This window comes from Microlunatus sp. GCM10028923 (genome assembly GCF_042666975.1).
Taxonomy (GTDB): domain Bacteria; phylum Actinomycetota; class Actinomycetes; order Propionibacteriales; family Propionibacteriaceae; genus Microlunatus.
This window is the reverse complement of the sequence record NZ_JBHTFF010000007.1, coordinates 169,377-223,714: the sequence shown is the minus strand read 5'-3', so window position 1 is coordinate 223,714 and position 54,338 is coordinate 169,377. Positions and strand designations below refer to the sequence as shown.

Genomic DNA, 54,338 nt, shown 5'->3' with positions numbered 1-54,338 from the left:
CCGGACTGACCCTGGCCACCTATGCGCACACCGTCGGCTGGCCGATCCCGGTGGGCGGCTCGTACCTGATCACCGAGGCGCTCGTCCGTGATCTTGAGGCGCACGGCGGGAAGGTGATCACCGGGCAACGGGTCCGTACCGTCAGCGAGTTGCCGCCGGTCGACGCGATGATCTTCGACACCTCGGTCTGGGATCTGATCACCATCGCCGGGCCGCTGCTGCCGGGGTCGTACCGGCGACGGGCGGCACGGTTCCGGGCCGGGCCGGCGGTCGGCAAGGTCGACTTCCTGCTCTCCGAACCGGTCCCGTGGCGGGATCCCGAACTGGGCCGCGCCTCGACCGTGCACCTCTCCGGTACGGCCGCGGAACTGGCCGCCGCCGAGCTCGCCGTACACCGGGGCAGGATTCCCGAGCACCCGATGGTGCTGGCCAGCGAGCCGACCCGATTCGATCATGGTCGGGCGCCGGCCGGCCGGCACGTGCTCTGGGCCTACGCGCACCTGCCGAACGGTTGCACCGTCGACCCGACCCCGATCGTGACCGCCGAGATCGAGCGGCAGGCGCCCGGCTTCGCCGAAACGATCATCGCCTCGACAGCCCGGACCGCCGCCGACGTGGAACGGGAGAACCCGAACTATCTCGGCGGCGACATCTACGCAGGCGCCCTGACCACGGCCCAGACGCTGGCCCGGCCGATGCTGACGGCCAACCCGTGGCGGATCGGCCGGACCGACTACTACCTGTGCTCGTCCGCCACCGCGCCGGGTCCCGGGGTGCACGGCATGGGCGGCTACCGCGCCGCGCTCGCGGCCCTGCGCGGCACCTTCGGCCACCGCAGTGAGATCAACCTCGCCCCCTGAGCCTGAAGATCAACAGGGCCTGAGCTCGAGGACCAACCTCAGGGTCCTGAACCTGTCGAAGGGCCACGATGATCTTGGTCCGGGGACCTCAGCTCGCCGCCAGCCGGCGGGCCTCCTCGGCCTTCATCCGCTCCTGTCGCCGGACCCGTTCCGGCACGACCTGCTCGCGCGGCGCGGTCGCCTCGAACGCGTACGAGTCGACGCCCAGTCCACGCAGCACGGCCCGCTCGAGCAGCGAGAAGTCGGCCGGATCCTCGCGATCGAACCGCATCGGCTGGGTCAGGTGCACCGGCGGGTTGGTGATGTAGCGCGGCAGCCGGAGTACGTTCTGCGCCTTCGCGTGCAGCACGTACGGATGCAGCAGGAAGACGTCGCCCACCTTGCCGGTGGCCTCGACGAACTCCGTGCACTGGCCGACCAGGTCCTTGATCGGGAACTCGGTCGGCAGCACCCCCTCCGGATGGTCGGCGAGATAACGCGCCACCGGCCCGACCGAGTCGGCGGCGACGAACGTGGCGCCACCCTGGTGCCGTACGTCGGACCAGAGCACCAGCGTCAGCAGCCCCTGCTCGGGCGAGTCGAGGAAGTGCCGGAAGAAGTCGCCGTCCTTGTGCCAGCCACCGACCTCGGCCGACGCGTCCTGCCACGGCCGGTCCGCGCCCTCGCCGAGGTTGACGATGAACGCGTCACTCCACTGGTACGGCTTCGCGATCCGGTCCTCGCCCACCAGATCGCAGACCGCGTCCCAGGCCTTCGGCGCGAAGTCCGCCACGTCGAACCGGTGATGGCTCGGCATGTGGATCGACGGCTGCGCCCAGGTCGTCTTGTCGTCGGGGTCGTAGCCCAGCCGGGTCCAGACCGACCCGGTCAGCTCCGCCGCCGCCTCCTCGCTGAAGCATTCGTTGATCACGACGTACCCATGATCAAGAAAGTGTTCCACCTGCTCGTCACTGAGAACCCGGTAATCACCCATGTCACGACGCTAAGCGACCCCGCCCGCCAATCCCCGCCCCTTCCCACCCACCGGAACCCTCCCCAAAATCCCGCCGACCGGGCACAAACGCAGACGATCTGGCGGTGTGTCGCTGCGGTAGTGCCCGGTCGGCGGCTGTCGGTCTCGGCCCATCCCGTTCGTAGCAAGGGTGAGAACCGCCAACCATCACCAACCGGAGAGGCATCATGACCGAGACGAACACCCCCGCCAGGCACGGTTCGCCGGAGGCCGACCCGAAGCTCATCGAACTGGCCGAGCGGCTCTGCGGCCGCTGGCGGGTCACCGGGCCCGGCATCGAGGGCGAGGCCGAGTACGGCTCTCGGCGGGACGGGTTGCTGCTGGTCGGCAAGGTCACCGTCGTCGTCAACGGCGCCGAGCTGACGAACCTGCAGCACATCTCCCATGATCAGCAGACCGACACCCTGCGCGCTCGCTACCTGGACACCCAGGGCAACGAAGCGACCTACACCTGGTCGCTCGACGGTCGGCGGCTCCGGGTCAGCCTGGGCGACACCTACTTCGAGGCTCGGTTCACCGACGACAACTCGGAATACGCCGGCAGCTGGCACGGCCCGGACGGACCGGCAGTCGACGAGCGCATCGTCTACACCCGGATCCGGTGAACCAATGATCGAGGACGCCGTCCACCGCTCTCAGTGACCGGGCACCTCGGCGGCGACACGCCGCCAGAACGGCTGCTTTTGTGCCCGGTCGGCGGGGCTGTTTCAGCGGCCGGTGCCGGCGTAGACGGTGGCCTCCTGGTCGGCGTCGAGGCCGAAAGCGGTGTGGGCGGCTCGGACGGCTCGGGGGACATCCTGGTCGTCGATCACCACCGAGATCCGGATGCCGGAGGTGGAGATCATCTCGAGGTTGACGTCGGCGGCGGCGAGGGCGGCGAAGAAGGTCGCCGAGACGCCCGGGTGGGACCGCATGGCGGAGCCGACGACGGAGACCTTGCCGATCTGGTCGTCGTACAGCAGATCGGCGAAGTCGACCTCCTGCTGGATCCCGGTCAGGGCCTCGATCGCGGCGCGGCTGTCGACCTTGGGCAGGGTGAAGGAGATGTCGGTGCGTTCGGTGGCGACGGCCGAGACGTTCTGCACGATCATGTCGATGCCGACGTCGATCGAGGAGATCTCCTGGAAGATCCGGGCCGCCTCGCCGATCCGGTCCGGTACGCCGACGATGGTGATCTTGGCCTCGCCGACGTCGTGCGCCACGCCCGTGATCACCGGCCGCCCGGGAGCGTCGTCGTCGGGGAGGTCGGTGACCCAGGTGCCGTCGCTGGTGGTGAACGCCGAGCGGACGTGCACCGGGATCCGCTCCCGGCGGGCGTACTCGACGCAGCGCAGGTGCAGGATCTTGGAGCCGCAGGCCGCCAGTTCCAGCATCTCCTCGTAGCTGATCTCGGTCAGGTGCCGCGCGTTCGGCACGATCCGCGGGTCGGCCGTGAAGACGCCGTCGACGTCGCTGTAGATCTCGCAATGATCAGCGCCGAGCGACGCGGCGAGCGCGACCGCCGTGGTGTCGGAGCCGCCGCGGCCGATGGTGGTGACGTCCCTGGTGTCCTGGCTGACTCCCTGGAAGCCCGCGACGATCACGACGTCGCCGGCCTCCAGCGCGGAGACGATCCGGCCGGGTGTGATGTCGATGATCCGCGCGTTGCCGTGCTGCGCGGTGGTGATCACGCCGGCCTGCGAACCGGTGAACGATCGCGCGGTCATCCCCAGGTCGGCGATCGCCATCGCCAGCAGCGCGGCGCTCATCCGTTCCCCGGCGGTCAGCAGCATGTCGAGCTCGCGCGGTGCCGGTCGTGGCGAGACCCGCAGGGCGAGATCCATCAGCTCGTCGGTGGTGTCGCCCATGGCCGAGATGACCACCACCACGTCGTGCCCGGCCTGCCGCGTCGCGACGATCCGCTTCGCGACCCGCTTGATGCTGTCCGCATCGGCGACCGATGATCCACCGAACTTCTGGACGATGCGAGACACGCAGGAACTCCTTCTGTCCGACTCCTCGGGACTGGGACGCTACAGGAAATTCTTTCGTGTCCCGGGTGAATTATCGGTCATGAGGCGTACGTCGAGCAGGGGGTCGGCGCCGTGCTGGACGGTATCCGCCGAACTTACTCCAGGGGAGCGAAGTCGAGGGGCCTGGCGCGTACCTCGGTGAGACCGCGTTCGACGGCGCCGATCAGCACTCCTTGATCGCCCAGCGGGGAGGCGAGCAGGTCCGGAGCCGGAGCGGGGGACAGGCCCCGCAGGGTGTCAGCGGCCCGGTCGATCACCGGCTGTACAGACCCGGCCAGCGCTCCCGTGATGATCACCCGTTCCAGGTCGAGCAGGCTGCCCAGCACCAGCACGACCCGGGCCAGCCGGTCACCGAGCCGGCGGACCAGCCCGAGGGCGGTCCGGTCCCCGGCGGCGGCCGCGGCGAACACGTCGTCGGCGCCGACCGTCTCCGGGGTACGGCGAGCCAGCGGCGATCCGGCCGGAATCCGGCCGCCGGCGAGCAACGCGGCCGCACCCTCCCGAGCGAGCGCGGCCAGCCCGGCCACCGAGCCGACGCCGCTGACCAGGTCGAGCAGCCGCAGTTCACCGGCACCGCCGTCGCGGCCCCGGATCAGCCGGTCGTCGACGATGAGCCCGGCCCCGAACGCTTCGTCGCAGACCAGGGCCGCGAACGAGGCGCAGTCCTGGCCGGCTCCCCGGGACCGCTCGGCCAGCGCCGCCAGATTGGCGTCGTTGTCCACGATCACTCGGCCGTAGCCGTCGAGCCGTCCGGTCAGGTCGGGATTCATCCTCGTCCAGAACTCATGACCGGCCGGAGAGCCGCCCGCTTCGTCGACCGGCGCCGGCACCCCGAGCACGGTGACGAAGACTGCGCCGACCGGGGCGCCGGTCCGGGCCAGGGCAGTGTCGACGGCCGCTTGGACGGCAGTGCCGCGCCGGCGCGGTGAGGTGTCCGGGCCGACGGCACGCTCGACCCGGGCCAGTTCGGTGCCGGTCAGGTCGGCGACGGTGGCGACGATGCGGTGCAGGCCCGCGTCGACGGCGACCAGGTGCCCGCGCCGCGGTTGGAGGCGATAGCGGCGGGCGGGCCGGCCCTTGCTGTATTCGCCCGCGGCGCGTGCGTCGTCCAGCTCGGCGAGCCAGCCTCCGGCGGCCAATCGGTCGCAGATCTGCAGCGCCGTGGACCGGGTCAGCCCGGTGGCCGTCATGACGTCCGCGGCGGTGAACGGGCCCGAAGTGAGCGCGTGGCGGACGACCAGGCTGGCATTCATGCGCCGCAGCAGTTGCGGCGAGGTGGCGGCCGACGGGGTCGTCACGCGAGCTCCCTCCTCCTGTTGCGGGATATAAATCTAGAATCTACATTTAATCCGTGACCGATTCCATGATCAACGCCCAGGTCGACCACAGCTGGTGGCGGCAGGCCGCCGTGTACCAGATCTATCCGCGCTCGTTCGCCGACGGGAACGGTGACGGCATCGGTGATCTTCGCGGCGTGATCAACCGGATCGATCACCTGCGGGCGCTCGGTGTCGACGCGGTCTGGCTCAGCCCGTTCTACCCGTCGGCCCTGGCCGACGGCGGCTACGACGTCGACGACTACCGCGATATCGACCCGCTGCTCGGCACCCTGGCCGACTTCGACGAACTGACCGCCCGGCTGCACGAGGCCGGCCTGAAGATGATCATCGACCTGGTGCCCAACCACAGCTCCGACCGGCACGTCTGGTTCCAGGAGGCACTGGCCGCGCCGAAGGGATCGCCGGCCCGGGCCCGGTACATCTTCCGCGACGGTCTGGGCCCGGACGGCAGCGAGCCGCCGGCCGACTGGCCGTCGATCTTCGGCGGCCCGGCCTGGGAGCCGGTCGGCGACGGCCAGTGGTATCTGCACCTGTTCGCCAAGGAGCAGCCGGATCTGAACTGGGACAACCCCGAGGTCCGCGCGGACTTCCTGCACACGTTGCGCTTCTGGTCCGACCGCGGCGTGGACGGCTTCCGGGTGGACGTGGCGCACGGCCTGGCCAAGCAGCTGCCCGCGGAGTTGCCGCCCTGGTCCGAGCTGCGGACCCGGACCGGGGACGGGCAGCACCCGCTGTGGGATCGGGACGAGGTGCACGACATCTACGCCGAGTGGCGGGCGGTGTTCAACGAGTACACGCCGCCGCGGACCGCCGTCGCCGAGGCCTGGGTGGACGCCGACCGGCGGCCGCCGTACGCGAGCGCGGAGGGGCTGGGCCAGGCGTTCAACTTCGACCTGCTGCAGTCCGACTACGACGCCTCGGAGTTCCGCACCGTGATCACCGAGAACCTCGAGTTGGCCGGCCGTTCCGGCTCGTCGACGACCTGGGTGCTGTCCAACCACGACGTGGTCCGGCACCCGACCCGGTACGGGCTCCCGGCGCTCGGCGCCAAGGACCCGGAGGAGGTGATCGCCAAGCACGGCGCGGACTGGCTGCGCAGCGGCGGCACGGAACCGGAGCTTGATCGCGAGCTCGGCCTGCGCCGGGCCCGGGCCGCGACACTGGTCGAACTGGCCCTGCCGGGCAGCGCGTATCTCTAACAGGGTGAGGAACTCGGCCTGCACGAGGTGGCCGAGATCCCGGCCGACCAACGGCAGGATCCGGCCTTCTTCCGCAGCGGCGGCGAGCAGATCGGCCGGGACGGCTGCCGGGTGCCGCTGCCCTGGACCGGCACCGGAAGGTCGTACGGGTTCGGCAGCGGGCCCGCCCATCTGCCGCAGCCCGCCTGGTTCGCCGGGCTCGCGGTGGAGGTCCAGGATCAGGATCCGGACTCGACGCTGGCGCTCTACCGGGACGCGCTCCGGTTGCGCCGCGAGCTGCAGTCCGAGGAGTCGCTGACCTGGCTCGACACCGGCCGCGACGACGTACTGGCCTTCCGGCGGCCGAACGGGTGGACCTGCATCAGCAACTTCGGCTCCGAGCCGTACCCGCTGACCGGGGAGCAGGTGCTGCTCGCCAGCGCGCCCCTGGCCGGCGACGCGCTGCCCGGAGCGACCACCGTCTGGACCCGGGCCGCCTGAATTGATCGATCCTGAGCTTGTCGAAGGGCAGACCCGATCAGGCTTGACCCTTCGACAGGCTCAGGGCACGTTCGCTCCGCCCTCTCGCCGACTGGGCACAACAGCAGCGACACGCCGCAAAATCGGCTGCTTTTGTGCCCAGTCGGCGGAATTGGGGGTGGGTGGGGGTCAGGCGGGCGGGCGGGTCATGGAGAGGACGTCGAGGGCGGTGTCGAGCTGCTCCTCGGTGAGCTTGCCGTCGGCGACGAAGCCGGAGTCGATCACGACCTCGCGGATGGTGCGGCCCTCCTTCAGGGCCTGCTTGGCGACGGCGGCGGCGTTCTCGTACCCGATGTAGCGGTTCAGCGGCGTGACGATCGACGGCGACGACTCGGCCAGGGTGCGGCAGTGGTCGGCGTTGGCGACGATGCCGGAGACGCAGCGGTCGGCCAGCAGGCGGCTCACGTTGGCCAGCAGCCGGATCGACTCCAGCACGTTGCGGGCGATCACCGGCAGCATGACGTTGAGCTCGAAGTTGCCGGCGGCGCCGGACACGGTCACCGCGGCGTCGTTGCCGATCACCTGCGCGCAGACCATCAGGGTCGCCTCGCAGAGCACCGGGTTGACCTTGCCCGGCATGATCGACGAACCCGGCTGCAGGTCCGGCAGCGCGATCTCGCCGAGCCCGGCCCGCGGCCCGGAACCCATCCAGCGCAGGTCGTTGGCGATCTTGGTCAGCCCGACCGCGATCGTCTTGAGCGCGCCGGACAGCTCGACCAGGCCGTCCCGGGCGCCCTGTGCCTCGAAATGATCACGGGCCTCGGTCAGCGGCAGCCCGGTCTGCTCGGCGATGATCGCGATCACCGACGGTGCGAAGCCGGCCGGGGTGTTGATCCCGGTGCCGACCGCGGTGCCGCCCAGCGGCAGCTCGGCCACCCGGGGCAGCGTCGCCGCCAGCCGCTCGACGCCGTAGCGCACCTGCGCGGCATAGCCGCCGAACTCCTGGCCCAGTGTGACCGGCGTCGCGTCCATCAGGTGGGTACGGCCGCTCTTGACCACCTCGGCGAACTCCTTCGCCTTGCCGGCCAGGGATTCCTCGAGGTGGCGCAGGGCCGGCGTCAGCGTGTTGATCACGCCGTCGGTGGCCGCGATGTGGATCGCGCTGGGGAACACGTCGTTGCTGGACTGGGAGGCGTTCACATGATCATTCGGGTGTACGTCGACCTCGCCGCGACTGGCCAGCGTGGCGATCACCTCGTTGGTGTTCATGTTGCTCGACGTACCGGAGCCGGTCTGGAACACGTCGATCGGGAACTCTTGATCATGCTTGCCGTCGGCGACCTCGGCGGCGGCCGCGACGATCGCGTCGGCCAGCGCGGCGTCGAGAACGCCCAGCTTGGCGTTGGTCTGCGCGGCGGCACCCTTGATCCGCGCCAGGGCAGCGATCAGGGCCGGTTCGATCGGCGTACCGGAGATCGGGAAGTTCTCCACCGCACGCTGGGTCTGGGCCCGCCACAGCGCCGCAGCCGGGACCTTCACCTCACCCATCGTGTCGTGCTCGATCCGGAAGTCCTGTTCGCTGGAAGTCGTCGTCATGCAGCCATTGTGGCGCAGCCCGTCCGGAACGGCTCGCGGGCCGGGCGCGGACGACTTCGTCGACTGGATCGACCGCTCGGGCATCGAACTGACTGCCCGCTCCTGGCATCTGGTCGGCGGCCGGTTCCTCGTCGTCGAGCAGGACGCCCGCTGGCCCGCGGATGCCGGGCCGACCCGGGGACCGGTGACGGCGAATCGGCCCGGCGCGGCCGCGACGTCCAGGTCACCGAGGCGGTCCGGGTGCTCGCGGACCGGCCGCCGGTCGGGGTCAACGAGGTCGCCGCCGAACTCGGCCTGGACCAGTCCGGCGCCTCCCGGATGATCAAGGACGCGACCGCCGCCGGCTACCTCGCGCCGGCCCGGTCGGCCGTCGACCGGCGGCGTCGCACGATCACCGTCACGGCCGCCGGCGAGGAGCTGCTGGCCGCCGCGCACCGCTGGCAGGAGCAGCTCTTCGCCGAGCTGACCGAGGACTGGACGCCGCGCCAGCGGCAGGATCTCCGGCGGTCGCTGCGGCGGTTGCTGGACCGGGCCCGCCGCGCCGGTTCATGATCATCTCGACTATCGTGCGGGCATGGCCGACGAGCTGACCGCGCGGATGGAACGGCTGATGGGGCCGCTGCCCGGTGCCGACCGGCGGGTCCCGCTGGACGTCGAGATTGTCGACGAGGTCGATCGCGGCGACTACCTGCGGCGATTGATCAGCTACTCCGCCGAACCGGGTGGCCGGACGCCGGCGTACCTGCTGCTGCCGAAGACGGCCCTGGGTGGTGGGCGGCCCGCTCCCGGCGTGCTGGCGCTGCACCCGACCGAGCACACGATCGGCCACCGGGTCGTGGTCGAGCCGCTCGGTGCCGCCAATCGCGACTACGCCCGCCGGCTGGCCGAGGCCGGTTTCGTCGTGCTCGCTCCCGCGTACCCGCTGATGGCCGGCCATGAGCCCGACCTGCCCGCCCTCGGGTACGTCAGCGGGACGATGAAGGCGATCTGGGACAACGTCCGCGGCCTGGACCTGCTGGACCAACTGCCCGAGGTGGCGGCCGGCGGCTACGGCGCGATGGGCCACTCACTGGGCGGCCACAACGCGATCTTCACGGCGGTGTTCGAGCCGCGGATCCGGGCCGTCGTCTCCAGCTGCGGCTTCGACTCCTTCGCCGACTACATGGGCGGCGACCTGGCCGGCTGGCGGCAGGACCGCTATCTGCCGTTGCTGGCCCCGGGCGCCCTGCCGCCGTTCGACTTCGACGAACTGCTCGCCGCGCTGGCCCCACGCGAGGTCCTGATCAGCGCGCCGCTCGGTGACACCAACTTCGGCTGGCGCAGTGCGGCCCGGATGGCCGATCGGGCCCGGCCGGCCTTCGCGGCCGCCGGAGCGGCGGACCGGCTGACCGTGCTGCATCCCGACTGTGGTCACGATCTCCCGGACCCGGTGCTGGAGCGTGCGATCGCCTTTCTCGCCGAAGCAATTGGGGCGGCAAGCCCGCGTCTGTGAGGATGGGTTCATGGCACGGCAGAAGCGACAGGCGACCGCGGGCGACATGGTCCGCTCGCTGCTGATCATCCTGGTGCCGCTGCTGATCATCACGTTCGTGTTCACCCGCAACACCGAAGATCATCCGGTCGAGGCGGTCGACCCGGCCCCCGTGCTGACCCAGGCCCGCCAGGAGGCGCCCTACCCGGTGCTGATGCCGACGAACCTGCCGGCGGAATGGATTCCGACCCGGGTCGCCTGGGAGCCCGAGGGGTACGAGGGTGCGCCGCCGCGCCAGCTGTGGCAGATCGGCTACCTGTCGCCGGACCGGATCTATCTGGCGGTGAATCAGAGCCCGGACACCGACACCCTGGTCGGGCCGCAGACCAGGGACGGCGTGCCGGATGGCGAGAGCACGATCGGCGACACCGCCTGGGAGCGGCGGATCAGCCCCGACGGACGTACCCGATCGTTGGTGTCGATCACCAAACAGGTCAGTACGGTGATCGTCGGCGACACGGACTACGCCGCGCTGGAGGCGTTCGCCGGAACGCTGCAGACGGGCTGAAACCGGGCCTCGGCGCTGGGCACCGGGTCGTCGTCGCGCGGCTCCCTCGTGTTCAGGTCGGCCGTGTGTCGTTGAGCGTCCCGGTCACCGCGCTCGTCGTACCCGGGACGGAAGCTGGGGTGCCGGCGATGGGTGAACTCGAGCACGCCGATGATCGCCGCCACCAGTACCGCAAAGGCCAAAAGACTGATCATGGCAGTAATTCTTCTGCCAAAGAGTTACTGCCACAATTGGCAGGTCAGACATCGTGCGAAGGATTTCTGCCACTATCCTGGCGGCATGGCCCTGCGTACGGTGAGCGTCCTCCTGGTCGAACCGGTGTCCGTGTTCGAGTTCGCCCTGGCGACCGAGGTGTTCGGCCTCGACCGGCGCGACAACGGGATCGAACCACTCGACTTCCGGGTCTGTACGGAGCGCCCCGGGGTGCCGCTGCGGACCAAGACCCTGTCGCCGTTCACGATCACCGCGGCGGACGGCCTGGACGCGGTCGCCGGCAGTGACCTGGTGATCATGTCGGCCACCCTGCCGCGAACCCCGACCGGCTACTCGCCGGCCCTGTTGCAGACCCTCCGGGACGCCCATGACGAGGGGGCCACGATCCTCAGTCTCTGCTCCGGATCCTTTGCGCTGGGGGCTGCCGGGCTGCTCGACGACCGTGCCTGCACCACGCACTGGATGTACTTCGACGCCATGGAGCGGGCCTTTCCCAAGATCAAACTCGACCGGACCTCGCTCTACGTCCAGGACGGCCGGGTGATCACCAGTGCCGGGACGGCGGCCGGCATCGACGCCTCGCTGCACCTGGTCCGGGCGGAGCTCGGCACCAAGGTGGCCAACAAGATCGCCCGGCGGATGGTGGTCCCGCCGATCCGTGACGGCGGCCAGCAGCAGTTCATCGACCTGCCGATCCCGGAGAGCTCGGCCGACAGCCTGGCCCCGACCCTGTCCTGGGTCGCCGCTCACCTGGACCAGAACCACACGGCGGCCACGCTGGCCCAGCGGGCGATGATGAGCGAGCGGACGTTCGCCCGCCGGTTCGCGGCCGAGGTCGGCACGACGCCGCACAAGTGGCTGATCCAGCAACGGGTGCTGGCCGCCCGCAGCCTGCTCGAGGAGTCCGATCTCGGGATCGAGCAGATCGCGGAGCGGGTCGGGTTCAACTCGGCCGTCGTACTGCGTGATCATTTCCGGCGCCAGGTCGGACTGGCGCCCGCCGACTACCGGCGCCGCTTCGTCGCCTGACCTCTCGCCGCCGGGCCTGAATTCCCCGGCGCCGGATGGTTGACACCGGGATTCGGCCGACGTTAGTTTGAAATCGATTTCGCCTGACGGCACAACAGCACGGGTCCTGGCGGGTGGAGCAGCGGGACTGCGGATCACACAGGGGTGAGCATTGACGCACGGAGGCGAGTCGGCGGCCGGCGGGGAGCCCGCCGCACCGCTGGTCGAGCTGTGGGGCATCAGCAAACGGTTCGGCGGCGTGCTGGCCTGCCGCGACATCGACCTCGAGGTGCGGCCCGGTGAGGTGCACGCGCTGCTCGGCGAGAACGGCGCCGGCAAGTCGACCTGCATGAACATCCTGTCCGGCGTGATCACCGACTTCGACGGCGCCCTGCTGGTGCGCGGGCGGCCGGTCCGGTTCGGCGGGCCGGCGGACGCGCAGGCGGCCGGGATCGCGATCATCCATCAGGAACTCGACCTGGTCGGCGACCTCACCGTGGCCGAGAACATGTTCCTCGGCCGGGAACTCCGGACCCCGTGGCGGACGATCGACCTGCGCTCGATGCGGGCCGCCGCCACCGAGCAGCTGCGCCGGCTCGGGATCGCCATCGATGTCCGGCGGATGGTGCGTTCGCTCCGGGTCGGTGAGCGGCAACTGGTCGAGATCGCCCGGGCGCTGCTGCTCGACGCCGCGGTGTTGATCATGGACGAGCCGACCGCCTCGCTCGCCGACGCCGAGGTACGGCAGCTGTTCACGGTGATCGACAACCTGCGCCGGGAGGGCGCCGGGATCGTCTACATCTCGCACCGGATGGAGGAGATCGAGGAGATCGCGGACCGGGCCACGGTGCTGCGCAACGGGGCGGTGGCCGGCTCGGTCACCGACCCGGCCGCCAGCCGCGAGACGATCATCACCCTGATGGTCGGCAGCAAGCCGGGCGCCCTGTTCGGCGACGAGGCGCAGCCGGCCTCGACCGCGGCCGCGGAACCGGTGCTGAGCGTGCACGGGCTGCGCTACCGGAGGCGCTGGCCGGTGCCGGGCCGGACCGACCCGGACGGCATCGACCTCGACGTCCGGCCCGGCGAGATCGTCGGCCTGGCCGGCCTGATGGGCGCGGGCCGGACCGAACTGCTGGAGACCCTGTACGGGGCGGCGACCGGCGGCCGGGTGGAGGGCATGATCACGGTGGCCGGCCGGCGCTACCGGCCGGACCGGCCGGCCCGGGCGCTGCGGAACCGGATCGCCTTCGTGCCCGAGGACCGGCGCGGTTCGGGCCTGGTCCTCGACCATTCCGTGCAGCACAACCTGATCTTGGCCGCGCTGGCCTCGGTGACCCGGCTCGGCGTCGTCCAGGGAGGCCGGGAACGCGCCGCGGTACGGCAGCAGGTGAACGACCTGGCGATCCGGGCCGCCAGTCCGCGGGTTCCGGTCGGCACGCTGTCCGGCGGCAACCAGCAGAAGGTGGTCTTCGGCCGCCAGCTGCTGACCGGGCCGCGGGTGCTGCTGCTGGACGAGCCGACCCGCGGCGTCGACATCGGCGCCAAGGCCGAGATCTACCGGCTGCTGCACCGGCTCGCCGCCGACGGCACCGCGGTCGTCCTGGCCTCCTCCGAGCTGCCCGAGCTGACCGGCGTCTGCGACCGGATCCTGGTGCTGCGCCGGGGCCGGATCGCGGCCGAGCTGTCCGGTGACGCGGACCATGATCAGATCCTGGCGCTCTCGATGGGCGACGACGACTCCCGGGAGGCGACTCGATGATCAGCCCAGTGAATGGTCAGGATCAGCTGCGCGGGCTGCCCGGCAACGACGTGGTCCGGACCAGGGGTGCCGCGGTGCTGGACCGGGTGTTCCAGTTCCAGAGCCTGTTCGGCCTGGTGGCGGTGTTCATCGTCGCGATCATCGCCTCACCGCGCCGGAACGGTGACCTGGTCTTCCTCAGCCCGGGCAACCTCGGCAACATCGTCCGGGCGATGTCGGAGATCGGCATCATCGCGATCGGGATGACCTTCGTGATCTTGATCGGCGGGATCGACCTGTCGGTCGGTGCGATCCTCGGGCTGTCCGCGGTGGGCACCGCGGCGCTGCTGGTCAACAACGGGCTCGGGATCGCCGAGACGGTGCTGATCGTGCTGCTGATCGGGACCGCGATCGGTGTCCTGCAAGGGCTGGCCGTGGCCAGGCTGGGGATCCAGGCATTCATCGTCACCCTGGCCGGGTTACAAGTCGCGCGCGGCCTGGCCCGGATCTGGTCCGGTGGCGTGGGCATCCCGATCGCGTACGGGGACGGGCCGCTGGAGGCGCCGCCGGCGTTCTCGGTGCTGTCCGGCTCGCTGAACGGCATCCTGCCGGTGCCGGCGGTGATCTTCGCCGGGCTCGGCGTGATCGCGATCCTGGTGCTGCGCTACACGGCGTTCGCCCGGCACGTGTACGCGATCGGCGGCAACGAGAAGGCGGCCCGGCTGGCCGGCGTACCGGTCCGGCGGGTCAAGATCATCGTCTTCGCGATCTGCGGCTTCACCGCTGCGGTGGCCGGCATCATCCACGCCGGCCAGCTCAACCAGGGCAGCCCGAACGACGGTTTCGGGTACGAACTCGACGCCATCGCCGCCGTCGTCATCGGCGGCACCAGCCTGGCCGGCGGCTCCGGCACCATGATCGGCACCCTCGCCGGCGCCCTGCTGCTCGGCATCCTCAACAACATCCTCGGCCTGAACAACATCGACGCCAACATCCAGCTGTTGATCAAGGGGCTCGTGATCATCGCCGCCGCGGCGTTGCAGCGGTTCCGCCCGTCGGTCAGCTGACCCAACACCGAATTCAGGAGGTATCCCGGCATGATCAACACATCTGACATCCGCAGGATCCGCACGTTGCTGGCCGTCGGGCTGGCGTCCGGCGCGCTGGCGCTGTTCTCGGCCTGCACGGTGACCGCGGACCCGGGCGCCGGGGCTCCGCAGGAGGGCAACTGCGGCCCGGACCAGGAGTATGCGATCGGCATGTCCCAGGCCAACAACGCGGAACCGTACCGGGAGGTGATGAACTCCGACATCACCACCGCCGCGGCCGCCGTGCCGGGCTTCAAGGTGACCGTCGCCGACGCCGCCCAGGACAACAGCAAGCAGGTGTCCCAGGTGGAGAACTTCATCACCCAGCAGATCGACCTGCTGATCATCTCGCCCAACGAGGCGAAGCCGCTCACCGCCGTGGTCAAGAAGGCCTACGACGCGGGGATTCCGGTGATCGTGCTGGACCGCAAGGTCGAGGGCGATGCGTACACCGCGTTCATCGGCGGGGACAACGTGGCGATCGGCAAGGCGGCCGGCGAGTACTACGCCGAGACCCTGCTGCCGGACGGCGGCAAGGTGGTCGAGATCAGCGGGCTGGCCGGCTCGACCCCGGCCGCGGAACGCGCGCAGGGGTTCCGGGAAGGGATCGCCGGCAACGACAAGATCGAGATCGTCGCCACCCAGTCCGGCGAATGGCTGCGGGAGAAGGGCCAGTCGGTGATGGACGCCCTGCTCAAGGCGAACCCGGACATCGACGCGGTCTACGCCCACAACGATCCGATGGCCGAGGGCGCCTACCTGGCCGCCGACCAGGCGAAGCTCGCCGACAAGATCAAGTTCACCGGGATCGACGCGCTGCCGATCCCGTCCGGCGGCATCAAGGCCGTCGAACAGGGCCGGCTGCAGGCCACCTTCGTCTACGCCACCGGTGGCCGGGAGGCGATCGACCTGGCCAAGCAGATCCTGGTCGACTGCAAGAAGGACGTCCCGAAGTCGACCACCCTCGGCACCGACCAGATCACCAAGGAGAACGCGACCGAGATGTACGGCAAGCTCGGCGGCAAGGGCTGACCCGACCTCTGTTCCCTGAGCTTGTCGAAGGGCTGGGCCCGAGGTCGCCGTTCCCTGAGCTTGTCGAAGGGCTGGGCCCGGTGTGGCTTGGCCCTTCGACAAGCTCAGGGAGCGTGGTGGTCTACTCCGACTGCTCGACGATGCTCCAGGCGTCGACGGCGGCGTCGCCGAGCCGGGTCAGCTCCTGGTCGAGTTGATCACGGAGGGTGGCCAGCAGCTCGGCCGCGGCCGGGTCGCCGGCGAGGGAGTGCTGCTCGTCCGGGTCCGCCTGGAGGTCGTACAGCTCCTCGTGGTCGCGCAGTTGGCGGTAGTCGGTGCTCATCCCGGCCCGGGTCGGGCTCTCGTCCAGGTCGGTCGACAGGATGAGCCGCGGGCCGGGGTGCAGGTTGCGGATGTACTTGTGCCGCTCGGTGCGGAGGGTCCGCATCGGGTCGTAGATCTCGTGCAGGTCCTTCATCGACAGCACCTGCGACCGGCGCTCGACCGGCTCGCCGCGGAGCAGGCCGGCCTGGCTGACGCCGTCGACCTCGCACGAGCCGCCGGCCAGGTCGACCAGGGTGGGGGTGAGGTCGACGTGGCTGATCAGCTGGTCCACGACGCTCGGTCCGACCTGCCAGGCCGGCGGCGGCACCATGATCAACGCGATCCTGATCCCGGAGTCGTACAGCGTGGACTTGGCCCGCGGGAACGGCATCCCGTGGTCGGTGGTGAAGATGATCAAGGTGTTGTCGGCGTCCGGCCGGGCCCGGACGGCGTCGATCACGCGCCCGGTGGCAGCATCGGCGCGGGCGATCGACCGGGACATCCAGGCCAGGTCGGTCCGGGTGTGGTCGTTGTCGGGCAGGAAGCCGGGCACGATCACCCGGTCCAGTTCGTCCCGGTCCGGCTCGACCTCGTCCCGCTGGTCCGGGCCGAGCACGTCGTAGTCACGGTGCACCTCGGTGAAGCCGACGGTGAGGAAGTACGGGCTGTCGGCCGGCTGCCGGGCCAGCCAGTCCTCGGCGAGGTCGGTCACCGGCCCGCAGAACTGGCCGCCGCCCGGGAGCTGCATCACCTCGTCGAAGCCGATCGAGTTCGGGTCGACCGCCTCGTGCTGCATCCCGGCCAGCGCGGTCCGGTAGCCGAGCTCACCGAGCAGCATCGGCAGCGTGCGAATCCCTTCCCGGTAACGGGATCCGCGATGGGCCAGGCCGTGATGGCCGTGCCGGGGCGGATACAGACCGGTGAACAGGGAGGCCCGGGCCGGCGTGCACAGCGGCGTGGTGCAGAAGGCGGCGTCGAACCGCAGCCCTTCCTCGGCCAGCGCGTCCAGCCGCGGGCTGGCCACGTCGGCCGCGCCGTAGCAGCCCAGCCGGGTGCCCAGGTCGTGCCAGTGGATCAGGACGATGTTCGGTGCGGTCAACGGCTTTCTCCTCCAAAGGTCCGGGTCGCCTCGCGTCCGTACCCGGTGATGGTCAGTCGGTCGGGATACACCCGGACGATCGCGTATGCGTTGTCCTCGGTGTCCACCATTCCGGCGAACGTCACGGCCGGGCTCGATCCGAGCCGGCTCAGCCCGCCGGAATGATCATGGCCGCAGAAGTACGCCAGCAGCGGAACGCCGGGCCGGGTCAGCACGGCGCCGAGCTCGGCCGCGTTGAGCACGGCGTGGTCGTAGACCGGGGTGACCGGCTGGTGGGCGAAGATCAACACCGGCTCGCCGGCGGCCGCTGCCTCGTCGAGTTGATCACCGAGCCAGGCCAGCTGGTCCGGGTCGACCCCGCCGTTCCACGGCAGCGCCTGGGGCTCACCGGCGGCCAGCCGGCGATCGAGTTCGGCGGCCCGGCGGTGCCAGGCGGGTGAACCGGGCGCCAGGTCGATCACACCGAGCCGGTTGGTGTCGAGCACCAGGAAGCGGTGCCCAAGCTCGGTCCAGCCGTAATAGGAACCCGGCATCCCGAACGCGGCGACGGCGGCGTCCAGGTCGCCGCCGAACCCGGCCAGGTCGTGGTTGCCGAGACAATGCCGGACCGGGGCCCGGCCACCGGCCAGGACCTCGAGCACCGGTGGAAGATCATCGGCGGAGCTGTCGATCAGGTCGCCGAGGCTGATCACGAAGGCAAGATCATCGGCGTCGAACGTCGCCACCGCCTCGGCCAGCTTGGCCCGGCTCAGCGGGTAGTGGCGGACCGGGTGCGGAGCGCTGCGTCCCTCTGCCGCGTACTGACAGTCCGCGACGACACCGAAGGACAGGATCGGGGCCCCGTCGTTCGCATCGTCGTCCACGCGCCCACCTTAGTGTCGACCGCTACGGTGTTCCCGGTGACCACCTCCTCCGTCGTCGGCGCCACCACCGGGGTCCGACTGCCCGCCGAGGCCGTGCTGGACTGGTTGCGCCGTTCGCCCGGCGAGCCGTCCGGCTTCACGGTGGTGGGGCAGCGGCCGTTGACCGGCGGGCTGTCCGAGGGCGGCATCGACCACGTCCGGCTCGACGTCACCGGCGCCCCGGCGGCGGAGACAGGGCTGGTGATCAAGCGCACCGGATCGAACGAGGCCACGGCGCTCCGGCTGTTGGCGCCGCTCGCCGAGCGCTCGGTACCGGAGTTGATCATGTCGGGCGAGGACGAGCAGGGCAGCTGGATCGTCACGCCGTACTATCCGGGGGAACCGGTCGGGCTGGTCGGCCTGGCACCGCTGCCGGTCTTCGGCACCATGGCCCGGGTGCACGCCCGGTACGCGGAGCGCCCGGACCTCCCGGAGTCGCTGGAACGGATCGACGCGGAGTTCTGCCGCCGGTTGCTGACCGAGTTCGTACCGGAGTCGGCGCAGCAGGCCGGCGAGGTCGGCGACCGGGCCGTGCACTGGGCCGCGCGGCTCGCCGATGATCGCGAGTTCCTGACCGCGCCGCACGGGTTCGGGACGACGTTGCTGCACGGAGACCTGTACGGGCTCAACGTGCTGCAGCCGGTCCCGGCCCGGCCCTGGCCGATGATCATCGACTGGAACACGGCCCGGGTCGGCCCGCCGATGTTCGACGTGGCCATGGCCGGAGCAACCGCGGACGATGATCGTTTCCGGACCTACCTGGCGGCCTGGACCGAGGCGGCCGGCCCGGTCCCGCCGCCCACCGCGCTGGAGCACGCCTGGGCGACGGCCTTGATCAACGCGGGCTTCGCGGCCGTGGTCGCCCGGCGCGGTGATCCGGCCGACGGCGCCGGGATGCTGCGCACGGCCGAGCTTGCCTACCAGGCCTTCCGGGCCGGGACCACCGAGGCCGCGCGACGCTGACGGCCCGCGCGGCCTCAGTTCCGGCGGAGATCGAGCCGGCTGAGGTCGAGCCGGCTGAGGCCGAGGCCGGCCAGGCAGAGGGCGCCGCCGACGAGGCCGAGCAGGGTGGGGAGTTCGCCGAGGAGCAGCCAGCTCAGCAGGACCGCGACGGCCGGCACCAGGTAGCTGCTGACGCTCAGCCGGCTGGCCGGGGTGCGGGTCAGCGCGTACGCCCAGAGGGTGAAGCCGAGGGCGGTCGGGAAGACGCCGAGGTAGCCGATGCCGAGGACGGCCGAGGCCGGTGCTGCGGCCAGCTCGGTGATCAACATCGGCGCGAACGGGAGGCAGACGACGGTCCCGATCAGGCAGCCCAGCCAGGTCACGGTCAGCGGGTCGGTCCGGCGCAGCGCCGCCTTCTGGGTCAGCGTGCCGATCGCGTACAGGACGGCGGCGAGCACGGCCAGCCCGACGCCGAGCAGGCTCCGCGGCTGGCCCTGCTGGCCGGCCGCGATCAGTGCGGTGCCGGTGAAGGCGACGACCAGGCCGAGCACCAGCGGCAGCGAGAGCCGTTCGCCCATCCGCAGCGTCGCGTAGCCGGTGATGATCACCGGGGCGAGATTCACCAGCAGGGCGGTGGTGCCGGCGTCCAGGTGCAGCTCGGCGGCGTTGACGCTGGTCGTGTAGGTCGCGAACCAGAGCACGCCGTACGCCGCGACCAGCCACCAGTCCCGGCCGCGGGGGAGCCGGCGGCCGATCCCGGGCCGGAGCACGAACGGAGTGATCACCAACGTCGCCGCGACCAGCCGGCCGAGGGTCATCGTGGCGGGGGAGAAGTGCTGTCCGGTGGTCCGGATCACCACGAAGGCCGACGCCCAGAGCACGACGGCGCCGAGCGCGGCGACCGGGGCCAGCCGGCCGTCGGTCGGGGTCGGGTCGGCTGCGGCCGTGGTGGCGGTCGGAAGGGTCACGGGCCAAGCCTCGCGGGAGCGACCGTTGAGGACAAGCGACTATTTCTGATGGAATGTTCGCGATCACTGAAGAATTGGGCGTACGGTGACGATCATGATCGACGTGCACCGGCTCCGGATCCTCCGCTCCGTCGTGGCGACCGGCTCGGTCCACCGGGCCGCGCGGCTGCTCGGCTACTCGCCGTCGGCGGTGAGTCAGCACCTGACCGCGCTGGCCCGGGAGACCGGCCTGGCCCTGGTCGAGCGGATCGGCCGCGGCATCCAGCCGACCGACGCGGGCCGCCGGCTGGCCGCCGAGGCCGGCGAGGTGCTCGGCGCGATCAACCGGATCGACGGGGTGGTGGACGACCTGCGGTCCGGCCGCTCCGGCCGGCTGACGATGCGCTACTTCGCCTCGGCGGGCGCGACCTGGGTGCCGGTGGTGACGGCGACCCTGCAGAGCGAGTTCGCCGATCTCGCGGTGGAGTTGCGGCACGCCGAACTGCGCGACGCCGGGCCAGCGGTCAGCCCCGACCTGGACATCGCGGTCGAGGTGGTCCACCCGGCGCCGCCGGCCGGCTACACGGCGCAGCGGCTGCTGGACGACCCGTACCTGGTGGTCGTCGATGCGGCGCACCGGCTCGCGACGGCCGCGGCGGTGCCGATCACCGAGCTCGCCGAGGAGCCGTGGGTGGACAACGATCTGCCGTTCGCGCCGTGCCGGCAGATCCCGCTCGAGGCCTGCGCCGCCGCCGGCTACAGCCCGCGGTTCGCGGTCGAGACGCACGACTTCGCGACCGCCCTGGCCTTCGTCCGGCAGGGCCTCGGGATCACCGTGCTGCCCCGGCTGGCCTGCTGTGATCTGCCGGCGGGCCTGGTCGCCGTACCGCTGATCGAGCCGACTCCGGTCCGGGTGATCCAGGTGTTGATCAAGAAGGCCACGGCCGGCACCCCGCCGATGCGCCGCGCGATCGAGTTGCTCCGGGACTGCGCCGCTCAGGAGCGGGACCGGCTGCCGCTCACGGCGTGATCAACCCAGCCGGTCCGATCGGTCAGCTGACCGGCAGTTGAACCTCGGTCCGCCAGCGGTCCTCGGGTTCCGGGAAGCTGACCAGGTAGACCTCGCGGGCGGTGCCGTCGGTGGTCAGTCCTTGATCAGCCACCCACCGTTCCAGGGCTCCGTACGCCGCGCCGAGGCCGGCCATCGCCCCGTCGTGCCGGGCGGTGACCACCCGCTCGAGGCCGGGCAGTTCGACGAACTCCAGGCCGTCGACCGCGGCCGTGTCGGGCCCGACCGGGCAGCAGGCCGAGACGGTGAGGCCGCCGTCGCCGGTCGGTTCGTAGGTGGCCAGGGTCGGCCCGGCGATGGCGATCTGCCGGCGCATGATCGGCTCCATCAGCCGGCCGAACAACTGCTGGGTCAGGGGCCCGATCTCCTCGTGAGCGGTGCTGCGGGCCTGGCCGGTGACCCGGGCGACCCGGATGGGGGCGACGGACTTCGTGGTGAGGTCGGAGGCGCTCATGGCTGTTCTCTTTCGTTCGGGGACTGTCGTCACCGTCACGATTCGGTCTGACACCGTGTCAGGGTCAAGTCACCGGAAGCTGGACCGCCGTCCGCCAGTGCTCCTCGGGCTCGGGGTAGCTGGTCAGGTAGACCTCCCGTGCCGTGCCGTCGGTGCTGTGGCCGGCGTCCTCGACCCAGGCCGCGAGCACCTGGTACGCCAGCCCGATGTCGGCCATCACGCCCCGGTGCAGGTAGGTCGCCGCCGTCGGATGGCCCGGCAGCTCGGCCACCTCGACCTCCACAGGTTCCGCGGAGCCGATCGGGAAGCAGGCCTGCACCTCCAGCGAGCCACCGTCCAGCGGCCGGTAGGTGGCGATGGCCGGGCCTGCCGGCGAGACCGTACCCATGGCCTTGAACAACTCGCCGAACAGGCCGCTGATGACCGGCCCGACGTCCTCATGATCGGAACTCGCCGCCACGCCGCGGGCCAGCGCGACGCGGGCCGGCTGCAGCGGTTCGATCGTCACCGCCTCGGCGGGTGCTGTGTCCTCGGCCTTGATCAACTGCAGCCGGGCCCGGACCCGGACCAGTCGATCTTGGTCCGCGGTGATCTGGTCCACCAGCTCCGCCTCGCGCCGCCGCAGCAGGCCGGCCAGATCGGCGTCGCTCTCGTCCAAGATCGACTTCACCTCGTCGAGGGTGAAGCCGAGGTCCTTGCAGGCGATCAGCCGGTTCAGCCGGCGCAGCTGGTCGGCCTCGTAGTAGCGGTAGCCGGAGAACTCGTCCACCCGGGCCGGCCGGAGCAGCCCGACCTTGTCGTAGTGCCGCAGCATCCGGACCGACACCCGGCCCATGGACGCGAACGCTCCGATGCTGAACATCGGTCAGGAGCGGTCGTCCGAGCCGTCGGCCCCCGCCCGGTCGGACTTCGCGGCCGCCACCCGGGCCTCGGCGCCGTCCAGCCACTGCTGGCAGATCTTGGCCAGCTGCTCGCCGCGCTCCCAGAGCTGCAGCGACTCCTCCAGCGGCGCGCCGCCGGACTCGAGCCGCTGCACCACCGCGATCAGCTCCTCGCGGGCCTTCTCGTAACTGAGTTCCGGTTCGGTCATCCGCCGATCCCTCCCTGCTCCACGTCTCGTACGGCCACGGTCAACTGCCCGTCCGCGACATAGGCCAGCAGGTCGTCGTCGACGTCGATCTCCGCCACCGACGTGACGGCGTGACCGGTGCCGTCGACCAAGATCGAATACCCGCGTTCCAACGTCGCCTTGGGGGACAGCGCCCGGACCCTGGCCAGCAGATGCTCGACCGCCGCCTTCTCATGCCGGACCGAGGTGACGATCGCCCGATTCCCGCGGTCGGTCAAGGATTGTAGCTGTTCCCGGCGGACCGCGAAGCTCGCCGTCGGGTCGGCCAGCACCGGCCGGGACCGGAGTTGATCAAGGAACTCGCGGTGCCGCCGGATCAGCGCGGCCACCGACTGCCGGAGCCGGGTCTGCGCCTGCCGCAGTCGCTCATGCTCCTCGGCCACGTCGGGCACCACCCGCTTCGCCGCGCCGGTCGGCGTCGAGGCCCGGTGATCGGCGACCAGGTCGAGGATCGGGTTGTCCGTCTCGTGCCCGATCGCGCTGACCACCGGCGTCCGGCAGGCATACACGGCCCTGATCAACGCCTCGTCGGAGAAGGGCAGCAGGTCCTCCAGCGAACCGCCGCCGCGGGCGATGATGATCACCTCGACCGCGGGGTCGGCGTCCAGCCGGCGCAGGGCGTCGATCACCTGCTCGACCGACTGCGGTCCCTGCATCAGGGCGTGCTCGGTCTTGATCACGACGGCCGGCCAGCGGACCCGGGCGTTCTCGATCACGTCCTTCTCGGCCGCGCTGCCGGCGCCGGTGACCAGCCCGACCTGCCGGGGCAGGAACGGCAGCGGCATTTTGAGCTCGCGCGCGAACAGCCCCTCGGCCTGCAGCATCCGCTTCCGCTGCTCCAGCTGGGCCAGCAGCTTGCCCTCGCCGATCGGCGTGATCGCGTCGCAGTAGTAGCTGAGCCGGCCGGCGGTCTCGTAGTAGGACGGCTTGATCCGGGCCACGATCGCCGCGCCCTCGGACAACGGCCCGGCCGAGTCGATCGTGGTCGGCGAGGCGGTGACGCTGACCGAGACGTTCGCCAGCCGGTCCCGCAGGGTGAGGAAGATCGTCCGGCTCCCCGAACGCCGGTTGATCTCGATCAGCTGGGCCTCGACCCATACCGCGCCGAGCCGGTCGATCCAGCCCCGGACGGCGCTGGTCACCCGGGACAGCGGCAGCGGCTGCTCGGGTGAGGATTCCATCGGCATGGACGCGAGCGTAACGGCCCGGACCGACGTTCTGGTGCGGCCCATAGACTCGGCGCCATGACGTCTACTCCGTCCACGTTGCAGAAGAAGGTGCTGCTGGCCGCCCCGCGCGGCTACTGCGCCGGCGTCGACCGGGCGGTGATCACCGTCGAGAAGGCGCTCGACCTGTACGGGGCGCCGATCTACGTACGGAAACAGATCGTGCACAACAAGCACGTGGTGGAGACCCTGGAGCAGCGCGGCGCGATCTTCGTCGAGGAACTGGACGAGGTGCCGACCGGCGCCACCGTCGTGTTCTCCGCGCACGGCGTCTCGCCCGCCGTCCAGACCGAGGCGAAGGACCGCGGGCTGAAGGCGATCGACGCCACCTGCCCGCTGGTCACCAAGGTGCACCACGAAGCCCGCCGGTTCGCCCGGGACGACCTGCAGGTGCTGCTGATCGGCCACGCCGGTCACGAAGAGGTCGAGGGCACCACCGGCGAGGCGCCGGACCACATCACCCTGGTCCAGTCGCCCGAAGACGTCGACGGCCTCGAGGTCGCCGACCCGACCAAGGTCGCCTGGCTGAGCCAGACCACGCTGAGCGTCGACGAGACGATGGAGATCGTCGGCAAGCTGCGGAAGAAGCTGCCGCTGCTGATGGACCCGCCCAGTGACGACATCTGCTACGCCACCCAGAACCGGCAGTTGGCCGTGAAGCAGATCGCCCGCCAGGCCGACCTGGTGATCGTCGTCGGCTCGGCCAACTCGTCGAACTCGGTCCGCCTGGTCGAGGTCGCCCTGGAGAACGGTGCCGCCGCCTCCTACCGGGTGGACAACGCGACCGAGATCGACCCGGCCTGGCTCGACGGCGTCTCGGTCGTCGGCGTGACCAGCGGTGCCTCGGTGCCGGAGGACCTGGTCACCGGCGTGCTGGACTTCCTTGAGGACAAGGGATTCCCGGCCGCCGAGGAGGAACGGCTGACCGAGGAGTCGCTCGTCTTCGCGCTGCCGCCGGAGCTCCGCAAGGACCTCCGCAAGGGTGCGATCAACGACTGACACGCACGCCGCGCTTGACCTCGAGCGGGGTTGAGATTGCAGGCTGAATCCATGGTTGCGCAGCCGTCATCCGCCCGAAGGTTCAGTACGGAGCTCGGCGAGAACGCCATCCGGTTCAACGACGACATCCTCATCGCGCCCGCGATCGGCAAGGAGGAGGGCGCCCCGCTGAGCGCGTACACGACGTTCCTCCGGGCCGGCGCGCAGGCCGACCTCCCGGCTCCGTACACGGAACTCTGGGTGGTGCTGACCGGAGCCCTCCGGGTGGGCGAGGCCGGAGCGGCCGTCACGGTGCGCGCCGGTGACTTCGTCCACGTCCCCGAACAGGCGCCAGGCCGGGTCGAGGCCCTCGAGGACACCACGATGGTCTGCGTCTCCGCACCCGCTCATTGAGGGTGTCGTCGGCTACGAGCCGGTGTCGCGGTTCCGGTCGGGCTGCTCGATCTCGGGCTGCAGCATCTCGAACAGGTCCGGCTCGGGGCGGACCAGCTCCTCGGCCTCCGGTACGTCCTCGCGCCGGGACCGCCGCTTCCGGCCGCGGCCGATCATCGGCTCGACCTGGGCGGCGTCCTCGACCAGCTCCGGGGCCTGGATCTGCCGGACCGGGTCGTCGACGGAGGTCAGTGCGGTCAGCTCCTGATCGGTCACCTTGAGGTCGGTGAACTGGCGGGCCTTGACCAGCACCCGGCCCTCAACGGTGGCGATCGTGTCGTTGTAGGCCGTGACCGAGGTGCGCAGGGCGCGGCCGAGCTTGTCCAGCCGGTTGCCCATGGTGCCGAGCCGTTCGTGCAGGTCCCGGCCGAGCTGCAGCACCTCGGCCGCGTTCTCGGCCAGCTTCGCCTGCTTCCAGCCGTACGCCACCGCCCGCAGCATCGCGATCAGCGTGGTCGGGGTGGCCAGCACGACGTCGCGGCGGGCCGCGTACTCATGCAGGTCCGGGGCCAGCCGGAACGCCTCCGCGGCGAGCGCCTCGCTGGCCAGGAACAGCACCACGAACTCCGGCGTCCCGGCGTCGGCCTGCCAGTAGCGCTTGCCGCTGAGCTGGTCGATGTGGGTCCGGACGTGCTGGGCGAACCGGTCCAGCGCGTGGCTGCGCCGGTCCGGATCCTCGGTCTCGTGGGCATCGAGGAACGCGCTCAGCGGCACCTTCGCGTCGACGAAGACGCACTTGCCCTCGGCCAGGTCGACCCGCATGTCCGGCCGGACCGCCCGGTCGTTGCTGGTCGTCGTGTGCTGGGTGGTGAAGTCGCAGTGCTCGATCATCCCGGCCAGCTCGGCGACCCGCTTCAACTGCAGCTCGCCCCAGGCGCCGCGGACGTGCGGCTTGCGCAGCGCGGTGGCCAGCGCGTGCGTCTCGCGGCGCAGCTGCTCGCCGGTCAGCTGGACCGACTGGACCTGGTTGCGCAGGTCCGCGGACAGCTTGACCCGTTCCTTCTCCACCTCGGTCAGCCGCGTGTTGAACCGCTCCAGGCTGTCCCGGACCGGCGCCATCAGCTGCTCGGTCGCCTTCAGCCGGGCGTCGGCGGACGCCTCGGCGAACTTGCTCTGCTTCTCGATCGTCTCGCCGGACAGCACCTTGAACTGGTTCAGCATCGACTCCCGGTCGGCGGCCAGCTCCTCGGCCCGGCGGATCGCGGCGTCCCGTTCGGCGGTCGCCTTCGCCACCTGCGCGCCCACCTCCGCGGCCTCGGCCTGGGCGGCGGCGGCCAGGGCGCGGGCCTCGGCGACGTCGGTGCGCGACTGGGCCAGCTCGGCCCGCGACTGCGACGACTCGCTGCGGGCCTCGGCCGCCAGTGTCTGGGCCTGGGCCAGCTCGGCCCGGCCCTGGCTCTCGGACCGCGCCTCGGTGGTCTCCTGCCGCGACCGCAGCACGACCACCGCAACGCCGACTCCGATGGCCAGTCCGATGACCAGGCCGGAGAGCATTGCGACGACCGCCGTTACGTCCATGCCCTCGATCCTGCCCGCCGGGACCGACAATCCGTCGGAGGCACCGCCGGGCCGCCGGTGATCAGCGGCCCAAGGTGGCCAGTGCGGCCTTCAAGGCGGCCGGACGGATCTTGTCGACGGGATGGTCCGGGAACAGGACGGTGCAGTCGGCCAGCCCGCCGACCGCGACGACGGCGCGGACCCGCGCGGCCAGGCTGGGCCTCGGGCCGGTGACCATGTCGATCACGCGCAGCCGCCAGTCGATCAGGCGGGTCCCGAGGTCGAGCTCGGCCAGGGTGGCCGGGTCGCGGACCAGCGTGTTGATCACGGAGCGATGCCGGTAGAGCAGGTCGAAGCACGCCTCGAGGACCCGGCGCGGATCGTCGGCGCCGGCCTGCTCGAGCTCGATGATCATGGCCTCGCACTCGTCCAGCAGGGGCTGCAGCAGGCTGCGGACCAGGTCGTCCCGGGAGGCGAAGTGGTAGTAGAGCGCGGGCTTGCTGATCCCGAGCTGCTCGGCGATCTGGCGCAGGCTGGTCCGCTGGAGCCCCTGCCGGGCGATCAGTTCGAGCGCGACGGCCTGGATCCGCGCCTTGGTGTCCTTGGCCACGCTCGTCATCCTACGGTTCGCCCGTTATCCTGGATCTGACTTACCGGTAAGTAAAATTTCTGAGGAGGTTCGATGCGATCGGTCTTGATCTCCGGCGCGGGGATCGCCGGCGCCACGTTGGCGTACTGGCTTGTTCGTCAGGGATTCGCGGTGACGGTGGTCGAGCGCACGTCGTCGGTACGGGCTCGGCTCGGCGGCCACGCGGTCGACCTGTTCGGCCCTGCGGTGGACGTGGTCGAGCGGATGGGGCTGCTGCCGGCGATCGAGGCCGAGCGGACCCACAACGAGTTGATCAGCCTGGTCCGGCCGGACGGGACGCTCACCGACATCGCGGTCGACGAGGTGGCGAGCACGATCTCCGGCCGCCATGTCGAGGTCCTGCGCGGCGTCCTGACCCAGATCCTGTTCCGGGCTGTGCAGGACGAGGTGGAGCTCGTGTTCGGCGACGAGATCACGAGCCTCGATGATCATGCCGAGGACGGCGTCCGGGTGACGTTCGCCCAGGGTCAACCGCGCCGGTTCGACCTGGTCCTCGGCGCCGACGGGCTGCATTCGGGCGTGCGCCGGCTGGTGTTCGGCGAGGAGTCGTCGCTGACCCGCTACACCGGCGCCTGGCTCGGCGTCTATTCGATGCCGGACGTGATCGGCATCGAGGGCCGTACCCTGCTCCACCTGGCACCGGGCCGGCTGATCGCGACCTATCCGGTACGCCAGACCGGCGAGGCCCGGGTGCTGCTGCTGGAGCGCGCCGAGCAGGAGCCGCCGGGGATCCGGTCCGACCTCGCGGGGCAACGGGAGCTGCTCCGGGAGCGGTTCGCGACGGCGGGCTGGCGGGTGCCGCAGCTCCTTGATCATCTCGACTCGGCCGACGACCTCTACGTCGATTCGATCACCCAGGTGACCCTGGAGGACTGGACACGGGGCCGGGTCGCCCTGGTCGGCGACGCCGGCTACTCCCCGGGCCCGGCCGTCGGCGGCGGCACCTCGCTGGCCATGGTCGGCGCCTACGTGCTCGCCGGCGAACTGGCCCGGACCGAGGACCATGATCAGGCCTTCGCGGCGTACCGGGCCGAGATCGGCGAGTTCGTCCGGCGCAGCGGCCGGATCGCTCCGGCGGTGGTCGCCCAGTCCGCTCCGCTCACCCCGCTCGGGGTGCGCCTGATGTCCGCCGCCCTCCGGCTCTACCCACGGCTCCCGTTGAGCCTGCGCTCCTGGGCCGCGGCCCGCCGGCCCGGACCGGCGAACGCGCTGGCTGCCATGGCCATGAAGGAGTACTGACCGGACTCAGCCGAACAGCGCGGCCACCGCTCCGTGCACCGCACTGGAGTAGTCGGCATCGAAGCGGTGGACCGCGCCGAAGACCCAGCCGCCGGACCGGCTGAAGGTCCAGCCGGACGGCGACTCGAAGGTGCTGTTGCTGATCTGGCAGCCGGTCAGGGCGATGTCGTCGAACGACACGTCGAGGCCGTAGTTGGAGACGCCCTTCTTGTCGTACAGCCGAAGGGTCAGCGTGGCCGAGCCGTTGACCAGGTAGGGCGTCAGGTCCCGGGGCGAGTTGGTGTACCACCCGGTGCCGTCGGTCGCCACGTCGCGCTCCCAGACCACGGTGCCGTTCGCCAGGGCCTGCTTGAAGTGGTAGCCGGCCGTACCGCCGTCCGGTGCGGTGTCGGTGTTGTACGCCACGATCGAGCAGGTGGACGAGCCGGAGTTCAGGGTGACCGTGGTGCTGGCCGCGGCGTAGCTGCCGGCCGTGGTCGCCGTGTTCGGCTCGACCTCGAACCGGAGCGCTCCGCTGCCGGTGTGGGCCCGGTTGGTGTCGCCGTTGCCCCTGCCCGGGGTGAGTGGGAGGGCGTACTCGACGATGCCGGGGATCTTGCCCTGGTTCATGAACGTGACGCCGACCTGGGTGACCGCCCTGACGTAGTTGACGTCCGGCGGCACAACGGCCGAACTCAGCTTCGAGGCGTACGGCATCAGGAAGATCTTGTCGCTGGTGCGCGCGGCGTTCGCGATCACCGTGTTGAGCTGGGCGGTCAGCGAGGCGGTCCACATCGTGTTGGTGTACGGCTCGTCGCGGAACGGGAAGATGAAGCCGTCCAGCTTCGGGCCGTACGTGTCGACGAAGCCCGCGGTCAGCGCCGAGTAGTAGACCGTGGCGTAGAGATCGAGGCCGGGGCTGACCGCGTTCGCCGCGTCCCGCAGCTGCTGCAGGTAGGCCGGCGTGAACTTGCCGGTGTTGGCGTTGAAGTCGTCGATCGCCCAGGCGGTCAGGTTGGGGTACGAGGCGCGCACGGTGGCGATCTCGCGGGCCCAGGCCACGTAGTCGCTGCCGTACGGCGGCGGCGAGCCCTCGGTCGGCGGCGTCACGTACACCCAGACCTTGATCCCGGCGGCCTGTGCGGCCGGCATGAACTCGTTGACGAAGTCGGTCCACTCACCGGCCTTCCAGACCAGGTAGACGTAGGTGTTGGCGTTCAGCGCCTTGGTCCGGTTGATCGTGGCCGCGCTGTCGATGCCGCCGTCGGCGCCGGTGACCTCGCCGGCGTAGGTGGCTCGGGTGCCGGCGACCGGAGCGGCCGCGGCGGTCGGTGCTGCACTCGTGGTGGCACCGATCAGGACAAGGAGAGCCGCGAGGATCGCGACGGGCGCAGTGCCCAAACTACGGGGAGTGGACATGGCTTCAGGTATAGGCCCGCGGGATATTCCCGGTCAATGGAATCGGAATTAGTGCCCTGAAAGTCGTCCGTAACCCCAACTTTCGGACGTTGAATCAGGACGAATTCCGGCACAGGGTACGGACGCCCTCGACCAGCTCCTCGGCCGTCGGGGCCCGGTCCGGATCGACCAGGAACTGCACCATCACGCCCGGGTAGAGCGCCATCATGAGCGACCCCAGGGTGCGCACCTGCCGCTCCTCGAGCTCCTCCTCGGGCACGCCGAGGATCTCGGCGGCGAGCCCGCGCCGGGCCTGCTCGTGGGCCTCGGCCAGCTGGGCCCGCAGCTCGGGGGAGTGGGCGGCGCCGTTGTACGCCTCGATGCTGCTGTTCAGGGCCTCGCGGGCGTTCGGAAACGAGGCCAGCAGGCCGGCGAAGAAGGTCTCGAACGCCTCGGTCGGCGTCGCGCGCTCTGGCCGCGGGTGACTGCTGAGCACCTGGTCGGTGAAGTCGGCGACGACGGCCACCATGGCCGCGTTCAGCAGGGCCTCCTTCGAGCCGTAGTGGTAGCCGATCGAGGCGAGGTTGGTGCCGGAGGCGGCGACGATGTCGCGGGCCGTGGTCCTGGCGTACCCCTTCTCGGCCAGGCAGCGCTTCGCGCCCTCCAGCAGCTGTTCCTTGTGGCCCATGGCGGCAGCTTAGCGCCCATCTAGACGAACGTTTTATACAAACGTATAAGACGTATGTATAGTCGAACCATGCCGAGCAACGACTCTCATTCCCAGGCCGTACGGGTGCTCGCCGCGGCCTTCCTCGACGATCCGGTGCTGAGCTGGGCCTTCCCGGAGCGGCCGACCCGGCCGGCGATCCTGAACCTCGTGCTGGCGGCCTTCCTGCGCAACGGTCAGCTCCGCACGATCGAGGAGGGGGACCGGCTGCGGGCCGCGGCGGTCTGGTGCAGTCCCGCCGAGCACGAGGTTCCGGCGCCGGACCAGCCGGACCCGGTCCTGATCCCGCACCTCGGGCGGTTGGCCGAGCTCGGCCGGCTGCTCGCCGAGCGCTATCCCGCCGATGTTGATCACCGCTATCTGCGGGTGATCGGCGTCGGCCCGGAGGACCACGGTCGCGGCTACGGGGGCGCCGTGCTGGCGGAGGGGCTGGCCGAGTGCGACGCGGCCGGGCTGCCCGCCTATCTGGAGGCCTCCTCGCCGCGCAACGCCGCCCTCTATGCCCGGCACGGCTTCCGGCCGTACGGATCGCCGATCCGGCTGCCCGACGGGCCGGAGCTCTTCCCACTGTGGCGCGAACCCGCGCCCATGATCATCCACTGAACGGAGCCACGTCCATGATCAACTCTGTCCAACGCACCGCGATCACCCACGTCACGGTGGTCGATGTGATCAACGGCCGGTCGCTGCCCGACCACACCGTATTGATCACCGGTGATCGGATCGACCGGGTCGGCCCGGCGGACCAGATCCCCGTACCGGAAGGGTTCCGGGTCGTCGACGGGACCGGCCGGCACCTGATTCCGGGCCTGGCCGACATGCACCTGCACGACAGTGGTGACGAGCGGATCGACCCGCCGTTGCTGATCGCCAACGGTGTCACCACGGTGCGCCAGATGTGGGGCACGCCCTACCTGCACGAGTGGCGCCGGCGGTGCGACTCCGGCGAGCTGATCGGGCCGCGCTGGGTGATCGCCAGCCCGCTCGTGGATGGCCGGCCGTCGCTCTGGGAGGACGCGCCGGTCGAGCAGGAGTACCTGATGGCCGACACCGAGGACGAGGCCCGCGCCGCCGTCCGCCGGGCCAAGGAGGAGGGTGCCGACTTCGTCAAGGTCTACTCCCGGTTGTCGCCGGAGACGCACCGGGCGATCGCCAAGGAGGCGGCCCGGCTGGAGATTCCGTTCGCGGGCCACCTGCCGGACGCGGTGTCGCTGGAGGACGCAATCGATCTTGGTCAGCGCAGTTTCGAGCACCTGCACCGGTTCGGGGCGGAGACGTCCCGCAGCTTCGAGGAGCTCCGGGCGGCGATGGCCCGGGTCGAGCCGGACTGGAGCCCGAAGTACAGCTCCTGGTTCCAGCAGGTCGCCCGGATCGAATGGGACGCCGCCAACACGCACAGCGCGCACCGGGCGGCCCGGCTGTTCGACCGGCTGGCCGCCGCCGGGGCAGCGGTCTGCCCGACCGTCGTGCTGCACCGGGTGCTGGAGCGTCCCGACACGGTCGACCCGCGGGACCGGCGGCTCGACTACCTGCCCGGCGAGATGAAGAGCTTCTACGAATACATCGTGGACGGCTTCTACTCCGGGCACCGGACCCCGGAGGAGGGCTTCCAGTCCCGGGTGCTGTTCCAGTGGCGGCTCGAAGTCGTGGCCTCGCTCGAGGCCGCCGGGGTACGGCTGCTGGCCGGCACCGACACGATGACCGGGTACGTCTTCCCCGGCTTCTCGCTGCACGACGAACTCGGCCTCTTCGTCGCGGCCGGCCTGACCCCGGCCCGGGCGCTGCAGACCGCGACCATCGAGCCGGCCCGCTACCTGGGCCGGGATCACGAGCAGGGCAGCGTCGACGAGGGCAAGGTGGCCGACCTGGTCCTGCTGGACGCCGACCCGCTGGCCGAGATCTCCCACACGCAAGCGATCCGGGCCGTGATCAGCCGCGGCCGGCTGCTCGACCGGGACACCCTGGACGGCCTGCTCGACGGGGTCCGTACGGCGGCCGCGAGCACACCGGTGCCGCAGGGGGCATGATCACGAACTAGATTGGCGGCATGCTCGATGCCGTTGATCATGCCCGGGACCTGGCCGACTTCCTTGCAGCGTCCCCGTCCTCGTTCCATGCGGCCGAGGAGGGGGCGCGGCGGCTGGAGGCGGCCGGGTTCACCCGGCAGCTGGAGTCCGAGCCGTGGCGCAACGATCCCGGCGGCCGGTTCCTGGTCCGCGACGGGGCGTTGCTGGCCTGGCGGGTGCCGGCGGCGGCCGGGCCGACGAGTCCGTACCGGATCATCGGGTCGCACACCGACTCGACCACCTTCAAGCTGAAGCCGAACCCGGACTTCGCCAGCGACGGCTGGGGGCAGGTCGGGGTGGAGGTGTACGGCGGCCCGCTGCTCAACTCCTGGCTCGATCGCGAGCTCGGCCTGGCCGGCCGGCTGGTGCTCGCCGACGGCACCGTGCGGCTGGTCCGGACCGGGCCGATCATGCGGATCCCTCAGCTGGCCATCCATCTCGACCGCTCGGTCAACGACGAGGGTGTCCGGCTCGGCCGGCAGCAGCACACCGCTCCGGTCTGGCTGGTCGGCGGCGAGCGCCGGTCGATCCTTGATCATCTGGCCGGCCTGGCCGGGGTCGCGGCGACGGACCTCGCCGGCTACGACGTCCTGGCCTACGACACCGCGGCGCCGGCGATCTTCGGCATCGATGATCAGTTCCTGGCCGCCAGCCGGCTGGACAACCTGAGCAGCGTGCACGCCTCGATCACGTCCTTGATCAACTCCGAACCCGGCGACACGATCACCATGCTGGCCGCATTCGATCATGAGGAGATCGGCAGCGGGTCCCGGTCCGGTGCGGCCGGGCCGCTGCTGTCCGACGCGCTGGAACGGATCTCGGCCGCGCTCGGTGCCGGCACCGACGAGCGGCACCGGGCCCTGGCGGAGTCGTACTGCCTGTCCGCCGACACCGGTCACGCCGTCCACCCGAACTATCCCGGTCGGCACGACCCGGTGAACCGTCCGCTGCTCGGTCGCGGCCCGCTGCTCAAGATCAACGCCAACCAGCGGTACGCCACCGACGCCCGCGGGACCGCCGTCTGGCAGACCGCCTGCCGGGCCGCGGGGGTGACGAGTCAGGAGTTCGTCTCCAACAACGACGTGCCGTGCGGGTCGACGATCGGTCCGCTGACCGCGACCCGGATCGGGATCACCACTGTCGACGTCGGCGCGCCGATCCTGTCGATGCACTCGGCCAGGGAACTGGCCGGCGTGGACGACCTGCGCGGCCTGACGCTGGCGATGCAGGCCTTCCTCGCCGGCTGACCTGTGCGGAGCCTGTGAATCCCGGCCCTGGGGAACAGGGCCAGCAGGTCATGAGTTGGGCCAGGTGATTGCAGCTTCAATTACCTGGAGGAAACGTATGAAGGCACAGCGGACCGCTCGCTCGGATCTCGGCCTGCTCATCGCCCGGATCGGCCTCGGCGTCGTGATGATCGCGCACGGCTGGCAGAAGTACGCCCAGAACGGGATCGAGGGCACCACCGAGGGCTTCCGGCAGATGGGCGTCCCGTTCGCCGAGCTGGCCGGACCCGGCGTCACGGCGCTGGAGATCTTCGGCGGCGCGGCGATCATCCTCGGCCTGCTGACCCCGCTCGTCGCGCTCGCGAACGCGGCGACCATGATCGGCGCCGCCGTGCTGGTCCACGCGCCGAACGGCTTCTACGCCGGCAATGGCGGGTACGAGTTCGTCGGCCTGCTCGCCGTGCTGAGCCTCGGTCTGGCCGTGGCCGGAGCCGGCCGGTACAGCCTCGATCACCTGCTGGTCGGGCGGCGCCGCGAACGGGTCGCCGCCGCTCAGACCGCCGCCGTACCCTCCTGAACGGCTAGCCGGAGAGGTCGTCGGACCGCCCGGCCTCGAGCCGGGACCAGTGCGCGATCGGGCGGCCGTTGCTGCGGAGGTTGCTGCCGCCGCCCTCCTGCCACCAGCCGCGGGGCCAGTCGGCGGGGGAGTCCTCCCACGGCTCCTGCCGGCCGAACACGGTGAGGTCGAGCAGCGCATAGCTGTTGTCCATCGCCTCGACTCCGCGCAGCGTGGTCCAGTACGTCTCGTACACCCGATCGCCCTGGCGGACGTAGCAGATCAGGTACATCATCCCGACCTGCCGGTCGGCCAGCAGCGCGTCGACCGCGGGTGACTGCACGCCGTACCAGGGCATCTGCCAGCCCAGGAAGTCGTGGTAGCGGGCACTCTCCTCGTACGGTCCCTGGCTGAATACCGCGAACGTCGCGTCGCGGGAGTGCAGGTAGCTCAGCTCGCCGACCTGGCTGGTGTAGAACGTGCAGCCCTCGCACTGGCCGGCCGCCGGGTGCCCCGGGTGCCACATGAAGTAGTACGCGATCAGCTGGCAGCGGCCCTCGAAGGCGTCCAGCAGGGTGACCGGGCCGGACGGTCCGGTCAGGGTGATGCCGGGCTCGACCTCGACCATCGGCAACCGCCGCCGGGCCGCCGCGATCGCGTCACCCTCGCGGGTGTGCGCCTTCTCCCAGAGCCGCAACCGATCGACCTCGGCCTGGTAGGCGGTCCGGTCGGCGATCGGCGGCAGGTTCGTGATCATGGAATCCTCCTGGTTCGGTGGTGACAGCCCACCGACGAACGGCGGAGACCCAAGATCGACATCGCCACCGGGGAGATTCTCAGAGTTCCGCGAGTCGCCCGGTCAGGTAGCGGCGGTCGGCCTCGGTCGGGGCCAGCTGCAGGGCCTCCCGGTACGCCGTCTCGGCCTCGGCTGTCCGGCCGGCCCGGCGGAGCAGGTCGGCCCGGGTCGCCGGCAGCAGGTGGTAGCCGCCGAGCTTGCCGGACGCCGCGAGCTCGTCCACCAGGGCCAGGCCGGCGGGGATCCCGTCCGACATCGCGACCGCGACCGCCCGGTTGAGTTCGACCACCGGCGAGGGCGCGATCCGTCCCAGCTCCCGGTAGAGGGCGGCGATCTGCGGCCAGTCCGTGCTCTGCGGGTCGGGCGCCGTGGCATGGCAGGCGGCGATCGCGGCCTGCAGTTGATACGGCCCGCGGCGGCGCAACGGCAGGGCCCGGTCGAGCACGGCGACGCCCTCGTCGATCATGGTCCGGTCCCACCGGCTCCGGTCCTGCTGCTCCAGCGTGATCAACACCCCGTCGTCGGTCCGGGTCGACCGCCGCGCCTCGTGCAGCAGCAGCAGCGCGAGCAGGCCGAGCGGCTCGGGCTCGCTGGGCATCAGCCCGGCCAGCACCCGGGCCAGGTGGATCGCCTCCGTGGTCAGGGCACGACTCCCGTCCGGCTCGTCGTACCCCTGGTTGAAGATCAGGTACAGGACCGCGAGCACGGCGGTGAGCCGTTCCGGGAGCAGGTCGGCGGGCGGCACCCGGTAGGGGATCCCGGCCTCGGTGATCTTGCGCTTGGCCCGGACCAGCCGCTGCGCCATGGCCGGCTCGGCGGTCAGGAACGCCTTCGCGATCTCGGCCGTGCTGAGCCCGGTCAGCGTCCGCAGCGTCAGCGCGACCCGTGCCTCGAAGGGCAGCGCCGGATGGCAGCAGGTGAAGATCAACTGCAGTCGCTCGTCGGGGATCTCGGCCGGCGCGGTCGGATCGCGGGACAGTACTGCCAGCTGCCGCAGCTTGGTCCGGCCCACCGTGTCCCGGCGCAGCCGGTCGGTGGCCCGGTTGCGGGCCGTCGTGGTCAGCCAGGCGCCCGGCCGCTGGGGGATGCCGTCCCGCGGCCAGGACGTCAACGCCGCCGCGAACGCCTCCTGCGCGCAGTCCTCGGCGAGATCCCAGTCCCGGGTGAGGCCGATCAACGTGGCGACGATCTGACCCCACTCGTCCCGGTACGCCGCCGCGACCGCGGCCTGGACCTCGGCTTCGGTCATTCCCAGACCGGTCGGATCTCGATGCTGCCCCACAGGGCGTACGGGTGGCCCTTGGCGATCTCGATGGCCTCGTCGAGGTCGGCGCAGTCGAGCACCACGAAGCCGCCGACGAAGTCCTTGGTCTCCGCGAACGGCCCGTCCGAGACCAGCGTCTCGCCGTCCCGGACCCGTACCGTCGTCGCGTCGACCACCGGGCGCAGCCGGGCCCCGAACACCTCCACCCCGCGGCGTTCCAGGTCCGCCGCCCAGGCCTGGTGCACCGGGTCGGCGTCCAGCTCCTCGTTGCTGGGCGAAGCTGTCTCGTCGTCGCAGATCAGCAGCACGTACTTCATGGGTGACAGTCTGGCACTACGGACTGACAGGACGGAGGGTGCCGGCACGGTCCCGCGGCGACACGTGGGGTCACGGAATGATCATGGACTACTGGCCGGCCGGAGTGTAGATCAGTTCGAGGACTCCGCTGGGGAATGCGGTGCTCTTGACCAAGTGCAGTTTGACTGCCGCGTCCAGTTCGGGAACCAGTGCGGCGCCCGTGCCGGTGATCGCGGGGAGGACCCACAAACGGTACTCGTCGACCACGCCGAGCTTGATCAACGACTGCAGGAACGCGGTACCGCCGGCGGCGACGAGATCCTTGCCGGGTTCGGCCTTCAGCTTGGCGATCTCCTCGGCCGTGTCGCCACCGGCGATCCTGGTCTCGGGCCACCGGTCGGCGGACTTGAGGGTGCGGGAGAACACGACCTTCGGGATCTCGTTCATCGCCTGGGCCGACGGGTGGTCGGAGGTGGGCCAGTAGTCGGCCATGCTCTCCCAGGTGTTACGGCCCATCAGAAAGGCGCCCGCGGTCCAGAGTTGTTCGACGAAGTACTTCTCCTGCTCCGGGTCGTCGATCCCCGTCATGACGTCGCGGATCCCGTTGTCGCCGTCGGCGCTCTTGCCGTCGAGCGAAACATAGAAGCCGAGAATCAATTTCCGCATGTCCAGTCCTCCAGGTTCGACGAGTTGATCTCAAGGTGGACAGACTCGCCCGATCGCGCAAACTCATCGCTGCCGGCGAAAAGCGTGCGCAACCGTACGGGGCTGCATGCTCTACTGGGTCGGTGCGGACTTCCATGCGGCATCGGATTGATCAGTTCTGGGGCGAGGTGTTCGGCGGGTCGACCGGCGCCGCCGTGATCGTCGAGCATCGGGACGCGTTGCTCGGCTATGCCGGGATCTACTGTGTGGTCAGGGATTCCTGGGTGTTCGTGTCGGCGCCGGGGCCCATGATCGAGAACGTACGCGCGCTCGACCTCGACCCGGTCACCGCGCAGCAGCCGGACTGGTGGGCCGAGCGGATTCCAGGGTGGTCCGTGCTCGGGCCGAGCGTGCACGCCTTCGCCGACGAGATCACAGACGTGAGTGCACCGGGCGTGTTGATCAAGGCAGCCGGTGAAGATGATCTTGCCGAGCTGCGGGGTTCGGTGCCGGTCGAGGAGTGGGCCGAGTCGGGGTTCGCAGGGGACGACGTGGCCGACGCGTGGGTGGCGGTCGGGCCGGACGGCCGGGCGGTGGCCGGGGCCAACCTGACGCCTTTCGAAGGGGTGCCGGCCGATGTGGGCGTACTGTCTGTGCCGGCCGTACGGGGCCGCGGGATCGCGTCGGCCGTGGCGGCGGTGGCGAGCCGAACCGCCGTCGAGCAGCACGGGATCGCCCGGTGGCGGGTGCTGGTCGGCAACCGGGCGTCCCGGCGGATCGCGGCGCGGCTCGGGTTCGAGGAGGACTGCCGTCAGCTCGCCGTCCGGCCGCCCGACTGAACGTGAGGCGAGGTGACAGACAGCCGAATCCACCACCGATATCTCGAGACCGGTCCGCCTGCGGCGTGGGCGCGATCGAGAGCCGCGGTCGAGATCCGGGTATCGTGCGCCCGTGGCACTCACCATCGGCATCGTCGGACTCCCCAACGCGGGCAAGTCGACCCTGTTCAACGCGCTCACCCGTAACAACGTCCTGGCGGCGAACTACCCGTTCGCCACCATCGAGCCGAACGTCGGCGTGGTCGGCGTGCCCGATCCGCGGCTCGCGGAGCTGGCCAAGCTGTTCGACTCCGAGAAGATCATTCCGGCGACGGTGAGCTTCGTCGACATCGCCGGCATCGTCCGCGGCGCCAGCCAGGGCGAGGGGATGGGCAACGCGTTCCTGGCCCATATCCGCGAGGCCGACGCGATCTGCCAGGTGACCCGGGCCTTCCGCGACGTCGATGTGACCCATGTCGACGGCGAGGTCAACCCCGCCTCCGACATCGAGACCATCACCACCGAGTTGATCTTGGCCGACCTCGCCACCGTCGAGCGCGCGCTGCCCCGGCTGGAGAAGGAAGCCCGGATCAACAAGGACAAGCAGGCCTCCGTCGCCGCGCTCAAGCAGGCCCAGGAGGTGCTCGACTCCGGCAAGACGGTCTACGCCTCCGGAATCGATCGCGAACCGCTGCGCGAGCTGTTCCTGCTCACCGCCAAGCCCTTCCTGTACGTGTTCAACTGCGACACCGACGAGCTGGCCGACGAGGACCTGAAGAAGCGGCTGCGCGACATCGTCGCCCCGGCCGAGGCGATCTTCCTGGACGCCAAGATCGAGTCCGAGCTGGTCGAGATGGAGCCCGACGAAGCCGCGGAATTCCTGGCCGAGATGGGCATCGACGAGCCCGGCCTGGACAACCTCGCCCGCGTCGGCTTCGACACCCTCGGCCTGCAGACCTATCTGACTGCCGGGCCGAAGGAGGCCCGCGCCTGGACGATCCCGAAGGGCGCCCTGGCCCCGCAGGCCGCCGGCGTGATCCACACCGACTTCGAGAAGGGCTTCATCAAGGCCGAGGTGATCTCCTTCGACGACCTCGTCGAGGCCGGCACCATGGTCGCCGCCCGCTCGAAGGGCAAGGTCCGGATCGAGGGCAAGGACTACGTGATGGCCGACGGCGACGTGGTCGAGTTCCGCTTCAACGTGTGACCGAGCGCCAGGGTCCTTGCGTGCATGGTGATATCCATCGGCCGCGCGCCCCGCGGGGGTAGCGTCGGGACATGGATCGGGTTCGTATCAACGGCCTGGATCTCTCTTACCGTCGCGCTGGTGAGGGGTCGCCGCTCGTGCTTGTCCATGGAGCCGCCGACGACAGCCGGGTGTGGACGCCTCAGCTGGACGACCTCTCGGATGAGTTCACGGTCATCGCGTGGGATGAACCAGGCGCGGGGCAATCGGCGGACGTGCCGGACGAGTTTCAACTGACTGACTACGCAGATAGCCTCGCCGGTCTCATCTGTGAGCTCGATCTTGGTCCAGTTCATCTCGCTGGCTTGTCCTGGGGCGGCACTGTCGTCCTCGAGCTCTATCGCCGACATCCTGAGCTCTTCCGGACGTTGATCCTTGCCGACACCTACGCGGGTTGGAAGGGATCGTTGCCTGCCGATGACGTCTTGTCACGCGTGGTGGGTGTGCGAGCGATGCTCGCAGACCCACCGCAGGTGTTTGATCCCACGCTTCCCGGGCTCTTCGCTGCCGGACCTCCGGCGCGGTTCATGCCGCTGCTCCGAGACGTTTCCGCCGATGTCAGACCTCACAGCATGCGAGTAGCGCTCGAAATCATGGCAGCGGCAGACCTTTCGCGTGTGCTGCCGACAGTCGCAGTTCGCACCTTGCTGATTTGGGGACAACTTGACGCCCGCTCCCCGTTGACTGTGGCGCGAGAGTTCGAGCGCCAGATTCCCGGTGCGCAGCTTTCGGTCATTCCGGGTTGCGGGCATGTCAGCAATCTGGACGCACCAGACCAGTTCACCTCGCTGGTTCGGAAGTTCTGTCGCGACAACGACGGCGCTGTGTCGCATGGGTGTGACGTTGTTTGACAAGGTGGCGTGGCGGATCGTTGAAGCCCTCGCGGCCTACGTGGGCGCTCAGTCGTCGACGGACTTGCTCGATGCGTGCGCGAGCCGGGTCACGAGATCATCCGGGATCGGCTTGCGCGGGGTGAAGGTGATGCCGGTCTTGCTCGCTTTGAGGCCCGCGGCCGCGATCTCTTCGGCATGAGCTGAGATCGCCGGGGCGAGAACGTACAGCCCGACCTGCTTGCTGAACGCCGCGTAGCTCGCCACAACCGTGCCACGGATCCTGAACCCCGGCATGTCGTACGCGGTCATCTCCTCTGCCTCCGGGAGAGCCTTGCGCAGGAGGTCCCGGAGGTGGTTGAGGACCGGGCGGAACACCTCCGGCGCAGCCGCGATGTAGGAGTCGTGATCAGCGATGGTCGCCACGTCAATGCCTTCCTCTCGGTTGAGGAAACTCTAGCTACGTCCTCAGCCGGTTCCAGAACGACCAAGATCATCTCTTCGTTCCTGAGCGAAGCGGGCTGAGGTCCGCCCGCGCCGCCATCACCAGCGTGAAGAGAACCAAACCCAGATAGATCAGCTCGGCCACGATGCCTCCTTCTCCTGACGCTGAGCCAGCAACTGATCGATCTTCTTGTTCAGGCCTGCGATCTCGGCGCGCAGATCGGCCGCCTGTTCCTTCTCGGTGATCGTGATCTTCTCCACGAGCCAGGACGCCAGCGTCGCCGTCACCAGGCCCAGCAGGGTGATCCCGCCGACCATCAACGCGGCCGCGGCTAGCCGGCCGGCGTCTGTGGTCGGGTAGCGGTCGCCGTATCCGACTGTGGACATCGTGGTGAGGGCCCACCACAAGGCGTCGGCGAAGTTGGTGATGTTCGCGTCCGTACTTTCTCGTTCGGCATCCAGTACGGCGAGTGCACCGCAGAACGCCAACAAGGACGAGCCGCCGGCCACGTACACCGCAATCCGACCACGAAGCCCTGTCGATGCCTTACGGTTCAGGACCTCCAGCAAAGACACCAGGCGCAGCAGCCGGAGCGGTCGGAGCAGTGGCAGGGCGATGATCAACAAGTCGTACCAGTGCTTCACCGCGTACCGCTTCCGGTCTTCTGCCAGGACCAGCCGGGCGACGTAGTCAACCGCGAACAGCGCCCACGTTGCCCAGGAGATCCACTGGAACACCTCGACCCAGAACGGGCCGATCTCCGGCCGGATGATCGGCACGGCGTAGGCGACCAGGAATGCGACAGCTGCGGCCATCAGTGGCCACTCGGTGATCCGCTCCCACCGTTCGGTCAGCGACGGCTGAGGCGATCGATTCAGCTCCATGATCGTCTTCCTCAGTCAGCCCTGCGCCAGCGCAGCCGATCGTCCTCGTCCGTGGTCTTGCACTCCATGGGGACGCCCCTCTTGCTCACGCCTTCGGCGCCTGCCGAGCCACAGAACGATCCCGGGTGAACCACCTGCGGCCCGGACTCCTCCTCCTCGTCTTCCTCGTCCTCGTCGTCGTAGCGCGGCTCCTCGGTCTCCTCAGGCTCCGGCTCCTCGGTGCGTTCAGGTTTCGGCTCTTCGGTCTTCTTCGGCTTCGGCGCGGGCTCGTCGGTGGATTTGTCCCGGGTAGGAGGAGTGATCACCTTCTGGGCGGGCGGCTTCTCGTCCACGCAACTGGTCAGGACCCGGGACATCGCATCCCGCTCGGCGGCGGTGACCCACAGCTCAAACTCGTGCTTGACCGCGATCTGCCAGGCGACATAGGTGCACTGGTCGATCGCCGGTAGCCACGTCGCCGCGTCGCTGTCGCTCTTGCTCGCGTTCGACGACTTCGTGACCGTCCGGAGGTTCAGGAACGAGTTCGCGAACTTCTCGCGCTTCGTCTCGGACCACTGCTGTGCGCCCTTCTGCCAGGCGTCCGACAGCGACACGACATGATCGATCTCGACCCTGTCGGCCTGGCCCTTCTTGAAGGCCATCACGACACCCGAGTACGGATCGTCGAGGGCTCCGGCGATCACCACGCAGCCATCGGTCTTGGTCTTGGTGACGAGATCCCTCAGATCTCGCCGCAGCACGTCGTCGCGCTGCCCACAGCCGTTCCGGTCGAGGTCCTTCCACCGCTGCCCGTACTCGTCCCGGTCGTACCCGGTCTTCGGGGCACGGCCCTTGATCTTCAGCTCGCCCAGCAGTGCCGAGGCTGTGCCTGGCTTGGCCGCAGGCTTGGTCGGCGTTGGCGCCGGAGTCGGAGTAGAGGTCGGAGTCGGGGTTGCCGACGGCGTGGGCGTTGGGGTCGGGGTCGACTCGGCTGGGGGCGTCTCAACAGGCGCGGCAGCTTCCGAGGTGACCGGGGCGGGTCCAGCCGTCACCGGGGTGGTCGCCGCAGAAATGCCGGTCATGATCATCGCGGTCACGAGTAGTGCCGCGATCGGAGTTCCCACAGCGAGCAGGACCCTGCTGGTCCTCTTCTTCGTCGCGGCTCTCGTGTCGGCGTTCTGCCGGAGGTGGTTGGTCCATCGGGTCCCGTCGAAGTACCGCTCCATCCCGGGGCGGTCAGGGTCGGGATTCCAGCCAGGTTGGGTAGGGTTAAGCACGATCAATCGACTCGCTTTTAGTCGGTTGGTGGAGCCCACCCGCAGCCAGATCTGGGGGTGGGTTACCTCGCCTGGATGGGTTGCAGCCCACCAGGCGAGGGTCTTCTACAGGGTTGTGTTCTGGGTGCGCCGAGATCCGGCGACTTGCTTCGCGTCCCCTTGAAGCTTCAACAGGGTAAGCCTGGCCTCGGGCTAAGAAGTCGAAACCGGGTAAGTCTGCTTCGAACTGAGGACTTAAGTCCCAGGCGGCCCAAGCAAGGCTGTTCCTATGGCGATCGCATGCCTGTGCCTCGAGGTTCCCGCGCCGAGGGCAGCGATGACGATGATCACCGCGAAGAAGCCGGCGATCATCAGGATCACCGCACGATGCCCCGTGGGGTTAGGAAGGCACGGCTCCCGTCGACGCTGCCGCGAGTACGGCGTTCAGTCGCGCCTGGATCGTCTCAGCCATGATCGTGATCTCCCGCTCGCGGATTCCGTGCTTCCGCGCGGCGTCGCGCCAACCGGCCAGTGCTCCAGCAACGCGGGTCATCCGTTCGCGGGCCTGCGCAGGGGAGAGGCTGCATTCCTCGGCGAGGGCCAGCAAGGCCTCGGCCTCGTCGGGCTGCGCGTCGGCTCCCATGATCGAGGTCGACCTCGCCCGCCACGGGTCCGGGCTCGGGTTCACGTCGAAGACGGGGCTGAGGGTCCACGAGCCGCGGTCCGCGAGGAAGCCGTGGTTGCGCAGGTGGTCGTCGGTGTTGCCGAGGGCGACGCTCGCGACGACGCGGTCGAAGAGCTCATGGTGATCCTGCCTCGGCGACCGGGAGAGATCCCGCATCGCCTCGGCGATCTCGGCGTAGTCGCGATGCTCGCCGTCGGACGCGCCCAGCGCTGTCATGGCGCTGATGTAGCCGATCCGATCGCCGGAGTCCGTGCGGTCGAACCGCCGCAGGATGAACACGCTGCGGGCTCCCACCTGGGTGAGTCTCCTGTGGGGCGTCCGGATACCTGCGCTCTCGAAAAGATCCAGCGTTGTCGCCTCCCACGCCATCACGTCCCACTGGTCGCTGCTGTGCGGGAACTTTGCAATCGCCAGGGAGCCATCTTCCAGGCGTACCGAGGCCTTGGGGCGTGCGCCGCCCAGGCCTGTCGTGCCTGTGTCCAGTAGCTGCTTGACGGCTCTGGCGGGCTCCTCGTCCGAGGCCAACTCGTCGGAGGCTCGCAGCAGTTCGGGCAGCGACATGAGCCGCGGCACCCGCGAGGGCTTCCCAAGGAATTCCTCGTGGCCGGGCAGTCGGAAGCGCAGTGCGCCTTGGCGGGTGTCGTCGCTGACGCCGAGCAGGAAGTCGAGATCGTCAAGCGACCTGGGCGCCTGGCCTTCCTCGCGGGCACGAATGCGTTCGGCCTTTTCGATGAGGTTGCGTCCCCATCGGTCAGGTGCACTATCGGCGAAGGCCCGCACGAGCCCGCCCTGATGCTGCGCGCCGGAGACGAGGGGCAGGGCGGGGTCGATGCTCGTGCCGTTGTTGGCGAGGTAGCCCGGGTCGTAGAGGAACGTCGTGGATATCTGGCCCCTCGTTCGGGTGAAGTGAGCCTGGCCGGCCAGCCGAGGGCGACCCTCCGAGTCGACGAGGACCTCGACGGTGGTCATCGCGCACGCTTCTTCGTCAGGTTCCCGGCCCGCAGTCGACCGACGTCGCTGTTGAGCGGATCGACGGCCGCGACGGTCTGATCGAGCACGCCGAGGGCGCGGAGCACCTGGGCGACGCTGCGAAAGTTCACGCTGGGGTCGCCGGACTCGATCTTGCGCAGCGTGTCGCGGGTGATGCCGGCGCGCTCGGCCACCTGCTGTGCCGTCAGGCCCAGCACCATGCGCCAGCCGTGCACATGCTCGCCGAACGCGATGAGCTGCCTGTCGATCCGGTATCCGGCCATGGCGCATCCTCCTTCACTATGACGAACATACCAGGCATATCTCGTGGTAATGGCGACGGATATCGCCATAGGATTCCTGGCTCAGGCGATCAGGAGGTGCCTCGACAGGAACTCGTAGGCGTGCTCTCGGGCGCTCCGGGGGAAGTCGTGCCGGCCCGGCCGGACCTCCACCGTGACCCAGTCGACTCCCATGGTTCCGAGATTCCGGGCGATGTCCTCGGCGCCGCGACTCCAGCGGTCGTCATCCGTGGCCATGATCAAGGTGCGACATTGGTCGCTCACCGCGAGGACGTCTTCGACGTCGTACCTGGCGGCAAATCCGGGTACGACGAGTTCGGCCTGCATCCCGGTGTCGCGGGTGAAGGAATCGCGGTACGGGATGCAGCCGCAGTTCGACACGCTCGCTGTGATGCGCGGGTCCCAGGCGGGAGCCCACATGGCCATCCGCCCGCCGTAGGAGTGCCCGATGAAGCCGATCCGGGAGGCGTTGGCTTCCGGCAGGGTCGAGGCGTAGTCGAGCGCCACGCTGATCTCCCGGAGGCAGTCGCCGAGCAGGCTGCGGCCCATCACGAGGCGGGTCGACAGTTCGAACCAGGTGATGTTCTCGCCGTCGGTCCAGTTCCGGTCCTCGAACCCGATGGCGTCCGGGGCGATGGTGACGAAGCCGCGTTGCGCCAACTCGGCGGCATAGGCCTGGTCCGGATCGCCGCGCAGGCCGCAGACCTCGCTCTTGCCGAGGTCGAACTGGCCCGCGTGCTGGTGGTGGCAGAAGATGATCGGCGCCGGCCCGCTCAGTTCCGTGGGTACGCAGACGAAGACCGAGGCGCGTTCGGAACCGATCGGGTACGTGACGTGCCGCCGTACGTAGCCGTCTTCCTGACTCTCGCCCTCGATCCTGGCGTCGAGAGGCCGGGGATCGTGAGTGCCACCGAGCAACTCGTGCAGCGCGGCGCGGTCGAGTGCTCTCCCTCGCTTCGTGATCATGGCCGGAACCCTATGCCTGCTCGACCGAGCGGATCGGGGTCAGGTGGGTGGGCGCAGGGCCGCGGTGAGCTTGATCATCGCGGAGGACGCGGAGTCGCTGGCCGTCGGACCCAGGGCGGCGAGGCTGGCCAGGAGAGCGGCGATTTCGGGGAAGTCGAGGTCGATGGGTACGGGAGCCGGGCCGTGGTCGAGTTGCGCGCCGCCGCCGCGGCCGGGCGTCAGGGTGATCGGGACGCCGGAGTGGCGGAGGCGTTCGAGGTCGCGGGCGATGGTGCGCTCGGAGACGCCGAGGTCGAGCGCGAGCCGGCCGATGGTGAGGGGCTCCGGTGTCGCATGCAGCCGTTCGATCAGGTACTGCTGTCGCTCCACGCGGCGCAAGGTCAGGTGACTCTCGCGCGAGGCCGCGGCAGCCTTCCCGACGGACCGGTTCACGATCTCATGAAACCATGACACCGGCGTGTCCTGGTATCTCCGTAGCGTTGGCCTCATGAACGACAACAGCATCGCCCGCGAGTTCTTCGACACCTACGCCCGTGCCCTGCTCGACCGCGACGCGCACGCGGTCGCGGAGCTCTACGCGGTGCCTGCGCTGATCGAGTTTCCCGATCAGGCCATCGCCGTGTCCGACGCCGGTCAGACCGCGGAGTTCTTCGCCGGTGCCTTCGGTCAGTACAGCGAGGTCACCGACGCCGACGCCGCAGTGACGGTCGTGGCCGCGACGAGTCACAGCATCTGGGCCGACGTCGCCTGGGACCATCATGGCGGCGCGCCGGACGAGCGGAACATGTACCAGCTCGTCCGTACCGGCGAGGGCTGGCGGATCGCCGTCCTGACTCCCTTGGAACAGTGACCGCGGCTGATCCGGTTCCCGAGCCCGGGGCGGCCGTCGTGAGGTCGTACAGTGTCGGAACCCGGTCGGCCACTGACGCGAGAGGTGAATCCGTGAGTCCTGTGGGGCTGTCCCGATGAGCGAAGTCGTGTTCGCTCGGGCCGGCTGGATTCCTCGGGTGGTTCGCGAGGGTGATCAACTCCGGGTCGAGCTCGGTGCCGGGGCCGACGCGCTGCACGATCCGCGTACGTTCAGCTTTCCGATCACCGCGGAGCACCTCGAGGTGATCAAGAACGACCTGACCCGGCACCTGCTGTTGTGGTCCGCGATCCTGCCGCTGTGCGACGCGGCCGGGATCGCGAGGCCGCTCGACGAAGCGGCGGCCGTCGCGCTGCTGGACCCGATCCTGCTCGGTACGCCGGCCGAGGTCGAGGCGTTGTTCCGCAACGTCCGCTGGGAACGGCGGCAGCTCATCGCCAACGGCGCGGACATTGCTCGGCTCGAAACGGGAGAGCTCTTCGTGGCCCTGCGCTCAGCCACCGAGCACTCGGACTGGAAGCGGGTTCACGCCTACACGGCGAATCGCCAGCGTGCCCGGCGTGCGGTACGGCTGACCCCGCTCGACGAAGCACTGCTCAAATACACGGGCCGCTACCTGCATGGCGGGAAGGCTCCGACCCGGGAACCCGAGGCCGTGGATCCCGAACTGCTCCCCGAAGTCATGCGGGTGATCGCGACCGCAGAGCAGGCGTGCGCGGGGATGCGACTCTCGGCCGGATGGCCGGACGGTGAACGTACGCCGGAGAAGAAGCGCGAGTGGCAACGGATCGAGCAGACGGTGCACCGTGCCGTTCGCCGTGCCCACCCGAAACTAGCCGAAGAGGCCGTGAGCACCGTGAGCTTCCTGATGTGCTCGGAGGCCGCCGACCGGGCCCGTCAGCGCAACGGATGATCACCGCGGCAGGGCGGCCCTGGTCAACTGCTCGGACACCTGCCAGAGGCGAGTCGCGTCCGCGGTGCTGCGCAGCCGGGAATACAGGGCCTGCTCGGCGGGCGGGCCACCCAGATGCCGGAACCCGCTCGGCCCGTAGAGGGCGCCGCCCCGCGCCTCGGGAGACGTCGCGGCCAGCAGGGCGGGCAGTTTCGCGGACTCGACGGTTCCGAAGATGAGGCCTCGCGCGGACAGCGTCTTGATCACTCGCCGGAGCGGGGTCTCCTGGGCTCGGCCCAGCTCGGGCCGCGCGGCGAGCAGGTTCGTCGGGGCGACCCCGGGATGCGAGAGGTTGCTCGTGAGGCCCCAGTCGTTCTGCCGGCTCCGTCGGTCGAGTTCGACCCCGAAGAGCCCGAGGGCGATCTTGGACTGGCTGTAGGCGTGCCGGCCGTTGTACGACCGTTCCCAGTTGAGGTCGTCCCAGTTGATCGAGTGCTGGTTCGCGTCGATGCTGATCTGCGAGGTGATCCGGGCACGGCCGGCGCGGAGCAGCGGAAGAAGCCAGGACACCAGGGCGAAGTGGCCGAGGTGATTGGTGCCGAACTGCAGTTCGAAGCCGTCGGCGGTGGTCTGTCGCTCGGGTGGCGTCATGACCCCGGCGTTGTTGATCAAGATGTGGATCGGCAGACCCTCGTCGACCAGGGTCCGGCCCAGGGCTGCGACCGAATCGAGGGAGGACAGGTCGAGCGCGTGCAGCGACAGGTCCGCGTCCGGGGTCTGCTCCCTGATCTTGGTCAGCGCCGCTTCGCCCTTGCGTTGATTGCGTACGGGCAGCAGGACGTGGGCCCCGGCGGCCGCGAGGCGGGTCGCGATCCCGAGCCCCATGCCGTCGCTGGCCCCGGTGACGACGGCTCGCTGTCCGTGCAGGTCGGGGAGGGTGATGTCGTGTTCTCTGCGTGCCATCGGATGTCCGTTCCTCAAGAGGGCAAGGGATTGCTGCGGATTCGTCTGGTCAGGCCGGAGCGCCGCCGCTGACCAGCAGATGCTGGCCGCTGATCCAGCGGGCGAGCGGGCCGGCGAAGTACTCGGCGGCATCGGCGACGTCCTCGACCGTTCCGAATCGGCCCTCGAGCGGGCGGCCCGACTTGAGTAGGGCCCGCATCGGATGGTCCTCGGGCACTTCGGTGAACACGCCCGCACCCTCGATCGCGGTCGGGATGATCGAGTTCACCGTGATGCCACGCGCGCCGACCTCGAGCGCGAGGACCTCGACGGCGTAGCGGGCGGCCATCTTGCTCGACCCGTACAGGCCGACGCCGGGCTGGACCATGGCCGTGGTGCTGGAGCCGATGTTGATGATCCGGCCGTGGTCGGCGACGTGGCGAGCGGCCTTCTGCAGGGTGAAGAAGGCGCCCTTGGCGTTGATCGCGAAGAGCCGGTCGAACTGTTCTTCGGTCGCCTCCAGGATCGGCTGGTCGACGAGCTCCACGCCGGCGTTGGCGACGACGATGTCCAGCTTCTCGAACGCGTCGAGGGACTGCTGGAACAGGCCTTCCAGGGCGTTGAGATCGGATACGTCGGCCTGGATCGCGACGGCCTCCGCGCCGAGGGCCTGGATCTCCTTGACCGTGGTCTGCGCCGCCTCCTCGCTGCTGGCGTAGTTGATGATCACGCGAGCCCCGAGCGCTGCGTACCGCAGGGCGATGGCCCGCCCGATACCGCGGGCCGAGCCGGTGACGAGCGCGGTCTTGCCGTGAAGATCGGTCATGGTTGACTCCTGGTTCGGTGTTCTCGACTCTTGGATCGAGGATAATCAGACATGTGCCGGATTGCACGTACGGACTCGCTGCACCTGAGGAGTGTCATGACGAAGGCGCCACGACGCGGCCCCGGCCGGCCCGCGGCCGACGAGGCGGTGTTGCAGTCGGAGGAGGTGCTGCAGCGTGCCCTGGAAGCCTTTGCCGACCAGGGCTACGAGGCGGTGTCAATCCGGCGGCTGAGCACCGAGCTGGGCATGGGGCACACCTTCATCTCGGATCGCTACGGCTCCAAGGAGTCGTTGTGGAAGGCCGTCGTGGGCTATGCGATGGAGCAGTCCCTCCCGTCGGTGGCCGCCGAACTCGCCGACGTCGGCCGGGACGATCTGGAACGGCTGGTCGCCTCGGTCCGCGCCCTGCACCGTGCGGCGGCGGAGTCCTCCCACTTCGCTCGCCTCCTTGATCAGGAGGCGCGGGTCGAGTCGGCGCGGCTGGACTACCTGCACGGCCTGCTCGTCCCGGTGAACGCGACGATCAAGGAACTCTTCGACCGGCTGGTGGCCGATGGCAGGCTCCGGCCCATGCCCTGGTACCTGTTCTACTTCCTCACCACCGCGCCCACCAGCCTGTACAGCCAACCGCCGCTGGCCCGTCTGATGGGCCGACCGGATGACGCCGACGACCACGACCTGATGACCGAACTGGTCCTGGGCGGGCTGCTCAGCCGAGAGCCCGCCTGACCAGTCCGGCCGACCTGGACCCTTGACCTGGAGTGCACTCCAGGTGGCAGGCTGCTGGGATGAATGACGAGACGTGCGGAGTGGCGGAGCTCGAGCCCGGCACGGACGGCCCGCTGTCGATCGGGCAGGTCGCGGCGCGGACCGGATTGTCCATCGACACCCTGCGCTGGTACGAACGCGAGGGCCTGCTCGACCAGGTGTCGCGGGACGGCGCGGGCCGGCGGCAGTTCGGGACCCGGGACCTGCGGCGGCTGGTGTTGTTGATCAGATTGCGGGCGACCGGGATGCCGGTGGCCGAGATGAAGCGATACGCGGACCTGATGCGGGTCGGGCCGTCGACCGACCTGGACCGGGCCCTGCTGCTGGAGGCGCACCGGGACCGGGTGGCGGCCCACATCGCCGACCTGCAACGGGATCTGGAGTTGATCAACCGCAAGATCACCTCGTACCGCGGTGCCCTTGCCGTGACGGAGGCGTAGCGATCCGCGGCGGTGGATCAGAGGCTGCGCTGATACCGGGGCAGCGCGTGGCCCGGTTTACGACGCGTACGGGAAGTCGGCCGTCGACCAGCCGCGCGGCTGGCTGTGGTCGGTGTAGCCCGCGACGCCGACCCGGCCGTTGACCGAGGTGCCGATGACCTTTCCCTGGCCGAGGCTGATCGCGACATGACCGGAGCCGCGGGAGTTGTGGTACCAGACCAGCGCGCCCCGCGGCGGAACGCCCTGATGCAGCAACCCTCGAGAGGCGAAGTAGTCGCCACCAATCTCGGCCGTGGCCCAACCGGACCCGTTCAGCCAGCCGTAGCGGTTTCGGACGAAGACGAGGCACTGGTCCTCCCAGGCAGTGCTGCCCAGGAGTTCGAAGGCCCGGCTGATCGCCCAGTCCGCCGTGTAGGGATTCTCTCGAGTCGAAGGGGGGACCCCGTCGCAGCGATCGACGACGTAGCCGGGGTCCTGACCGGTACGGACCTCCACGTCCGGCAGCCAGTAGCCACCCGACGTGAAGTCCCAGATGTCGTTGGTGCCGCGCGGTCCGGTGCGCAACTCACCCGCGGTCTGGCAGAGGATCGTGACGTGCGTGCCGGCCGTCAGAGTGCCGATCCGGTGGTACTTCGAGTGCGGCGCCGCACGCTTGATCACCAGCCCGTCGCCATCCTGCGCGACAACCCCGGTGATGCTGGTGGGCAGGGCGGCGGCGGGCGCGGCTGCCACGACATTGACGCCGGTCGCGATGGCCAGGGCAAGAGCCGCGACGACGGCGGTGGCGCACCTGGAACGTGGCCCGGCGCTACGCGAGGGAGATGTGGTCCGCATACGCGCGAATCTAGGCTTCGCTTGCGTTCGCCGGCCAACCTTTCGGTGAACTCGGTCAAATCCGGCCAGGGGGCGGTCTTGGTGCCCGGGAGATCCGGGGTCGATGATCAGCGGGCCCGGCTAGGGTGGCGAGCGAAGGCGATCATGAGCGAAGGAGTGCCGCTGTGGCTGATCAAGGTCCGGACCGGGCTGCGCTGGAGGGTACGGTCGCGGCCTGCCGGGAGCTGATCGAGCGGCGGTTCCCGGGTGATGATCATCAGGGTGCGGCCGCGGTGCTGCTCGGGGACGGGACGGTCCTGACCGGGACCAGCCCGGACGTCGTCAACCCGAGCACGGTGGTCTGCCACGAGCTGGAGCCGTACTGCGCGGCGTACCGGCTCGATCAGCGGATCGTCGCGTCGGTCTGCCTGCACCGCGATCCGGACCGCGGCTTCGTCGTGCTCAGCCCGTGCGGGATCTGCCGGGAACGGCTGGCCGGGTACGGGCCGGACGTGCTGGCCGCGGTCGCTGACGCGGTCGACCCGACCGTGCTGCGCTGGTTGCCGCTGCGCGACCTGCTGCCGCACTACTGGCTGACGGCGTTCCCCGGCGAGACGGAGGCGTGGCGCGCCTGAGCCAGCGTGACCAGCGTGTGCAAGATCAACGTCGCGGCCAGCACCGCCGCGGCGACGACCAGCAGTCCGCCCGGTTGGACGCCCGCGGTGAGGGCGACGCCGCCCAGGCCGCCGCCGAGGGCCGAGCCGAGCGAGATCGCGCTGCCGTTCAGGGCCATCACGATCGCCGCCGATTCCGGGGCCATCGAGGCCAGCCGGGCCTGTTGCGGCACCGCGGCGCCACCGTTGCCGACGCCGGCCAGGAAGAACCAGACCAGACCGAGCACCGCGATCACGGCGAGCGGGGCGAAGGCGAAGGTGACGGCGCCCAGCACGCTGTTCAGGAACAGTCCGGCCAGAATGATGCTGAGCACCCGGACCGCGCCGAACCGGTCCGCCAGCCGGCCGGTGAAGGTGTTGCCGACCAGGCTGGCCAGGCCGTAGCCGAACATGATCAGGATGATCATCCAGCCGGCCGGGTGGCTCGGTCCCAAGATCAGGACCGCGTACGTGAAGCAGGTGTAGCTGGCGCACAGGATCCCGGTGCTGACCAGCAACCCGGAGACCAGCCGGACCTGGCGCAGCGGACGCAGCCGCTGGGCCAGGGTGCTGGCCGGCAGTTCCAGGTGCGGGAGCTTGATCAGGATCCCGACCAGGGCGATCGCGCCGACGACCGAGACCATGATCAACGGGAACCGCCAGCTGGACTGGCCGAGCACCAGCCCGACCGGTACGCCGAGCGCGGTCGCGGTCATCCAGCCGCCGAGCACGAACGAGAGCGCCTTGCCGCGGTGCCGTTCCGGGACCAGGTGGATCACGTACCCGGAGATCGCGGCGTTCATCAGGCTCGCCCCGAGCGCGGCGACGACCCGCCCGCTGAGGGCGATCGGATAGTTCGGCGCCACCGCGGTGAGCAGGTTGCCGATCACGAAGACGGCCAGCGACAGGCCGATCGTGCGGCGCCGTTCCCAGCCGCTGGTCGCGGCGCCGAGCACCGGCGCGGCCAGGGCCGAGGTCAGCGCGAAGATCGAGACCAGCTGGCCGGCGAGGGCCTCGGTGACGGTCAGTTCGCCGGCGATGGTCGGCAACAGCCCGGCCAGCACGTAGCCGTCGATGCCGGTGGAGAACGTCGCGACGGCGAGCCAGATCAGCGCATGGTAGGGCAGCGCACCCTTGGTCGTCATGATCGTCAGCGAGCCAGAAGTTCGGACAGGAAGGCGATCGCCGCCGGGTACGCGTCGGCCCGGTTGGCCCGCTTGGCCAGCCCGTGCCCTTCGTCGGCGTACACCTTGAGCTCGTTCCGGATGCCCCGCTCGTCCAGGGCCGCGGCGATCTGCTCGGCCTCGGACAGCGGCACCCGCGGATCGTTCGCGCCGTGGATGATGAACAGCGGGCTGGTGAGTTGATCAAGGTACGTGATCGGCGAGGCCTTGATCAGGAACTCCCGATCGGTGTCCAGCCGGCCGTACTCGCGCTCCCGGTACGCCCGCCGGTAGTCCGAGGTGTTCTCCAGGAAGGTGATCAAGGACGAGATGCCGACGATGTCGACGCCGGCCGCCCACAGCGTGGGCTGCATGGTGACCCCGGCGAGCACCATGTAGCCGCCGTAGGAGCCGCCCCAGAGCGCACTGCGATCCTGATCGAGCTCCAGGTCCGGCAACCAGGCGTGCAACGCGCCCAGGTCGGCCACCGAATCCAGCCGCAGCTCGACGTCGTCCAGGCTCACCCAGCGCTTGCCGTACCCGTCGGAGCCGCGCACGTTCGGCACCAGCACGGTCAGGCCGACCGCGGTCAGTGCCTGGATGACCGGGCTGAAGATCCGCATCGCCAGGCTCTCCGGGCCGCCGTGGATGTGCACCACCGAGGCCCCGGCCAGCTTCGGATCGGCGCCGGCGGGCGGCCGGTGGACGAAGCAGGGCACCTGCTCGCCGTCGGCGGTCGGCACCCGGTGGATGCTCGGCGGGGACAGCTCGAGGTCTGCCGGCAGCTGGGCCCGGCCGTCGATGATCAAGGTCGTCGCGCCGGTCCTGGCATCCACCCGGAAGATCGAGCCGGGGTCGGTCGGCGAGCTGACCTGCATCGCGAACGCCGACGAGTCGGGCGCCCAGACGATGGTGGGGATGCCGTCCTCCGGCGTCGTCACGTCGGCCCGGTGGGTGCCGTCGGCGTCGTGGACGCTGATCGTGACCGCCCCATCGACCAGGTGCCCGACCGCGAGCGCCGTACCGTCCGGCGAGACGTCCACCAGCAGATCATGATCGTCGGCGGCGACCAGGTGCTGCCAGGCCGTGCCGTCCAGGGACACCCGGACCACGGCGTTGAACTCGCGATCATGGTTGGAGCTCATGATCAGGGCGT

The 54,338-nt window shown here is 69.9% G+C and carries 60 protein-coding genes and 1 pseudogene (2 of these 61 cut by a window edge); 28 read left to right on the top strand and 33 right to left on the bottom strand.

All coding sequences use genetic code 11. The features are described from left to right. Positions 1–860 carry the 3' portion of a phytoene desaturase family protein gene (locus tag ACFQU4_RS18845; RefSeq protein WP_377494670.1) on the top strand. 592 nt of this gene lie to the left of the window's left edge, so only the last 860 of its 1,452 coding nucleotides appear in the window; its start codon lies off the left edge, out of view; it ends in the stop codon at positions 858–860. 88 nt (positions 861–948) lie between these two features. On the opposite strand, the gene ACFQU4_RS18840 is transcribed toward ACFQU4_RS18845, so the two are convergent. Then, positions 949–1,833 carry a hypothetical protein gene (locus ACFQU4_RS18840; protein ID WP_377494668.1) on the bottom strand — a complete coding sequence of 295 codons (885 nt, stop codon included), beginning with the start codon at positions 1,831–1,833 and terminating at the stop codon, positions 949–951. A gap of 206 nt (positions 1,834–2,039) precedes the next feature. On the opposite strand from ACFQU4_RS18840, the gene ACFQU4_RS18835 reads away from it, so the two are divergent. After that, entirely contained in the window at positions 2,040–2,477 is a 438-nt protein-coding gene (locus ACFQU4_RS18835; RefSeq protein ID WP_377494667.1) for a hypothetical protein, read from the top strand. 102 nt (positions 2,478–2,579) lie between these two features. Here ACFQU4_RS18835 and ACFQU4_RS18830 read toward each other — a convergent pair whose 3' ends face one another. Then, positions 2,580–3,845, bottom strand: coding sequence for an aspartate kinase (locus tag ACFQU4_RS18830; protein WP_377494665.1), 1,266 nt, complete (start codon positions 3,843–3,845; stop codon positions 2,580–2,582). A 134-nt stretch (positions 3,846–3,979) separates the two neighbouring features. Then, positions 3,980–5,182: an ROK family protein gene (locus ACFQU4_RS18825; protein ID WP_377494663.1), complete on the bottom strand. Its 1,203-nt coding sequence runs from the start codon at positions 5,180–5,182 to the stop codon at positions 3,980–3,982. Between the two features lie 53 nt (positions 5,183–5,235). Here ACFQU4_RS18825 and ACFQU4_RS18820 point away from each other — a divergent pair, with 53 nt between their 5' ends. After that, complete coding sequence (locus tag ACFQU4_RS18820) at positions 5,236–6,423, top strand: alpha-amylase family glycosyl hydrolase (protein WP_377494661.1); 1,188 nt, start codon at positions 5,236–5,238, stop codon at positions 6,421–6,423. Between the two features lie 27 nt (positions 6,424–6,450). After that, positions 6,451–6,903 carry a hypothetical protein gene (locus ACFQU4_RS18815; RefSeq protein ID WP_377494659.1) on the top strand — a complete coding sequence of 151 codons (453 nt, stop codon included), beginning with the start codon at positions 6,451–6,453 and terminating at the stop codon, positions 6,901–6,903. A gap of 168 nt (positions 6,904–7,071) precedes the next feature. Here ACFQU4_RS18815 and ACFQU4_RS18810 read toward each other — a convergent pair whose 3' ends face one another. Next, positions 7,072–8,478, bottom strand: coding sequence for a class II fumarate hydratase (locus tag ACFQU4_RS18810; RefSeq protein ID WP_377494657.1), 1,407 nt, complete (start codon positions 8,476–8,478; stop codon positions 7,072–7,074). Between the two features lie 240 nt (positions 8,479–8,718). On the opposite strand from ACFQU4_RS18810, the gene ACFQU4_RS18805 reads away from it, so the two are divergent. Genes ACFQU4_RS18805 through ACFQU4_RS18795 form a run of 3 tightly spaced genes read left to right on the top strand, consistent with a single transcriptional unit; the run spans position 8,719 to position 10,517 of the window. After that, entirely contained in the window at positions 8,719–9,030 is a 312-nt protein-coding gene (locus ACFQU4_RS18805; protein WP_377494655.1) for a MarR family transcriptional regulator, read from the top strand. 22 nt (positions 9,031–9,052) lie between these two features. Then, positions 9,053–9,970, top strand: coding sequence for an alpha/beta hydrolase family protein (locus ACFQU4_RS18800; RefSeq protein WP_377494652.1), 918 nt, complete (start codon positions 9,053–9,055; stop codon positions 9,968–9,970). Between the two features lie 10 nt (positions 9,971–9,980). Beyond that, positions 9,981–10,517: a DUF4245 domain-containing protein gene (locus ACFQU4_RS18795; protein ID WP_377494650.1), complete on the top strand. Its 537-nt coding sequence runs from the start codon at positions 9,981–9,983 to the stop codon at positions 10,515–10,517. Here the strand turns inward: ACFQU4_RS18795 and ACFQU4_RS18790 are convergent. Beyond that, entirely contained in the window at positions 10,472–10,711 is a 240-nt protein-coding gene (locus tag ACFQU4_RS18790; protein WP_377494647.1) for a hypothetical protein, read from the bottom strand. The genes ACFQU4_RS18795 and ACFQU4_RS18790 overlap by 46 nt on opposite strands. An 85-nt stretch (positions 10,712–10,796) precedes the next feature. Between ACFQU4_RS18790 and ACFQU4_RS18785 the strand changes: the two genes are divergently transcribed. From ACFQU4_RS18785 to ACFQU4_RS18770, 4 genes are all read left to right on the top strand, one after another. Beyond that, positions 10,797–11,759 carry a GlxA family transcriptional regulator gene (locus ACFQU4_RS18785; protein WP_377494645.1) on the top strand — a complete coding sequence of 321 codons (963 nt, stop codon included), beginning with the start codon at positions 10,797–10,799 and terminating at the stop codon, positions 11,757–11,759. Between the two features lie 151 nt (positions 11,760–11,910). Next, positions 11,911–13,497, top strand: a complete 1,587-nt coding sequence (locus tag ACFQU4_RS18780; RefSeq protein ID WP_377494643.1) for a sugar ABC transporter ATP-binding protein — start codon at positions 11,911–11,913, stop codon at positions 13,495–13,497. Beyond that, the gene (locus tag ACFQU4_RS18775; RefSeq protein ID WP_377494640.1) at positions 13,494–14,543 is read left to right on the top strand and encodes an ABC transporter permease; all 1,050 of its coding nucleotides are present in this window, start codon (positions 13,494–13,496) and stop codon (positions 14,541–14,543) included. Before ACFQU4_RS18780 ends, ACFQU4_RS18775 begins: the two co-directional genes overlap by 4 nt. Positions 14,544–14,573: 30 nt before the next feature. Then, the gene (locus ACFQU4_RS18770) at positions 14,574–15,596 is read left to right on the top strand and encodes a substrate-binding domain-containing protein (protein WP_377494637.1); all 1,023 of its coding nucleotides are present in this window, start codon (positions 14,574–14,576) and stop codon (positions 15,594–15,596) included. Between the two features lie 121 nt (positions 15,597–15,717). Here ACFQU4_RS18770 and ACFQU4_RS18765 read toward each other — a convergent pair whose 3' ends face one another. Both ACFQU4_RS18765 and ACFQU4_RS18760 read right to left on the bottom strand, forming a co-directional pair. Further along, the gene (locus ACFQU4_RS18765) at positions 15,718–16,998 is read right to left on the bottom strand and encodes a sulfatase (protein ID WP_377494635.1); all 1,281 of its coding nucleotides are present in this window, start codon (positions 16,996–16,998) and stop codon (positions 15,718–15,720) included. Beyond that, positions 16,995–17,861 (bottom strand): metallophosphoesterase, encoded by an 867-nt coding sequence (locus ACFQU4_RS18760; RefSeq protein ID WP_377494634.1) that lies wholly within the window; start codon positions 17,859–17,861, stop codon positions 16,995–16,997. The genes ACFQU4_RS18765 and ACFQU4_RS18760 overlap by 4 nt, the downstream gene beginning before the upstream one ends. A gap of 36 nt (positions 17,862–17,897) precedes the next feature. On the opposite strand from ACFQU4_RS18760, the gene ACFQU4_RS18755 reads away from it, so the two are divergent. Next, positions 17,898–18,863 (top strand): phosphotransferase family protein, encoded by a 966-nt coding sequence (locus ACFQU4_RS18755; protein WP_377494632.1) that lies wholly within the window; start codon positions 17,898–17,900, stop codon positions 18,861–18,863. 14 nt (positions 18,864–18,877) lie between these two features. On the opposite strand, the gene ACFQU4_RS18750 is transcribed toward ACFQU4_RS18755, so the two are convergent. Further along, complete coding sequence (locus tag ACFQU4_RS18750; protein WP_377494630.1) at positions 18,878–19,810, bottom strand: DMT family transporter; 933 nt, start codon at positions 19,808–19,810, stop codon at positions 18,878–18,880. A gap of 94 nt (positions 19,811–19,904) precedes the next feature. Here ACFQU4_RS18750 and ACFQU4_RS18745 point away from each other — a divergent pair, with 94 nt between their 5' ends. Next, complete coding sequence (locus ACFQU4_RS18745; RefSeq protein ID WP_377494628.1) at positions 19,905–20,819, top strand: LysR family transcriptional regulator; 915 nt, start codon at positions 19,905–19,907, stop codon at positions 20,817–20,819. Positions 20,820–20,841: 22 nt separating this feature from the next. Here ACFQU4_RS18745 and ACFQU4_RS18740 read toward each other — a convergent pair whose 3' ends face one another. The 4 genes from ACFQU4_RS18740 to xseA form a co-directional block, all read right to left on the bottom strand. Further along, the gene (locus ACFQU4_RS18740) at positions 20,842–21,312 is read right to left on the bottom strand and encodes a GyrI-like domain-containing protein (protein ID WP_377494626.1); all 471 of its coding nucleotides are present in this window, start codon (positions 21,310–21,312) and stop codon (positions 20,842–20,844) included. A gap of 64 nt (positions 21,313–21,376) precedes the next feature. Beyond that, positions 21,377–22,174, bottom strand: a complete 798-nt coding sequence (locus ACFQU4_RS18735) for a MerR family transcriptional regulator (RefSeq protein WP_377494624.1) — start codon at positions 22,172–22,174, stop codon at positions 21,377–21,379. A 3-nt stretch (positions 22,175–22,177) separates the two neighbouring features. Further along, on the bottom strand, positions 22,178–22,402 hold the full coding sequence (locus ACFQU4_RS18730) for an exodeoxyribonuclease VII small subunit (protein ID WP_377494622.1): 225 nt from the start codon (positions 22,400–22,402) through the stop codon (positions 22,178–22,180). Further along, positions 22,399–23,628 carry an exodeoxyribonuclease VII large subunit gene (gene xseA, locus ACFQU4_RS18725; RefSeq protein WP_377494620.1) on the bottom strand — a complete coding sequence of 410 codons (1,230 nt, stop codon included), beginning with the start codon at positions 23,626–23,628 and terminating at the stop codon, positions 22,399–22,401. The genes ACFQU4_RS18730 and xseA overlap by 4 nt, the downstream gene beginning before the upstream one ends. 57 nt (positions 23,629–23,685) lie before the next feature. Between xseA and ACFQU4_RS18720 the strand changes: the two genes are divergently transcribed. Then, positions 23,686–24,666: a 4-hydroxy-3-methylbut-2-enyl diphosphate reductase gene (locus ACFQU4_RS18720; RefSeq protein ID WP_377494618.1), complete on the top strand. Its 981-nt coding sequence runs from the start codon at positions 23,686–23,688 to the stop codon at positions 24,664–24,666. A 51-nt stretch (positions 24,667–24,717) separates the two neighbouring features. Continuing rightward, on the top strand, positions 24,718–25,059 hold the full coding sequence (locus tag ACFQU4_RS18715; protein WP_377494616.1) for a cupin domain-containing protein: 342 nt from the start codon (positions 24,718–24,720) through the stop codon (positions 25,057–25,059). Between the two features lie 12 nt (positions 25,060–25,071). Here the strand turns inward: ACFQU4_RS18715 and rmuC are convergent, their stop codons facing one another. Further along, the gene (gene rmuC / locus ACFQU4_RS18710) at positions 25,072–26,616 is read right to left on the bottom strand and encodes a DNA recombination protein RmuC (protein ID WP_377494614.1); all 1,545 of its coding nucleotides are present in this window, start codon (positions 26,614–26,616) and stop codon (positions 25,072–25,074) included. A 61-nt stretch (positions 26,617–26,677) separates the two neighbouring features. After that, complete coding sequence (locus ACFQU4_RS18705) at positions 26,678–27,205, bottom strand: TetR/AcrR family transcriptional regulator (RefSeq protein WP_377494612.1); 528 nt, start codon at positions 27,203–27,205, stop codon at positions 26,678–26,680. A gap of 72 nt (positions 27,206–27,277) precedes the next feature. Between ACFQU4_RS18705 and ACFQU4_RS18700 the strand changes: the two genes are divergently transcribed. Further along, positions 27,278–28,483, top strand: a complete 1,206-nt coding sequence (locus ACFQU4_RS18700) for an FAD-dependent monooxygenase (protein ID WP_377494610.1) — start codon at positions 27,278–27,280, stop codon at positions 28,481–28,483. Between the two features lie 6 nt (positions 28,484–28,489). On the opposite strand, the gene ACFQU4_RS18695 is transcribed toward ACFQU4_RS18700, so the two are convergent. Further along, the gene (locus ACFQU4_RS18695) at positions 28,490–29,881 is read right to left on the bottom strand and encodes a hypothetical protein (RefSeq protein WP_377494608.1); all 1,392 of its coding nucleotides are present in this window, start codon (positions 29,879–29,881) and stop codon (positions 28,490–28,492) included. A gap of 94 nt (positions 29,882–29,975) precedes the next feature. Further along, entirely contained in the window at positions 29,976–30,548 is a 573-nt protein-coding gene (locus tag ACFQU4_RS18690; protein ID WP_377494606.1) for a TetR/AcrR family transcriptional regulator, read from the bottom strand. 69 nt (positions 30,549–30,617) lie between these two features. Here ACFQU4_RS18690 and ACFQU4_RS18685 point away from each other — a divergent pair, with 69 nt between their 5' ends. The 4 genes from ACFQU4_RS18685 (at position 30,618) to ACFQU4_RS18670 (ending at position 34,456) form a co-directional block, all read left to right on the top strand. Continuing rightward, entirely contained in the window at positions 30,618–31,190 is a 573-nt protein-coding gene (locus tag ACFQU4_RS18685) for a GNAT family N-acetyltransferase (protein ID WP_377494604.1), read from the top strand. A gap of 14 nt (positions 31,191–31,204) precedes the next feature. Further along, the gene (locus tag ACFQU4_RS18680; protein WP_377494602.1) at positions 31,205–32,614 is read left to right on the top strand and encodes an amidohydrolase family protein; all 1,410 of its coding nucleotides are present in this window, start codon (positions 31,205–31,207) and stop codon (positions 32,612–32,614) included. A gap of 20 nt (positions 32,615–32,634) precedes the next feature. Beyond that, entirely contained in the window at positions 32,635–33,900 is a 1,266-nt protein-coding gene (locus tag ACFQU4_RS18675; RefSeq protein WP_377494600.1) for a M18 family aminopeptidase, read from the top strand. Positions 33,901–33,997: 97 nt separating this feature from the next. Next, the gene (locus tag ACFQU4_RS18670; protein ID WP_377494598.1) at positions 33,998–34,456 is read left to right on the top strand and encodes a DoxX family protein; all 459 of its coding nucleotides are present in this window, start codon (positions 33,998–34,000) and stop codon (positions 34,454–34,456) included. Between the two features lie 4 nt (positions 34,457–34,460). Here the strand turns inward: ACFQU4_RS18670 and ACFQU4_RS18665 are convergent, their stop codons facing one another. The 4 genes from ACFQU4_RS18665 to ACFQU4_RS18650 form a co-directional block, all read right to left on the bottom strand. Continuing rightward, positions 34,461–35,192, bottom strand: coding sequence for a DUF899 family protein (locus tag ACFQU4_RS18665; RefSeq protein ID WP_377494596.1), 732 nt, complete (start codon positions 35,190–35,192; stop codon positions 34,461–34,463). Positions 35,193–35,271: 79 nt separating this feature from the next. Continuing rightward, positions 35,272–36,480, bottom strand: coding sequence for an RNA polymerase sigma factor (locus tag ACFQU4_RS18660; RefSeq protein ID WP_377494594.1), 1,209 nt, complete (start codon positions 36,478–36,480; stop codon positions 35,272–35,274). After that, complete coding sequence (locus ACFQU4_RS18655) at positions 36,477–36,812, bottom strand: YciI family protein (RefSeq protein WP_377494592.1); 336 nt, start codon at positions 36,810–36,812, stop codon at positions 36,477–36,479. The genes ACFQU4_RS18660 and ACFQU4_RS18655 overlap by 4 nt, the downstream gene beginning before the upstream one ends. A gap of 88 nt (positions 36,813–36,900) precedes the next feature. After that, positions 36,901–37,458 (bottom strand): dihydrofolate reductase family protein, encoded by a 558-nt coding sequence (locus ACFQU4_RS18650; RefSeq protein WP_377494590.1) that lies wholly within the window; start codon positions 37,456–37,458, stop codon positions 36,901–36,903. Positions 37,459–37,592: 134 nt separating this feature from the next. Here ACFQU4_RS18650 and ACFQU4_RS18645 point away from each other — a divergent pair, with 134 nt between their 5' ends. The 3 genes from ACFQU4_RS18645 (at position 37,593) to ACFQU4_RS18635 (ending at position 40,352) form a co-directional block, all read left to right on the top strand. Next, the gene (locus ACFQU4_RS18645) at positions 37,593–38,276 is read left to right on the top strand and encodes a GNAT family N-acetyltransferase (protein ID WP_377494588.1); all 684 of its coding nucleotides are present in this window, start codon (positions 37,593–37,595) and stop codon (positions 38,274–38,276) included. A gap of 112 nt (positions 38,277–38,388) precedes the next feature. Then, entirely contained in the window at positions 38,389–39,462 is a 1,074-nt protein-coding gene (ychF, locus tag ACFQU4_RS18640; RefSeq protein ID WP_377494586.1) for a redox-regulated ATPase YchF, read from the top strand. Between the two features lie 71 nt (positions 39,463–39,533). Beyond that, entirely contained in the window at positions 39,534–40,352 is an 819-nt protein-coding gene (locus tag ACFQU4_RS18635) for an alpha/beta fold hydrolase (RefSeq protein ID WP_377494584.1), read from the top strand. A gap of 48 nt (positions 40,353–40,400) precedes the next feature. On the opposite strand, the gene ACFQU4_RS18630 is transcribed toward ACFQU4_RS18635, so the two are convergent. From ACFQU4_RS18630 to ACFQU4_RS18595, 8 genes and pseudogenes are all read right to left on the bottom strand, one after another. Further along, a complete protein-coding gene (locus ACFQU4_RS18630) occupies positions 40,401–40,709 on the bottom strand; it encodes an iron chaperone (protein WP_377495160.1) in 309 nt (102 codons plus the stop codon). Between the two features lie 198 nt (positions 40,710–40,907). Further along, entirely contained in the window at positions 40,908–41,660 is a 753-nt protein-coding gene (locus tag ACFQU4_RS18625; protein WP_377494582.1) for an ion channel, read from the bottom strand. 11 nt (positions 41,661–41,671) lie between these two features. Continuing rightward, entirely contained in the window at positions 41,672–42,727 is a 1,056-nt protein-coding gene (locus ACFQU4_RS18620; protein WP_377495158.1) for an HNH endonuclease family protein, read from the bottom strand. Between the two features lie 90 nt (positions 42,728–42,817). Then, a pseudogene (locus tag ACFQU4_RS18615) lies at positions 42,818–42,916 on the bottom strand (DUF2510 domain-containing protein); the annotation flags it as partial. Positions 42,917–43,295: 379 nt separating this feature from the next. Next, positions 43,296–44,549 carry a type II toxin-antitoxin system HipA family toxin gene (locus tag ACFQU4_RS18610; protein ID WP_377494580.1) on the bottom strand — a complete coding sequence of 418 codons (1,254 nt, stop codon included), beginning with the start codon at positions 44,547–44,549 and terminating at the stop codon, positions 43,296–43,298. Then, the gene (locus ACFQU4_RS18605; RefSeq protein ID WP_377494578.1) at positions 44,546–44,833 is read right to left on the bottom strand and encodes a helix-turn-helix domain-containing protein; all 288 of its coding nucleotides are present in this window, start codon (positions 44,831–44,833) and stop codon (positions 44,546–44,548) included. The genes ACFQU4_RS18610 and ACFQU4_RS18605 overlap by 4 nt, the downstream gene beginning before the upstream one ends. 81 nt (positions 44,834–44,914) lie before the next feature. Next, positions 44,915–45,817, bottom strand: coding sequence for a dienelactone hydrolase family protein (locus ACFQU4_RS18600; protein ID WP_377494576.1), 903 nt, complete (start codon positions 45,815–45,817; stop codon positions 44,915–44,917). Between the two features lie 39 nt (positions 45,818–45,856). Further along, complete coding sequence (locus ACFQU4_RS18595) at positions 45,857–46,249, bottom strand: helix-turn-helix transcriptional regulator (RefSeq protein ID WP_377494574.1); 393 nt, start codon at positions 46,247–46,249, stop codon at positions 45,857–45,859. A gap of 55 nt (positions 46,250–46,304) precedes the next feature. On the opposite strand from ACFQU4_RS18595, the gene ACFQU4_RS18590 reads away from it, so the two are divergent. Both ACFQU4_RS18590 and ACFQU4_RS18585 read left to right on the top strand, forming a co-directional pair. Next, entirely contained in the window at positions 46,305–46,667 is a 363-nt protein-coding gene (locus ACFQU4_RS18590; RefSeq protein WP_377494572.1) for a hypothetical protein, read from the top strand. 115 nt (positions 46,668–46,782) lie between these two features. Further along, on the top strand, positions 46,783–47,598 hold the full coding sequence (locus tag ACFQU4_RS18585; RefSeq protein WP_377494570.1) for a DUF6357 family protein: 816 nt from the start codon (positions 46,783–46,785) through the stop codon (positions 47,596–47,598). On the opposite strand, the gene ACFQU4_RS18580 is transcribed toward ACFQU4_RS18585, so the two are convergent. Both ACFQU4_RS18580 and ACFQU4_RS18575 read right to left on the bottom strand, forming a co-directional pair. Beyond that, complete coding sequence (locus ACFQU4_RS18580) at positions 47,599–48,540, bottom strand: SDR family oxidoreductase (protein ID WP_377494568.1); 942 nt, start codon at positions 48,538–48,540, stop codon at positions 47,599–47,601. A gap of 49 nt (positions 48,541–48,589) precedes the next feature. Further along, a complete protein-coding gene (locus tag ACFQU4_RS18575; RefSeq protein WP_377494566.1) occupies positions 48,590–49,345 on the bottom strand; it encodes an SDR family NAD(P)-dependent oxidoreductase in 756 nt (251 codons plus the stop codon). Between the two features lie 96 nt (positions 49,346–49,441). Between ACFQU4_RS18575 and ACFQU4_RS18570 the strand changes: the two genes are divergently transcribed. Together ACFQU4_RS18570 and ACFQU4_RS18565 are read left to right on the top strand one after the other, a co-directional pair. Beyond that, entirely contained in the window at positions 49,442–50,074 is a 633-nt protein-coding gene (locus ACFQU4_RS18570) for a TetR/AcrR family transcriptional regulator (RefSeq protein WP_377494564.1), read from the top strand. 59 nt (positions 50,075–50,133) lie between these two features. Beyond that, positions 50,134–50,553: a MerR family transcriptional regulator gene (locus ACFQU4_RS18565; protein WP_377494562.1), complete on the top strand. Its 420-nt coding sequence runs from the start codon at positions 50,134–50,136 to the stop codon at positions 50,551–50,553. A 57-nt stretch (positions 50,554–50,610) separates the two neighbouring features. On the opposite strand, the gene ACFQU4_RS18560 is transcribed toward ACFQU4_RS18565, so the two are convergent. Beyond that, on the bottom strand, positions 50,611–51,387 hold the full coding sequence (locus ACFQU4_RS18560; RefSeq protein WP_377494560.1) for a hypothetical protein: 777 nt from the start codon (positions 51,385–51,387) through the stop codon (positions 50,611–50,613). Positions 51,388–51,551: 164 nt separating this feature from the next. Between ACFQU4_RS18560 and ACFQU4_RS18555 the strand changes: the two genes are divergently transcribed. After that, entirely contained in the window at positions 51,552–52,001 is a 450-nt protein-coding gene (locus ACFQU4_RS18555; RefSeq protein ID WP_377494558.1) for a cytidine deaminase, read from the top strand. Here ACFQU4_RS18555 and ACFQU4_RS18550 read toward each other — a convergent pair. Together ACFQU4_RS18550 and ACFQU4_RS18545 are read right to left on the bottom strand one after the other, a co-directional pair. Then, a complete protein-coding gene (locus ACFQU4_RS18550) occupies positions 51,953–53,164 on the bottom strand; it encodes an MFS transporter (protein WP_377494556.1) in 1,212 nt (403 codons plus the stop codon). The two genes, ACFQU4_RS18555 and ACFQU4_RS18550, sit on opposite strands and share 49 nt — an antisense overlap. Before the next feature lie 5 nt (positions 53,165–53,169). Beyond that, a protein-coding gene (locus ACFQU4_RS18545) for a S9 family peptidase (protein WP_377494554.1) crosses the window boundary here: on the bottom strand, positions 53,170–54,338 show its 3' portion. Its footprint extends 640 nt past the window's final position; the window shows 1,169 of its 1,809 coding nt (coding positions 641–1,809); its start codon lies off the right edge, out of view — the gene reads right to left on this strand; it ends in the stop codon at positions 53,170–53,172.

Bases quoted from the DNA above. Each gene is read 5' to 3' on its own strand.
- ACFQU4_RS18840 (WP_377494668.1), bottom strand. From the start codon at position 1,833: ATGGGTGATTACCGGGTTCTCAGTGACGAGCAGGTGGAACACTTTCTT.
- ACFQU4_RS18835 (WP_377494667.1), top strand. From the start codon at position 2,040: ATGACCGAGACGAACACCCCCGCCAGGCACGGTTCGCCGGAGGCCGAC.
- ACFQU4_RS18810 (WP_377494657.1), bottom strand. From the start codon at position 8,478: ATGACGACGACTTCCAGCGAACAGGACTTCCGGATCGAGCACGACACG.
- ACFQU4_RS18800 (WP_377494652.1), top strand. From the start codon at position 9,053: ATGGCCGACGAGCTGACCGCGCGGATGGAACGGCTGATGGGGCCGCTG.
- ACFQU4_RS18795 (WP_377494650.1), top strand. From the start codon at position 9,981: ATGGCACGGCAGAAGCGACAGGCGACCGCGGGCGACATGGTCCGCTCG.
- ACFQU4_RS18790 (WP_377494647.1), bottom strand. From the start codon at position 10,711: ATGATCAGTCTTTTGGCCTTTGCGGTACTGGTGGCGGCGATCATCGGC.
- ACFQU4_RS18785 (WP_377494645.1), top strand. From the start codon at position 10,797: ATGGCCCTGCGTACGGTGAGCGTCCTCCTGGTCGAACCGGTGTCCGTG.
- ACFQU4_RS18775 (WP_377494640.1), top strand. From the start codon at position 13,494: ATGATCAGCCCAGTGAATGGTCAGGATCAGCTGCGCGGGCTGCCCGGC.
- ACFQU4_RS18770 (WP_377494637.1), top strand. From the start codon at position 14,574: ATGATCAACACATCTGACATCCGCAGGATCCGCACGTTGCTGGCCGTC.
- ACFQU4_RS18745 (WP_377494628.1), top strand. From the start codon at position 19,905: ATGATCGACGTGCACCGGCTCCGGATCCTCCGCTCCGTCGTGGCGACC.
- ACFQU4_RS18740 (WP_377494626.1), bottom strand. From the start codon at position 21,312: ATGAGCGCCTCCGACCTCACCACGAAGTCCGTCGCCCCCATCCGGGTC.
- ACFQU4_RS18735 (WP_377494624.1), bottom strand. From the start codon at position 22,174: ATGTTCAGCATCGGAGCGTTCGCGTCCATGGGCCGGGTGTCGGTCCGG.
- ACFQU4_RS18730 (WP_377494622.1), bottom strand. From the start codon at position 22,402: ATGACCGAACCGGAACTCAGTTACGAGAAGGCCCGCGAGGAGCTGATC.
- xseA (WP_377494620.1), bottom strand. From the start codon at position 23,628: ATGCCGATGGAATCCTCACCCGAGCAGCCGCTGCCGCTGTCCCGGGTG.
- ACFQU4_RS18720 (WP_377494618.1), top strand. From the start codon at position 23,686: ATGACGTCTACTCCGTCCACGTTGCAGAAGAAGGTGCTGCTGGCCGCC.
- ACFQU4_RS18715 (WP_377494616.1), top strand. From the start codon at position 24,718: ATGGTTGCGCAGCCGTCATCCGCCCGAAGGTTCAGTACGGAGCTCGGC.
- rmuC (WP_377494614.1), bottom strand. From the start codon at position 26,616: ATGGACGTAACGGCGGTCGTCGCAATGCTCTCCGGCCTGGTCATCGGA.
- ACFQU4_RS18700 (WP_377494610.1), top strand. From the start codon at position 27,278: ATGCGATCGGTCTTGATCTCCGGCGCGGGGATCGCCGGCGCCACGTTG.
- ACFQU4_RS18695 (WP_377494608.1), bottom strand. From the start codon at position 29,881: ATGTCCACTCCCCGTAGTTTGGGCACTGCGCCCGTCGCGATCCTCGCG.
- ACFQU4_RS18690 (WP_377494606.1), bottom strand. From the start codon at position 30,548: ATGGGCCACAAGGAACAGCTGCTGGAGGGCGCGAAGCGCTGCCTGGCC.
- ACFQU4_RS18685 (WP_377494604.1), top strand. From the start codon at position 30,618: ATGCCGAGCAACGACTCTCATTCCCAGGCCGTACGGGTGCTCGCCGCG.
- ACFQU4_RS18680 (WP_377494602.1), top strand. From the start codon at position 31,205: ATGATCAACTCTGTCCAACGCACCGCGATCACCCACGTCACGGTGGTC.
- ACFQU4_RS18675 (WP_377494600.1), top strand. From the start codon at position 32,635: ATGCTCGATGCCGTTGATCATGCCCGGGACCTGGCCGACTTCCTTGCA.
- ACFQU4_RS18670 (WP_377494598.1), top strand. From the start codon at position 33,998: ATGAAGGCACAGCGGACCGCTCGCTCGGATCTCGGCCTGCTCATCGCC.
- ACFQU4_RS18665 (WP_377494596.1), bottom strand. From the start codon at position 35,192: ATGATCACGAACCTGCCGCCGATCGCCGACCGGACCGCCTACCAGGCC.
- ACFQU4_RS18660 (WP_377494594.1), bottom strand. From the start codon at position 36,480: ATGACCGAAGCCGAGGTCCAGGCCGCGGTCGCGGCGGCGTACCGGGAC.
- ACFQU4_RS18655 (WP_377494592.1), bottom strand. From the start codon at position 36,812: ATGAAGTACGTGCTGCTGATCTGCGACGACGAGACAGCTTCGCCCAGC.
- ACFQU4_RS18650 (WP_377494590.1), bottom strand. From the start codon at position 37,458: ATGCGGAAATTGATTCTCGGCTTCTATGTTTCGCTCGACGGCAAGAGC.
- ACFQU4_RS18645 (WP_377494588.1), top strand. From the start codon at position 37,593: ATGCGGCATCGGATTGATCAGTTCTGGGGCGAGGTGTTCGGCGGGTCG.
- ACFQU4_RS18635 (WP_377494584.1), top strand. From the start codon at position 39,534: ATGGATCGGGTTCGTATCAACGGCCTGGATCTCTCTTACCGTCGCGCT.
- ACFQU4_RS18625 (WP_377494582.1), bottom strand. From the start codon at position 41,660: ATGGAGCTGAATCGATCGCCTCAGCCGTCGCTGACCGAACGGTGGGAG.
- ACFQU4_RS18620 (WP_377495158.1), bottom strand. From the start codon at position 42,727: ATGATCATGACCGGCATTTCTGCGGCGACCACCCCGGTGACGGCTGGA.
- ACFQU4_RS18610 (WP_377494580.1), bottom strand. From the start codon at position 44,549: ATGACCACCGTCGAGGTCCTCGTCGACTCGGAGGGTCGCCCTCGGCTG.
- ACFQU4_RS18605 (WP_377494578.1), bottom strand. From the start codon at position 44,833: ATGGCCGGATACCGGATCGACAGGCAGCTCATCGCGTTCGGCGAGCAT.
- ACFQU4_RS18600 (WP_377494576.1), bottom strand. From the start codon at position 45,817: ATGATCACGAAGCGAGGGAGAGCACTCGACCGCGCCGCGCTGCACGAG.
- ACFQU4_RS18590 (WP_377494572.1), top strand. From the start codon at position 46,305: ATGAACGACAACAGCATCGCCCGCGAGTTCTTCGACACCTACGCCCGT.
- ACFQU4_RS18585 (WP_377494570.1), top strand. From the start codon at position 46,783: ATGAGCGAAGTCGTGTTCGCTCGGGCCGGCTGGATTCCTCGGGTGGTT.
- ACFQU4_RS18580 (WP_377494568.1), bottom strand. From the start codon at position 48,540: ATGGCACGCAGAGAACACGACATCACCCTCCCCGACCTGCACGGACAG.
- ACFQU4_RS18575 (WP_377494566.1), bottom strand. From the start codon at position 49,345: ATGACCGATCTTCACGGCAAGACCGCGCTCGTCACCGGCTCGGCCCGC.
- ACFQU4_RS18570 (WP_377494564.1), top strand. From the start codon at position 49,442: ATGACGAAGGCGCCACGACGCGGCCCCGGCCGGCCCGCGGCCGACGAG.
- ACFQU4_RS18565 (WP_377494562.1), top strand. From the start codon at position 50,134: ATGAATGACGAGACGTGCGGAGTGGCGGAGCTCGAGCCCGGCACGGAC.
- ACFQU4_RS18560 (WP_377494560.1), bottom strand. From the start codon at position 51,387: ATGCGGACCACATCTCCCTCGCGTAGCGCCGGGCCACGTTCCAGGTGC.
- ACFQU4_RS18550 (WP_377494556.1), bottom strand. From the start codon at position 53,164: ATGACGACCAAGGGTGCGCTGCCCTACCATGCGCTGATCTGGCTCGCC.